At 61.2% G+C, this 56,149-nt stretch carries 52 protein-coding genes, 1 tRNA gene and 4 pseudogenes; 42 read left to right on the top strand and 15 right to left on the bottom strand.

The features are described from left to right. Positions 1-541: 541 nt before the first annotated feature. Together NKH60_RS08020 and NKH60_RS08015 are read left to right on the top strand one after the other, a co-directional pair. Complete coding sequence (locus NKH60_RS08020; protein WP_352871758.1) at positions 542-1,048, top strand: nucleotidyltransferase domain-containing protein; 507 nt, start codon at positions 542-544, stop codon at positions 1,046-1,048. Between the two features lie 97 nt (positions 1,049-1,145). Beyond that, positions 1,146-1,460, top strand: coding sequence for a hypothetical protein (locus NKH60_RS08015; protein WP_352871757.1), 315 nt, complete (start codon positions 1,146-1,148; stop codon positions 1,458-1,460). A 41-nt stretch (positions 1,461-1,501) separates the two neighbouring features. On the opposite strand, the gene NKH60_RS08010 is transcribed toward NKH60_RS08015, so the two are convergent. Then, on the bottom strand, positions 1,502-2,182 hold the full coding sequence (locus NKH60_RS08010) for a GntR family transcriptional regulator (RefSeq protein WP_352473177.1): 681 nt from the start codon (positions 2,180-2,182) through the stop codon (positions 1,502-1,504). Positions 2,183-2,412: 230 nt separating this feature from the next. Between NKH60_RS08010 and NKH60_RS08005 the strand changes: the two genes are divergently transcribed. From NKH60_RS08005 to NKH60_RS07975, 7 genes are all read left to right on the top strand, one after another. Continuing rightward, complete coding sequence (locus NKH60_RS08005) at positions 2,413-3,540, top strand: sugar ABC transporter substrate-binding protein (protein WP_352473178.1); 1,128 nt, start codon at positions 2,413-2,415, stop codon at positions 3,538-3,540. Between the two features lie 71 nt (positions 3,541-3,611). Further along, a complete protein-coding gene (locus NKH60_RS08000) occupies positions 3,612-5,150 on the top strand; it encodes a sugar ABC transporter ATP-binding protein (protein ID WP_352871754.1) in 1,539 nt (512 codons plus the stop codon). Further along, positions 5,147-7,219, top strand: a complete 2,073-nt coding sequence (locus tag NKH60_RS07995) for an ABC transporter permease (RefSeq protein WP_352871752.1) — start codon at positions 5,147-5,149, stop codon at positions 7,217-7,219. Before NKH60_RS08000 ends, NKH60_RS07995 begins: the two co-directional genes overlap by 4 nt. A 13-nt stretch (positions 7,220-7,232) precedes the next feature. Continuing rightward, entirely contained in the window at positions 7,233-8,039 is an 807-nt protein-coding gene (locus NKH60_RS07990) for an SDR family oxidoreductase (protein ID WP_352871750.1), read from the top strand. 10 nt (positions 8,040-8,049) lie between these two features. After that, entirely contained in the window at positions 8,050-8,997 is a 948-nt protein-coding gene (locus NKH60_RS07985) for a 3-hydroxyacyl-CoA dehydrogenase (RefSeq protein WP_352473185.1), read from the top strand. Beyond that, positions 8,994-9,956 (top strand): 3,5-dioxohexanoate:acetyl-CoA acetone transferase, encoded by a 963-nt coding sequence (gene kce, locus NKH60_RS07980; protein ID WP_352686489.1) that lies wholly within the window; start codon positions 8,994-8,996, stop codon positions 9,954-9,956. The genes NKH60_RS07985 and kce overlap by 4 nt, the downstream gene beginning before the upstream one ends. A gap of 35 nt (positions 9,957-9,991) precedes the next feature. After that, positions 9,992-10,870 (top strand): SMP-30/gluconolactonase/LRE family protein, encoded by an 879-nt coding sequence (locus tag NKH60_RS07975; protein ID WP_352542530.1) that lies wholly within the window; start codon positions 9,992-9,994, stop codon positions 10,868-10,870. Between the two features lie 860 nt (positions 10,871-11,730). On the opposite strand, the gene NKH60_RS07970 is transcribed toward NKH60_RS07975, so the two are convergent. The 5 genes from NKH60_RS07970 to NKH60_RS07950 form a co-directional block, all read right to left on the bottom strand. Then, entirely contained in the window at positions 11,731-12,183 is a 453-nt protein-coding gene (locus tag NKH60_RS07970; RefSeq protein ID WP_352473188.1) for an MAPEG family protein, read from the bottom strand. A 121-nt stretch (positions 12,184-12,304) separates the two neighbouring features. Beyond that, on the bottom strand, positions 12,305-12,694 hold the full coding sequence (locus NKH60_RS07965; protein ID WP_352871747.1) for an SRPBCC family protein: 390 nt from the start codon (positions 12,692-12,694) through the stop codon (positions 12,305-12,307). A gap of 1 nt (position 12,695) precedes the next feature. Then, positions 12,696-13,043, bottom strand: coding sequence for an ArsR/SmtB family transcription factor (locus tag NKH60_RS07960; RefSeq protein WP_352473191.1), 348 nt, complete (start codon positions 13,041-13,043; stop codon positions 12,696-12,698). Positions 13,044-13,228: 185 nt separating this feature from the next. Further along, positions 13,229-14,548 (bottom strand): DUF2130 domain-containing protein, encoded by a 1,320-nt coding sequence (locus tag NKH60_RS07955; protein WP_352473193.1) that lies wholly within the window; start codon positions 14,546-14,548, stop codon positions 13,229-13,231. Positions 14,549-15,218: 670 nt separating this feature from the next. Then, entirely contained in the window at positions 15,219-16,100 is an 882-nt protein-coding gene (locus NKH60_RS07950; protein ID WP_352871744.1) for a LysR family transcriptional regulator, read from the bottom strand. Positions 16,101-16,284: 184 nt separating this feature from the next. Between NKH60_RS07950 and NKH60_RS07945 the strand changes: the two genes are divergently transcribed. The 5 genes from NKH60_RS07945 (at position 16,285) to NKH60_RS35120 (ending at position 22,004) form a co-directional block, all read left to right on the top strand. Beyond that, positions 16,285-18,513: a xanthine dehydrogenase family protein molybdopterin-binding subunit gene (locus tag NKH60_RS07945; RefSeq protein ID WP_352871742.1), complete on the top strand. Its 2,229-nt coding sequence runs from the start codon at positions 16,285-16,287 to the stop codon at positions 18,511-18,513. A 13-nt stretch (positions 18,514-18,526) separates the two neighbouring features. Beyond that, a complete protein-coding gene (locus tag NKH60_RS07940; protein WP_352542524.1) occupies positions 18,527-18,976 on the top strand; it encodes a (2Fe-2S)-binding protein in 450 nt (149 codons plus the stop codon). Beyond that, positions 18,976-19,566: a hypothetical protein gene (locus tag NKH60_RS07935; protein WP_352822512.1), complete on the top strand. Its 591-nt coding sequence runs from the start codon at positions 18,976-18,978 to the stop codon at positions 19,564-19,566. Before NKH60_RS07940 ends, NKH60_RS07935 begins: the two co-directional genes overlap by 1 nt. Next, entirely contained in the window at positions 19,554-20,639 is a 1,086-nt protein-coding gene (locus tag NKH60_RS07930) for an MBL fold metallo-hydrolase (protein ID WP_352686504.1), read from the top strand. Before NKH60_RS07935 ends, NKH60_RS07930 begins: the two co-directional genes overlap by 13 nt. An 849-nt stretch (positions 20,640-21,488) precedes the next feature. Then, on the top strand, positions 21,489-22,004 hold the full coding sequence (locus NKH60_RS35120) for a Y4oE-related protein (protein WP_502893832.1): 516 nt from the start codon (positions 21,489-21,491) through the stop codon (positions 22,002-22,004). Here the strand turns inward: NKH60_RS35120 and NKH60_RS07925 are convergent. From NKH60_RS07925 to NKH60_RS07900, 6 genes and pseudogenes are all read right to left on the bottom strand, one after another. Continuing rightward, positions 21,979-22,230 (bottom strand): toxin-antitoxin system HicB family antitoxin, encoded by a 252-nt coding sequence (locus NKH60_RS07925; protein WP_352453310.1) that lies wholly within the window; start codon positions 22,228-22,230, stop codon positions 21,979-21,981. The genes NKH60_RS35120 and NKH60_RS07925 overlap by 26 nt on opposite strands. After that, complete coding sequence (locus NKH60_RS07920; protein WP_352871738.1) at positions 22,227-22,655, bottom strand: putative toxin-antitoxin system toxin component, PIN family; 429 nt, start codon at positions 22,653-22,655, stop codon at positions 22,227-22,229. Before NKH60_RS07920 ends, NKH60_RS07925 begins: the two co-directional genes overlap by 4 nt. Positions 22,656-23,148: 493 nt before the next feature. Next, positions 23,149-23,544, bottom strand: a complete 396-nt coding sequence (locus NKH60_RS07915; RefSeq protein WP_352871736.1) for a hypothetical protein — start codon at positions 23,542-23,544, stop codon at positions 23,149-23,151. Then, positions 23,537-23,788 (bottom strand): type II toxin-antitoxin system Phd/YefM family antitoxin, encoded by a 252-nt coding sequence (locus tag NKH60_RS07910; protein WP_352474563.1) that lies wholly within the window; start codon positions 23,786-23,788, stop codon positions 23,537-23,539. The genes NKH60_RS07915 and NKH60_RS07910 overlap by 8 nt, the downstream gene beginning before the upstream one ends. Before the next feature lie 246 nt (positions 23,789-24,034). Continuing rightward, positions 24,035-24,286, bottom strand: a pseudogene (locus tag NKH60_RS07905) (Tn3 family transposase); the annotation flags it as partial. 1,303 nt (positions 24,287-25,589) lie between these two features. Continuing rightward, positions 25,590-25,871 carry a VanZ family protein gene (locus NKH60_RS07900; RefSeq protein ID WP_352503771.1) on the bottom strand — a complete coding sequence of 94 codons (282 nt, stop codon included), beginning with the start codon at positions 25,869-25,871 and terminating at the stop codon, positions 25,590-25,592. Positions 25,872-26,527: 656 nt separating this feature from the next. Between NKH60_RS07900 and NKH60_RS07895 the strand changes: the two genes are divergently transcribed. From NKH60_RS07895 to NKH60_RS07865, 7 genes are all read left to right on the top strand, one after another. Beyond that, the gene (locus tag NKH60_RS07895) at positions 26,528-27,730 is read left to right on the top strand and encodes an ABC transporter substrate-binding protein (protein WP_352474565.1); all 1,203 of its coding nucleotides are present in this window, start codon (positions 26,528-26,530) and stop codon (positions 27,728-27,730) included. Positions 27,731-27,808: 78 nt separating this feature from the next. Next, on the top strand, positions 27,809-28,675 hold the full coding sequence (locus NKH60_RS07890; protein WP_352452194.1) for a branched-chain amino acid ABC transporter permease: 867 nt from the start codon (positions 27,809-27,811) through the stop codon (positions 28,673-28,675). A gap of 5 nt (positions 28,676-28,680) precedes the next feature. Further along, positions 28,681-29,655, top strand: coding sequence for a branched-chain amino acid ABC transporter permease (locus NKH60_RS07885; protein ID WP_352503770.1), 975 nt, complete (start codon positions 28,681-28,683; stop codon positions 29,653-29,655). A gap of 4 nt (positions 29,656-29,659) precedes the next feature. Further along, on the top strand, positions 29,660-30,439 hold the full coding sequence (locus tag NKH60_RS07880; RefSeq protein ID WP_352474568.1) for an ABC transporter ATP-binding protein: 780 nt from the start codon (positions 29,660-29,662) through the stop codon (positions 30,437-30,439). Between the two features lie 2 nt (positions 30,440-30,441). Further along, positions 30,442-31,164 carry an ABC transporter ATP-binding protein gene (locus tag NKH60_RS07875; RefSeq protein ID WP_352503769.1) on the top strand — a complete coding sequence of 241 codons (723 nt, stop codon included), beginning with the start codon at positions 30,442-30,444 and terminating at the stop codon, positions 31,162-31,164. An 8-nt stretch (positions 31,165-31,172) separates the two neighbouring features. Then, the gene (locus NKH60_RS07870; protein ID WP_352618539.1) at positions 31,173-31,913 is read left to right on the top strand and encodes an aspartate/glutamate racemase family protein; all 741 of its coding nucleotides are present in this window, start codon (positions 31,173-31,175) and stop codon (positions 31,911-31,913) included. Between the two features lie 102 nt (positions 31,914-32,015). Then, a complete protein-coding gene (locus NKH60_RS07865; protein ID WP_352871895.1) occupies positions 32,016-32,720 on the top strand; it encodes a GntR family transcriptional regulator in 705 nt (234 codons plus the stop codon). Positions 32,721-32,941: 221 nt separating this feature from the next. Here the strand turns inward: NKH60_RS07865 and selD are convergent, their stop codons facing one another. Continuing rightward, positions 32,942-34,018, bottom strand: a complete 1,077-nt coding sequence (gene selD / locus NKH60_RS07860) for a selenide, water dikinase SelD (RefSeq protein WP_352871730.1) — start codon at positions 34,016-34,018, stop codon at positions 32,942-32,944. Between the two features lie 479 nt (positions 34,019-34,497). Between selD and fdnG the strand changes: the two genes are divergently transcribed. The 20 genes and pseudogenes from fdnG to NKH60_RS07760 all read left to right on the top strand — a co-directional run bounded on the left by fdnG (position 34,498) and on the right by NKH60_RS07760 (position 53,628). Continuing rightward, on the top strand, positions 34,498-37,584 hold the full coding sequence (gene fdnG, locus NKH60_RS07855; protein WP_352871728.1) for a formate dehydrogenase-N subunit alpha: 3,087 nt from the start codon (positions 34,498-34,500) through the stop codon (positions 37,582-37,584). Positions 37,585-37,596: 12 nt separating this feature from the next. Further along, complete coding sequence (gene fdxH / locus NKH60_RS07850; RefSeq protein ID WP_352871726.1) at positions 37,597-38,547, top strand: formate dehydrogenase subunit beta; 951 nt, start codon at positions 37,597-37,599, stop codon at positions 38,545-38,547. Beyond that, positions 38,534-39,232, top strand: coding sequence for a formate dehydrogenase subunit gamma (locus NKH60_RS07845; RefSeq protein WP_352451684.1), 699 nt, complete (start codon positions 38,534-38,536; stop codon positions 39,230-39,232). The genes fdxH and NKH60_RS07845 overlap by 14 nt, the downstream gene beginning before the upstream one ends. Positions 39,233-39,347: 115 nt before the next feature. Continuing rightward, the gene (gene fdhE, locus NKH60_RS07840; RefSeq protein ID WP_352871724.1) at positions 39,348-40,268 is read left to right on the top strand and encodes a formate dehydrogenase accessory protein FdhE; all 921 of its coding nucleotides are present in this window, start codon (positions 39,348-39,350) and stop codon (positions 40,266-40,268) included. Positions 40,269-40,272: 4 nt separating this feature from the next. Next, positions 40,273-41,694, top strand: coding sequence for an L-seryl-tRNA(Sec) selenium transferase (selA, locus tag NKH60_RS07835; protein ID WP_352871722.1), 1,422 nt, complete (start codon positions 40,273-40,275; stop codon positions 41,692-41,694). Continuing rightward, positions 41,681-42,472 (top strand): tetratricopeptide repeat protein, encoded by a 792-nt coding sequence (locus tag NKH60_RS07830; protein WP_352871720.1) that lies wholly within the window; start codon positions 41,681-41,683, stop codon positions 42,470-42,472. The genes selA and NKH60_RS07830 overlap by 14 nt, the downstream gene beginning before the upstream one ends. Beyond that, a pseudogene (gene selB / locus NKH60_RS07825) lies at positions 42,469-44,304 on the top strand (selenocysteine-specific translation elongation factor); the annotation flags it as partial. The gene NKH60_RS07830 and the pseudogene selB, both read left to right, overlap by 4 nt. Before the next feature lie 123 nt (positions 44,305-44,427). Further along, positions 44,428-44,523 (top strand) — tRNA-Sec (locus NKH60_RS07820). A gap of 162 nt (positions 44,524-44,685) precedes the next feature. Further along, on the top strand, positions 44,686-44,994 hold the full coding sequence (locus NKH60_RS07815; protein ID WP_352871718.1) for a hypothetical protein: 309 nt from the start codon (positions 44,686-44,688) through the stop codon (positions 44,992-44,994). 159 nt (positions 44,995-45,153) lie between these two features. Continuing rightward, a pseudogene (locus tag NKH60_RS07810) lies at positions 45,154-45,378 on the top strand (aldo/keto reductase); the annotation flags it as partial. Beyond that, positions 45,342-45,629 carry an NADPH-dependent FMN reductase family protein gene (locus NKH60_RS07805; RefSeq protein ID WP_352871716.1) on the top strand — a complete coding sequence of 96 codons (288 nt, stop codon included), beginning with the start codon at positions 45,342-45,344 and terminating at the stop codon, positions 45,627-45,629. The pseudogene NKH60_RS07810 and the gene NKH60_RS07805, both read left to right, overlap by 37 nt. Before the next feature lie 218 nt (positions 45,630-45,847). Continuing rightward, a complete protein-coding gene (locus tag NKH60_RS07800; protein ID WP_352475066.1) occupies positions 45,848-46,810 on the top strand; it encodes a LysR family transcriptional regulator in 963 nt (320 codons plus the stop codon). A gap of 196 nt (positions 46,811-47,006) precedes the next feature. Then, on the top strand, positions 47,007-48,020 hold the full coding sequence (locus NKH60_RS07795; protein ID WP_502907736.1) for an amino acid ABC transporter substrate-binding protein: 1,014 nt from the start codon (positions 47,007-47,009) through the stop codon (positions 48,018-48,020). 70 nt (positions 48,021-48,090) lie between these two features. Further along, the gene (locus NKH60_RS07790) at positions 48,091-49,278 is read left to right on the top strand and encodes an amino acid ABC transporter permease (RefSeq protein ID WP_352871714.1); all 1,188 of its coding nucleotides are present in this window, start codon (positions 48,091-48,093) and stop codon (positions 49,276-49,278) included. Positions 49,279-49,281: 3 nt separating this feature from the next. Then, on the top strand, positions 49,282-50,421 hold the full coding sequence (locus NKH60_RS07785) for an amino acid ABC transporter permease (RefSeq protein WP_352871712.1): 1,140 nt from the start codon (positions 49,282-49,284) through the stop codon (positions 50,419-50,421). Between the two features lie 12 nt (positions 50,422-50,433). Next, positions 50,434-51,213, top strand: coding sequence for an amino acid ABC transporter ATP-binding protein (locus NKH60_RS07780; protein ID WP_502907739.1), 780 nt, complete (start codon positions 50,434-50,436; stop codon positions 51,211-51,213). Between the two features lie 62 nt (positions 51,214-51,275). Continuing rightward, positions 51,276-52,508 (top strand): MalY/PatB family protein, encoded by a 1,233-nt coding sequence (locus NKH60_RS07775; RefSeq protein WP_352871708.1) that lies wholly within the window; start codon positions 51,276-51,278, stop codon positions 52,506-52,508. Positions 52,509-52,537: 29 nt separating this feature from the next. After that, the gene (locus NKH60_RS07770) at positions 52,538-52,663 is read left to right on the top strand and encodes a hypothetical protein (protein WP_352871706.1); all 126 of its coding nucleotides are present in this window, start codon (positions 52,538-52,540) and stop codon (positions 52,661-52,663) included. Beyond that, the gene (locus tag NKH60_RS07765; RefSeq protein ID WP_352871704.1) at positions 52,644-52,880 is read left to right on the top strand and encodes an aspartate/glutamate racemase family protein; all 237 of its coding nucleotides are present in this window, start codon (positions 52,644-52,646) and stop codon (positions 52,878-52,880) included. The genes NKH60_RS07770 and NKH60_RS07765 overlap by 20 nt, the downstream gene beginning before the upstream one ends. A 238-nt stretch (positions 52,881-53,118) precedes the next feature. Further along, complete coding sequence (locus tag NKH60_RS07760; RefSeq protein WP_352871702.1) at positions 53,119-53,628, top strand: hypothetical protein; 510 nt, start codon at positions 53,119-53,121, stop codon at positions 53,626-53,628. Here the strand turns inward: NKH60_RS07760 and NKH60_RS07755 are convergent. Together NKH60_RS07755 and NKH60_RS07750 are read right to left on the bottom strand one after the other, a co-directional pair. Then, entirely contained in the window at positions 53,576-53,998 is a 423-nt protein-coding gene (locus tag NKH60_RS07755; protein ID WP_352871700.1) for a RidA family protein, read from the bottom strand. The genes NKH60_RS07760 and NKH60_RS07755 overlap by 53 nt on opposite strands. A 59-nt stretch (positions 53,999-54,057) precedes the next feature. Further along, positions 54,058-54,905 (bottom strand): annotated as a pseudogene (locus NKH60_RS07750) (SDR family oxidoreductase). A gap of 97 nt (positions 54,906-55,002) precedes the next feature. Between NKH60_RS07750 and NKH60_RS07745 the strand changes: the two are divergent. Continuing rightward, positions 55,003-55,905, top strand: coding sequence for a LysR family transcriptional regulator (locus NKH60_RS07745; RefSeq protein ID WP_352871891.1), 903 nt, complete (start codon positions 55,003-55,005; stop codon positions 55,903-55,905). The last annotated feature ends 244 nt before the right edge of the window (positions 55,906-56,149 follow it).

The raw sequence follows: 56,149 nt of genomic DNA, 5'->3' as shown, positions 1-56,149 counted from the left end.
ACCATTCGGCCCGCAACCTCGCCATGATCCGCCGCGGGGTGCTCAACATGCTCCGTCGCGAGCCTTCAAACTCGCTCAAGCGTAAGCGCCTCAAAGACCTCATGAACCCGACCTACCGCCAAGCCGTCCTTGCCGGTTAACGATTCATGATTTGGCCCTGCGTTGGCTTTCGTGTGCACTGTGTGTGCATTGAGAGATGTGATGTGGCCAAATGGCTTTCGGTCGCGGCGGCGCAATCGTAAAATAGGTTATGTCTGAGTAAGCGCCGTCTGACGAAATACTCAGTCTTTCCGACCGGGCATTGGACGGACTGAAGCAAAAAAAAGATAATGAAATGGATAAGATAGAGCGGCATCTTGCTCTTGCTCCTACGATGGACTGGATGAACGTGGCGATCAACATCTTTCGGATACATTCGTGATTGCGGCGCAGCAGCCGCCAAGGCTCAGATAACAGGACATCTGTTTAGAAAACAAAACATCAGATTTGATATCCGGCAGTCGACGTGCTTGCGGCTCGTAGCGGGCTTGCGAGGGCAAGCGTGTGGTCTGCTCTCGCAACCTTGGAGGGGATTGGCATCGTATCTTCAGAGGGAACGGGCAGGGCTCGTCTTTATCGGTTGAATGATCGCCATCCACTGGCGACATCACTGGAAGCCCTCTTTGAGCAGGAGGCGCTTAGGTATTCCAACATTCGCGCTTTAGTCACTGAGGCGGTCTCCGCAGTTCGGCCGAACGTGCTCGCGGCCTGGATTTACGGCAGCGTGGCGAGGGGCGAGGACCGTCCAGACAGCGATCTCGACATCGCAGTGGTTACGCAATCCGAAAAGCTAGAAAGCGCGCTCCAAGAGATCCGTGAGGCACTGGTGACCCACGGTGAAGAGCTTGGCTTCAATCCCTCGGTGGTGGGACTCACTCCGCAGGATGTGGCGAGGCTGTCGAGCACGGGAGACCCTTGGTGGGGCGGCGTCGAAGCAAATGCCCTGCTCGTCTTGGGTCCACGCCCGGACGAACTCGCAACAAAAACTCGCCAGAAGGCGTTGGCATGACCAGAAGAGGTGCGACGAAAGTAGTCGAGACAGGCTTTGGCGAGGAGCGATTGCGCATCGCCCGCTCATATTTGAAGGCTGCCCGTTTGGAGGTGCAATGTCTGAAACGGGTGACATCGGCAATCCGGCTATGTCGCAGATCGTGAATGCGGCAATAGCATACGCCGATGCGCTCACTGCCCGATTTGCAGGAACGATCAACCGCGCGGATCATGCGGCCGTGGTGAAAACCATGCGCGATGCGCTTGGAAATCGCCTTCCTGCAGCGCAGGCCAGCCGGTTGCGGAGCATTCTCCATGAGAAGGACGAAGCTCAATACGGAATCAGGGCAAAATCACTCCCCGAAGCCGAGAGCTTGCTCGACAAGTTGGAAAAGTTCGCGGAGTGGGCGGAAAAAGAACTGGAAGTCTGATCAGCAATGGAGGCGGCATGTCGCTTATGGCGACCTGAATGTTACTTCAGCAGTTTGATCAGCACTGTGAAAGCCGCGTCGATGTCAGCGCGAACCGCGGCCCGGACAGCTTCCGCGTTGCGATCTCGCAGCGCTGCAAACATCTGCTGATGGTGCTGGTTGGCGGTCGAATAGTTTCCAGAATCGTGCAGCATGTTGAAATAGGGACTGATCTGCAGCCACAGGTTCTCGATGATGTTGAGCATGTTTTCCGAACCCGCGGCTCGATAGATGGAGAAATGAAAGGCGTAGTTGGCCCTGAGGTAGGATTTGACGTCGCCGGCGGCATTGGCCTGTTCGAGTGCGTCCAGATGCTGGCGCAGCAGCGCCACGCTGGGATCGTCCATTCGCTCGGCCGCCCATGCGGCGGCGATCGCCTCGATCTCAAACCTGACGTTCCTGAGATCGATGAGTCGCGCGCGGCTTAATGCCGGTATCCCGATAGAACGGCCCGAAACCACCATCAATGCGTTGGCGGCGCTCAGACGCCGCAGTGCCTCGCGAACCGGCATGGGGCTGACGCCGAAAGCGTCTGCGAGGCTCTGCACCGTCACCATTTCACCTGGAACGATACTGCCGTCGAGGATCAACTCGGTGACGTGCCGGTAAACCCTGTCCTGCAGGGTTTCCCGGGACAGCGGCGTGATCTCGACGCCTGGCTTCCTGAATGCCGCCCCAGCCATCTGTGCCTACCTTTCCCCAAACGGCGACGCTCTTGTCCTACCCGGCGCCTGTGCCCGGAATGCAAGGTTCGGATTGCCGCGTCAAGCGCCGGCGTATCCGGCTTTTACCCACTAGCATTTCATCATTGATCTTTGATCAAATCATGATACCGTCAGCTGCATCGAATGACAAGGAGCACGTTTCGTGCCCTTGGGAGGCATTTGGTCGTCTGAATTGGGAGGAGTTTCGAATGGGTATCGGATCGAAAGCCCGGCGGCTCGCGCTGCTGGCCGGCATGGCTGTTTGCGCCTTTGGGATGTCGGCGGCCGAGGCGGCCGGAAAGCACAAAATATTTCTCAGCATGAGCTTTATCGGCAATGATTGGCAGGCCGAGGCCGCCAACATGGTCAAGGCGATGGCGTCGCACAAGAGCATGGCCGACAAGGTCGACCTCCAGGTTCAGGTGGCCGGGCCGAACGCACAGCGCCAGATCCAGCAGATCAACGCGATGGTGCAGGCAGGTGCCGAAGCCATCGTGATCTTCCCGATCTCGCCGACAGCGCTCAACCAGGTGGTGAAGAACGCCTGCGACAAGGGGGTAAAGGTGTTTGCCTATGATGCCGAGATCACAGAGCCCTGCGCCTACAACGTCCATATCGATCAGGAAGAGGCTGGCCGCGTGACGGCGGAGTGGCTGGTCAAGAAGCTCAATGGCAAGGGCAACATCATCGCAGTGACCGGCGTTCCCGGCACCTCGGTCGACGATCTGCGCACCAAGGCCGCAAAGGAAGTGTTTGCCAAGCATCCCGACATCAAGATCGTGGGCGAGGCTGTCGGTATGTGGAGCCAGGCGGTGGCCCGTACCGAACTTTCCAAGATATTGGCGACGCGCAGCTGGGACGACATAAATGGGCTGTGGATGCAGGTCGGCTGCTTCACCGCCAATTCCATGCAGCTCGAGGCCGGCAAGAAGAGCAGCGAATTGCTGCCTTGCGCCGGCGAGGGCTCCAATGGCGGGCGCATCCAGATGCTGCCGGAGGGCACGGAGGTCGAGGGCGCAGCCTCTCCCTATGCGCCGCTCGGCGCGCCGCGGATCTCCTATGCATCGCCGCCCTATTCCGGCGCGCTTGCCCTCAAGCTTGCAGTCGAGGCGCTTGACGGCAAGGAGGTTGCCAAGAAGACGATCCTGCCACTGCCGGTCGTCACCAACGACACGATAAAGCTTTGTGACGAAGGCACTTGGGCGGAGATGAAGGCTGGCTGTAACGCCTTCAAACCGTCGCTGGTCTCCAACCCCGGCTGGTTCGCCTCGATCTTCTCCGACCAGACACCTGAAATCGGTCTCGCGGCCGCCCTTGTCGGCCAGCCCGAGGAGTAAGGCTCTCCGAATGGGGCGTGGGGTGCTTTGGAGGCACTCCCACGCACCCCGTGCAGGCCGGGACTGGGATCATGATGTCAGCGCAATCGACAGCTGTCGGCATAGAGGGCGTCCGCAAGGCGTTTGGTGCGACGGTCGCCCTCGATGGCGTCTCCTTTGAGATCGTTTCGGGCAGCGTGCACGCGCTGCTCGGCGAAAACGGTGCCGGCAAGTCGACGCTCGTCAAGCTGCTGTCGGGACTGGTGCGGCCCGACGAAGGGCAAATCACCGTTCTTGGTGAACCGGCGCCACTCGGTTCGCCGCGCGCCGCGCACGCCAAAGGCGTGCAGACAGCCTTCCAGGAAATGACGCTGGTGCGCGATCTCAGCGTTCTCGACAACATGCTGCTGCCCTACGCGCCTGTCGGCCCGAGCGGCCTGATCAGGCGGGCGAGCGCGCGCAGGGCGGTGCGCCAGCACATTTCAGATCTCGGCTTTTCGGTCGATCTTGATGCCGAGGTCGCGACCCTCGATCTCGCCGTCCGCCAGAAGATTGAAATCGCGCGCGCGCTCTATCGCAAGCCGCGCATCCTCCTGCTCGACGAACCGACCTCGACGCTGGCGGGCGGCGATGTCGAATGGCTGGGCGGCATCATCGCGCGACTTAAGGCCGCCGGCACGACGGTCGTGTTCATCACCCACCGCATGCGAGAGGTGCGGGCCTTCTGCGACACGCTGACCATTCTCAGAAACGGCCGTCACATCGTGACGGCGCCGGTGGCCGACGTCCCGGATGGAGAAGTGATCGAAAAGATCATCGGTCGCAGCATCGCCCAGACCTTTCCGCCAAAACCCGAAAGCGAGGCGGTCTTCGGTCCGCCGGTGCTCGGCGTACGCGATCTCAAGGCCGGCATGAAGCTCGACGGCGTCGGTTTCGACCTCCGCCAGGGCGAGATTCTCGGCATTGCCGGGCTTCAGGGCATGGGCCAACTCGACCTGTTCCTCGCCTGCTTCGGCATGGCCGAGATCGAGCGCGGCCATATCCTGGTCGACGGGCGCGAAGTGTGGCTCGGCTCGCCCGCCGATGCGCTCAAGCCCAATATGGCGATCGGGCTGGTGCCGGAGGACCGCAAGACCGAAGGCCTGTTCCTGAAGCTCTCGGGCCGGCAAAACGTATCGCTGCCGGTCGTCGCGCGTTTTACCCGATTTGGCCTGATCAGCAGGCACGAGGAGGCGCAGGCCGTCCAGTCCGCCTTCTCGGCGGTCGAGGTCGACCACCGCGCCATGTGGACGAGGGCGGGGGCGTTTTCGGGCGGTAACCAGCAGAAGATCGCCATCGCCAAATGGCTGGTCGCCGAGAGCCGCATCCTGCTGCTCTTCGACCCAACCCGCGGCATCGACGTCGGCACCAAGCACGAGCTCTATGTGATGATGCGCGACTATGTGGCGGCCGGCGGCTCGATCCTTCTGCATTCAACCGAAATTCCCGAGCTGGTCCATCAATGCGACCGAGTGCTCGTCCTCTATGACGGTCGCCTGGTGGCGGAGCTTGCCGGCAACCACATCACGGAAGGCGCGATCATGCGACCGGCGCTGGGGCAAGGCGAGTTGGTCAGGGAGGCGGCGGAATGAGCGTGACGAGTTTGCCCGCCGCGGCACCGGCCGCGACATTGACGCGGCTTCTCGCGCGGCACAGCGGCGCGATCATCGCGGCGATCGTCTTTGCGGTGCTCCTGCTTGTCGTCGATCTGGTCAGTGCCGGGCGGCTCACCTATTTCGACATTTCGTTTCTCTCCAGCGGCGGCGCCACCTCGGCACTGGCGGCGATCGGCCAGACGGTGGTCATCCTGTCCGGCGGTTTCGACCTGTCCGCCGGCGCGGTGATCTCGCTGGTCAATGTCGTCCTGGCAAAAGGTATGGATCCGATGGCGACCGGCACCAGTGTCGCGCTGTGGACCTTGGCCGGAATTGGTGTCGGCATGCTGGTCGGCGCCTTTAACGGCTTCTTCATTGCCGTCCTGCGCATGCAGCCTATCGTCGTCACGCTGTCGACCATGTTCATCCTGCAGGGGGTAACGCTGCTGGTCATGGACAAGCCGGGCGGCTTCGTCTCGTCCGATCTTGGCGCCTTCTATCTCGGTGATGCTATCGCCGGCTGGATACCGATGCCGCTGGTGGTCATCGGCGTCGTCCTGCTCGCCTGGTTCTGGCTCAAAGGCACACGCTTCGGGACGGCGCTTTATGCCGTCGGCAGCGATCCGGACGCGGCCGCTTCGGTCGGCGTGCGCGTCGTTCTCGTGCGCTTCCTGGTCTATGTCATAGCCGGCGGCTGCTACGGGCTCGCCGGCGTCTTCATCAGCGCACAGACGGGCAGCGGCGATCCGCTCGTCGGTAACCCGTTGTTGCTGTCGATGTTCGCGGCGGTCGTCGTCGGCGGTACAAGGCTGGGCGGCGGTCAAGGCGGGCCGGTTGGCACCGTCTTCGGCGCCTACATCCTGATGATGGTCGTCAACATCCTGCTCGTACTCAACGTCTCGGCCTATTATTCGACGATCGCCGAGGGCACGATCCTGATCCTTGCCGTGCTTGCCGGCTCGCTGTCGCATGGCTCCGTACTCGCCCGCCAACTGCGTGCGCTGCGGGCGCGGTTGGCCGCATGGCGCGCCGGAATGCTGCCCTCGCAGATCGATCGCACCGACCGGCGGCTGAGGATCGCGCGTGGCAGCACCGACGATCAGCAGGCGCCGCAGCCGGCCTTCCATATACGCAATGCCGAGACGCTGCGTTATGCGCTGCCGGCCTATGTCTGCCTGGCCGTCGTCGTGATCGTCACCCAGATCTGGCTCGGACGCGCCATCGTCAACGTCACCTACTGGAACTCGCTTTTCGTGCTGTCGAGCTTCCTCGCCGTCCTGGCGCTTGGGCAAGGCAGCGTAATCCTCACCGGCGGGCTCGACCTGTCGGTGCCGTGGACGATCGGTCTCTCGGGCATCCTGCTTGCCGGCATGGTCAACGGCTCGGATGGTGCACTTGCCTATGCGCTGCCGGCGGTGCTGCTCACAGCTTGCCTGATCGGTTTTGCCAACGGCATCGGCATCGTCTTCCTCGGCATTTCGCCGATCGTGATGACGCTGGCCACCAACGGCATTCTGCAAGGCGTCGCGCTGCTTTACTCGCAGGGTACGCCGGCCGGCTTCTCCTCGCCGATGCTGCGCTGGTTCATGACCGGGAAGGTATTCGTTGTGACGCCGATGGTGCTGTTCATGATCGCCTTCGTCGTCTTTGCCGTGCTGCTGCTCGGCCGCACCGCTTTCGGCCGCCGGGTTTATGGCATCGGCAACAGCCTGCGCGCCGCCCAGCTCTCCGGCATCGCGGTCGGGCGCACGCTCATCCTCGTCTATGTGCTGTCGGCAGTCTGCGCGGGGCTCGTCGGTATCATGCTGACCGGCTTTTCCGGCCAGGCCAGCCTCGGCATGGGCGACGATTATCTGCTGCCCTCGATCGCCGTAGTCGTCGTCGGCGGTGCGCTGATCACCGGCGGGCGCGGCCACTATCTCGGCATGCTGGGGGGCGTGCTGCTTTTGACGGCGTTGCAGATGCTGCTCGCCGGCACGACGCTGCCTTACGCGACGCGGGCGATCCTGTTCGGGCTGGTGGTGCTCGCTGCGGTCATGGCGCTGCGCGAAAGGCGAATTCAATGAAAGGAATGGAATAATGAGCTCCAGCGCACCGGCATCGGCGGACGAATTCCTGACCGGGATCAAAGGCCAACGCGTGCTGGTCACGGCGGGCGCCGGCGGCATCGGCTTTGCCATTGCAGAGACACTGTCGCGGCTCGGCGCACGTGTCGTGATCTGCGACATTTCCGACGAGGCGCTGGCCGCCGCTCCAGAGAGGCTCACACTCGCCGGCGCAGTCAAAGCGGACGTCTCGCGCGACGACGATGTCGACCGGCTGTTCGAGACCGTCAAGAAGAAGCTCGGCGGGCTCGACGCCCTGATCAACAATGCCGGCATTGCCGGGCCGACCGGCGGGGTCGATGAGATCGATCCGGCAGACTGGCGGCGCTGCATAGATATCTGCCTGACCGGTCAGTTCCTGTGCGCGCGCCGTGCCGTGCCGCTGATCAAGGCGGCGGGCGGCGGCTCGATCGTCTCGATGTCTTCGGCCGCCGGCCGCCATGGCTACGCGTTCCGCACGCCGTACTCGGCTGCCAAGTTCGGCGTTGTCGGCCTGACCCAGAGCCTTGCCAAGGAACTCGGACCGCATGGGATCAGGGTCAACGCCATCTTGCCCGGCATCATCGAAGGGCCGCGCATCGACAAGGTCATTGCCGACCGCGCACAGCAGCTCGGCGTTTCAAACGAGGAGATGACACAACGTTATCTGCAGAACATCTCGCTGCGCCGCATGACCAGCCCATACGATGTCGCGGCGGTGGTGGCCTTCCTGCTTTCCGATGCGGGCATCAACATTTCCGGCCAGTCGCTCGGCGTCGACGGCAACGTCGAGACACTCTGAGGGGGAGATCATGGCGAAGGTAGCAATTGTCGGAAGCGGCTTCATCGGGCGAGCGTGGGCGATCAGCTTCGCTCGTGCCGGCCATGATGTGCGCATGTGGGACCAGGCGCCGGCCGCGGCCAGCGGTGCGCGCGACTATATCGCTGGGGTGCTCGGCGACCTTGCCGCCAACGACCTGCTGCGGGGACAGGCGGTCGATACCGTGCTTGGCCGCATCACCATTGTGGAGGAGCTTGGCGAGGCCCTGGCCGATGCCGTCCATGTCCAGGAGAACACGCCGGAAAACCTCGAGGTGAAGCGTGACGTGTTCTCCCGCATCGACGCACTTTCCGGTCCGCAGGCGGTGATCGCCAGTTCCACCTCGGCGCTGTTGCCGTCGAGATTCACCGATCATCTTGAGGGGCGCCATCGCTGCCTCGTCGTGCACCCGATCAATCCGCCCTATCTCATCCCGGCAGCGGAGGTGGTGCCGGCGCCATGGACCTCCGCCGAAACGGTGGAAAGGACCCGCGCGTTTCTTGTCGAGGCGGGCCATGCGCCACTGGTGATGAAGCGCGAGCTCGACGGCTTCATCATGAACCGCTTGCAAGGCGCGCTGTTGGAGGAGGCGTTTCGGCTCGTCGCCGACGGCTATGCCAGCGTCGAGGACGTCGACACTGGCCTGCGCGACGGGCTGGCGCTGCGCTGGTCGTTCATGGGTCCGTTCGAGACGATCGACCTCAATGCACCGGGTGGTGTGCGCGACTATGTCGAGCGCTATCAGGCGATCTATTCCAACATCTTCCCGCAGATGCTGCGCCGCGTCGACTGGGCCGGCGAGGTCATGGAGACAATCGAGGCCGAGCGCCGCAAGCGCCTGCCGCGGGAAGAACTCGGCGAACGGCAGGTCTGGCGCGACCGCCGGCTGATGGCGCTGGCGGCGCACAAGAAAAAGTCGGATCAGGAGTTTGGACAATGACGCAAACAAGCCGCAAGCCCGGCGCCCAGCAACCCAGCGGCAAGGTCATCATCACCTGCGCGGTAACGGGGGCGATCCACACGCCGACTATGTCGCCTTATCTACCGATCACGCCGGACCAGATCGCGCGCGAGGCGATCGCGGCGGCGGAGGCGGGTGCGGCGATCCTGCATCTGCATGCCCGCGACCCCGAGACCGGCAAGCCCGACCAGACGCCAGAGGCGTTCGCGCGTTTCCTGCCGCGCGTCAAGCAAGGCACCAATGCCGCCATAAACATCACCACCGGCGGCAGTCCTTACATGAAGGTGGAGGAGCGTGTGCGCCCCGCCGCCCAATTCAAGCCGGAGGTCGCCTCGCTCAACATGGGCTCGATCAATTTCGGGCTCTATCACCTCGCCGACAAATACGAGACGTTCAAGTTCGATTGGGAAAAGCCGCATCTGGAAGCGACGCGTGATCTGGTCTTCCGCAACTCGTTCAAGGACATCGAATACATACTGGCAACCTGCTACGACAATGGGACGCGCTTCGAGTTCGAGTGCTACGACATCGCCCATCTCTATAACCTCTCCCATTTCGCCGATCGCGGGCTGGTGAAGCCGCCGTTCTTCGTGCAGTCGGTGTTCGGTCTGCTCGGCGGCATCGGCACGCACCCGGAAGACGTCGCCCATATGAAGCGCACCGCCGATCGCCTGTTCGGCGACCAGTTCCGCTGGTCGGTGCTGGGTGCGGGCGCCAGCCAGTTGCGCATCGCGGCACAATCGGCAGCGCTTGGCGGCAACATTCGCGTTGGGCTCGAAGACAGTCTTTGGGCCGGTAGGGGCAGGCTTGCCAAGTCGAATGCCGAGCAGGTGGTGCTCGCCCGCAAGATCGTCGAAGGCCTCGGCATGGAAGTGGCAACGCCCGACGAGGCCCGCGAAATCCTGTCATTGAAGGGCGGCGACCAGGTCGCGTTCTGACCGGTTTCTGAAAGGTTCGAACAGAGGAGGACGGCATGAAGATCGAAGTCGTGGTGGACGTGAAGACCACGCTGGGCGAGGGACCGCTGTGGGACGTTGAACAGGAGCGCCTCTACTGGATCGACAGTTTCGACGGGCGTGTGTTTCGGGCAACCGCCGACGGGAGCGAGATCCGTTGCTGGGACGTGCCGATGAAGATCGGTTCGATGGCATTGCGCAAGGACGGAGGTGGCGCGGTGGTATCGCTGCAGCGCGGTTTCCATCTGCTTGATTTCGCCACCGGCGAGGTGACGCCGATTCACGATCCGGAGCCGGACAGGCCGATGAACCGGCTCAATGACGGCAAGGTCGACCGGCGCGGCCGCTTCTTCGCCGGCTCAATGGACACGATGGAAGAGGGACCCTCCGGCGGACTCTACCGGCTCGATCCGGATTTCTCCGTTACCAGAATAGATTCCGGCATCATCTGCTCGAACGGTCCGTGCTGGAGCCCGGACGACCGCACCTTCTATTTCGCCGACACCTGGACCGGCGAGATCTGGGCCTACGACTACGACATCGCAACCGGTGCCGCCACCAACCGGCGCACTTTCACGCGTGTCGATACCAGCCGGGGAGGAGCGGCTGACGGCTCAACTGTCGATGCGGAAGGATTCCTGTGGAACGCGCTGGTCTATGATGGCAGGCTGGTCCGCTACGCGCCCGACGGCAGCGTTGATCGCATCATCGACATGCCCGTCAAGAAGATCACCAGCGTCATGTTCGGCGGGCCGAGGCTCGACACCCTGTACGTCACTTCGATGGCCAAGCCGCCGCTGCCGCGCTTTCCGGGCGACGGAGTTTTACGCGGCAGCCTTTTTGCCATCACCGGCCTCGGCGTAACGGGAGTTCCCGAGCCAAGATTTGCCGCGTAAATCGGTGCGTAATGGCGATGTCCTTCCTGCCTGCTTGGTGCCACCCCAACGTCCCGCCGCAGGGCAACTGGCGCTGGAAGCTCGTGCCCTGCGGTTCTGATGGAACCCACAATGAGAGGCTTGAGGCGCCTTCGCCTGACGTGCGCGCGAACATGTCCCTGGAGAAACCATCAACCGAGCGTTGGAAACCTGCTAGCAACAAGAAATCCACCCATTAGCAACTCCAACGCATCGAGTGCCTCTTCGTCCCGCAAATTGGTCAGAGCTACGCTGTCCACCAAGACAACCTTTTCATTGTCTATGTCATAGACTTCCCAAAGTCCGTCCCTGATCCTTCGGATGGCGTGTCGACGCTCCATAAGCGGAACCTAATACTCGAGTCGCGGCGACGTTGATAGAAAATTCGGGCACGAGCCGATCATAATAGTGGAAAACCGCAGGTCGCCCTGACGATGCTCTTACGATTGAGTCCACGAAAAAGCGCTTCAGAAAACGAAGAGCACCGATGGCGGCAGCACGACAGGCGGTGCGGCTATCACCAGTCCTGTGTTGAGGGCAGGTTGGTTTCCGCTATCAACCGCTTCGTCATCGACCACAAGCTGCAGTCATAGCCCTTCGTCTGGACCGACGATCCCGACAAAATCATCACGGCCGCCGCGCGTGCACCAGGTGCTGGAGTCGATCCATAGCATTGACTATAGCAGTGTGGCGGTCCGCGAATGTCCGCTCTCCCAATAGGCAAGTTCGACCCCAAACAGACGTCCTCGTCAGTCTTTCGCTAGTCGACACGCAGGCCTCGATGGCGACGACGTCCGTGAACGACAGGATTGGAGCTTTCGGTACTGACATACGGTTCTATCTCAGGCAAAGAGCAAATCGTGGACTACGGCGCCCATCAGGACAACGATTGCGAGCAGGGAGACTGCAAAAGCGATCGTGCGCCAAGGCTGCATGGCCTTCAGATAAACTATCGAATGTACGATCCTGGCGACTACAAAAATTGCGAAAATGGGAATTGCAATTGCTGCCTTTCCTCCCGTGAAAACAAAGAGCAGGCCCAGCAGCAGAAATGGATAGATCGTGGCCTCGGCATTGCGGTGTGCGCGCAGGAGCCGCGCGACAGTTGGCGGGTCAATTTCTGACACGGGTACACCATAGCGAGCCCCATCCTCCGGATTGATTGCCACGCCACCCTTCGCGCGGATCGCCCCGCTGGAAGCCCAGAGCATCAGAAGATTAAGGCATAGAACGACGCAGGTGATGGCATACGCCACCAGAGCCGCATCTGCCGCTGTCCAGATTGATTGTTGCATCTAATGTCACTCGCCGCTGCTCGGAGCAGTTGACGGAGAGCTGGATGTCCGTTGTGCCATCGCGCCAATATGTGCGGCAAGGTTGTCCAATGTCTTGGCCGTTCCGGTGTCGATGCCCATTTTAAGATATTGCTCCAACCGTTCCGCCGAGCCGCACTCGATCCTCACCGTCAGAAACGTCTTGCCGCCAGTCTCGTCGAGAATGACACGCCCGATCGCCCCCCGCTTCGAAGACGAGATGACGCGGCGGTGCGATCTCGCGATAGACGCCAGCGAACTGGTTGGCGCCAGGGGGATGCCGGTTGACGAACCTGAAGGCCCCTCCCGGACGCAGGTCGATCTCGCATTGTGCGAGCGGTTCGCCTGATGGATCCCACCAGCATGCCACATGCTCCGGCTGCGTCCATGCCTCAAAGACCTGTTCACAGGGCGCAGCAAGCACGCGCGTCAGAATGATCGTGTGCTTGTCCCGGTCGAGTATCAGGTCGGTGTTCGCGATCCCTGCCAGCATGCTACTTCTCCTTTTTGCCCATTTTTTCGAGGTGGCGATCCAGATTGTCGAGCCTGTCTTCCCATTGGCTGCGAAACGGCTCTACCCAGTCGGCAATATCCTTGAGAGCCGTTGTCACCAGCTTGCGCGGTCGCCGCTGCGCATCACGTCCGCGTTCGATGAAACCCGCATCCTCCAGCACCTTGAGATGCTTGGAGATCGTGGGTTGACTGAGTTCGAATGGTGCCAGCAGTTCCGACACCGTGGCTTCGCCCGTCGCAAGGCGGGCCAGGATCGCGCGTCGCGTGGGATCGGAGAGGGCCGAGAATGCCTTGCTCAGACGGTCGCCGGTGGGTCCATATATTGCCATATGACTATATAGCCATATGGCGATTAACGAGTCAAGACCTTAGATAAGAGGCCGTCGGCTAGGCACGACGATTGCCTCGGGTGGGCGGGCTTCTTGCTTACCCTATCCGAGGAGTCCGATGGGTATGTCTGGGGAAGCCGCTCCAGATTGCCAATCGTTTTCCTGTTGAGCTGCATACCGATTGCCTATTCGGCACCGGGCGGAGATGTTTCAATGGCCAGGACCTCCAAGCCGTCAATTTCTTGCATCACCTTTCCAGCGATGCCTTGCAAGTCGCCGTACATCCCCGCGGTCGACTCGATTACGCCTTGTATTTGAGCCTCCCGCTTGGCCCACAGGCGTGTTGTGGCCTTGCGTTCCTTGGCCAGGTCCTCCTGCATATCAGAGAACTTTTCGACGATGGCCTCGACGCGATGGCGGAACCGCGGACCGGTCAGATAGCCATAGACCTGCTCCATTTTGGTGGCTTGGCCGTCCTGGGCGAGGCGGGAGTTCGCCAGCTCGATGAGTGATTGTCGCAGCATGATTGCGATCGGCATCGCGCATTTGGGATGGGCGACATAGACCCCGTCCAGAAGATCGAAGGTTTCCACACCGGCAGGCAGAGCTTCCGAGATCATAAGCGCAATGTCCGCCTTTGCGGCCCGCTGATCAGCCCTGAGCTTCCCCAACCAACCCTGGCTCCAGTTCTTGGTGCGTTTCGATTCCCACAAAATGGCGCCGCATGGCTGGCCGGCCGGTCCGACGACGCGGTGCAGGACATCTCCGCCGAACTCACCCTTGGCAACCGGTTCAATGACGTCCATTGGGAACCGGCCGGCAATGAGGGCTTCCAGCTGAAGCTCCAGAACTTCACCCTGCAGCTGCTGGGAACCCTGTTCCGCACGGCGCTTCAGCTCCTCAATCTGACGCTGCATGCCTGCGATCTGTTCTTCCTTTTCCGCGACCTTCATTTTGAGCCCGTCTTCCGCTTCCGACCTCGCCTTGACGCGAACGGCGTCCAGCCCCTCCTGGATCTTCCTTTCGATGGTCAGCGCCATCTCCCGGCTTTCGTCGTCAAGCGCACGCTGCTTTTTCAGGAATTCCGCCTGTTGCTGCTGGGCCTCGGTGAGCTTTTCGTCGCGCGCCTTCAACGTCGCCTCCAGCTCGGCAAGCTTCTTATCCTTGTCCTCCAGGTCTACCGAAAGCAGCAATTTTGCCTTGCGGGCTTCCTCGACCGCGATTCCGGCACGCTCAAGCTTGATTTGCCCAGCCACCTGGTTGGCGATGTCCTCTTTGGCGGCGACGATCTCGGCCTGCTGGCGCTTGAGCTCCTCTTCTCTGGCAGCCATCGATGCCTTGCTCTGCGCCAGGCGCATTTCGTATTCTTCACGCGTGGCGGCAATCAAAGGGGCCGCGAGCGACTCATTGAGCTTGATTTCCGTCTTGCAGCTTGGGCAGCTGATTATCGGTTCATTGAGAATCCTGTCCCCCTGCAGCATGGTATTGATGGGCTGGACGGTCATCTGCGCGCTGCCTCCCTGAGGAATCAGTTAAAGGACACGCCGGACTATATATCTCGCCACGCGTTTTCGGAAAAGAACAAAAAGTGAACCATTTTTCTGCGGCTCCATGAAGTCCATGTGATCGGCGATGTATCTGCGCGTGCTGACTGAGAAGGCGAGGGCCCGGGAGTTTTCGGTCGGGCCTATGCTGATGGCTGCTTTGAAAGCTAATGGATCACCGACCAGGATGGCCGGTAACGGAATCGCCTAGCCTTGCTCTAATTTAGCTTGGGCCATATTTGCTGTGACTGAGTGGTGATCCCACAGGAATCGAACCTGTGACCTACAAATTAGGAGTTTGTCAGGCGACCTTTACTGTTGCTTCCCAATGCCGGTCTTTGTACGATTGCGCTGTCTCTAACATGTTCAAGTTGTTGTAGTTTCGTACTGCACGGCTATAATAGCGTAGACAAACCAACAGAGCGCGTGGCATTGCTTACTATGCGTCGGCCAAACCGGACTGCCGCCACTGCGCGACGGCGTCGACCCCGCCTGGTATAGCGGTCTTACCACCATGGTTGACGCCTGCGAGGTCCAGCAGCACGCCCCTTGTCATCGGTCCAGCGTGACCAAGAGTACGGTGTGCGTCAAATCCCGAACAAGGCCATGGTTTCTTTTATTCCTTTTTGGGTCAGGGCGGGCAGGCGCTCTCGATTATCCTTGCCGACAACCAATCCAGGCCAACGTCCGACGTCGATCGTGCATGCCGCACAAGGCTGAACGTAAACGGATCAATGGCGAGTGGCGTTTCAAGGACCGCAAGCCCGAACTGATCGGCGTATTTGGCGGCGAGCCGGGCCGGGACCGTTGAAGAGAGATCGCCGCTCGCCACAACGCCCATGGCCGTCATGAACATCGGGACGCTGGCGACAACCCGGCGCCGCAGCCGGCGCTTCTTCAGAGCCTGATCGACCATCCCATGAAATCCACCCCTGAATGAGACGAGGATGTGATCGAGCGATAGGTATTCTTCGAGCGACATCGCCGCGTCGTGAGCGAGCGGATGGTCTTTCCTGACAACAACGACAAAGTCTTCTTCGAAGACTGGCACGGCCCGGAACTCGTCGGGCAGATCCCAGACGCGCCCGATCGCCATCTCCATTTCGTTGGTGCGCAGGGCGTTCAGGCTTTCGGTTCCGACAGCGAATTGAAACGCCACCCGGCATCCAGGTGCCTCGGCACGCAACGTCCTTATCAGCGGCGGGGCAATCACGGCGCCGACAAGGTCGTTGCCGGCGAGCCGGAACGAGCGCGTGGATGTTTCGGGGTCGAAGTGCGTGGGAACCTTGAGTGCATCCTGGGCAAGTCGAAGAATGACTTCGACTTGTGGGAGAAGCTGTGAGGCACGCTGTGTCGGTTCCAGACCGTTCGGGCGCCTGACGAACAGGGGATCGTCGAAGAGTTCCCGTAGCCGAGCCAGCGCATGGCTGACGGCAGACTGGCTGACACCCAGCGTAGCCGCAACAAGCGTTGTCTTTTGCAATCGAACGAGATCCCGAAAGATCGTCAGCATGGTGAAGTCGAGCCGGCGCAGTTTCTGCTGATCGGTGTTGGCTTTGCTAGTCAACTGCATCTCCTACTTGCTGCACCAGCCATCCTGTTCGGCCATGATATCCGAATTGTTCATATCATATATCGAGCGATTTCAGTTGAACGAATAATGACTCATCCTATGATCGAAGGCGAGAGGTTCGGTCGTGGCAGTGGCCGGTCGCAAGAAGGGATCGCTGAACTTGATGGACAGTCCACTGGGCGCACCGACCAAGGTCGGATCGCTGGATCGAAGGCAATTGCTGGTCGCGACCGGCGCTCTGCTCTTGTCGGCGCAGGTCACCGTCAAAGCGCGGGCCGCATCTTCACTCCCCGACAAATTCATCAATGCCTGGCTGCGCATCGATCCAGACGACATGGTGACGATCATGCTCTCCCAGTCGGAAATGGGACAGGGCATCCAAACCACCCTTCCTTTGGTGCTCGCCGACGAACTCGGCGCCGACTGGTCGCGCGTCGCGCTTGAATGGGCCGATTTCGATCCCGCATACCGGCACCCGCAATATCAATGGATGTTCACCGGCAACAGCGAATCGATCTCGACCTTCTTCCCGATCATGCGCACCGTTGGCGCCGCCGCACGCGAGATGCTCGTCGGTGCGGCCGCGACGCGTCTGGGGGTTGCCGCTGCGAGCCTTCGCGTCGACCAGGGCCGCATCCATCATGATCCGACTGACCGGGTGGTGAGTTTTGGTTCGGTTGCCGCTGACGCGGCGAGGCTCGATATCCCAAAGGATCCTCAGCTCAGGCCGACAAGCAGCTTGGAACTGATCGGCAAGCCGCAGCCACGCGTCGACATACCCTCGAAAGTCGATGGCTCGGCGATTTTCGGCATCGACGTGAAGGTGCCCGGCATGGCGGTGGCCGCCATCCGCCGCGCTCCTTCGCAAGGGGGATCGCTGGCGGCCTTCGACCCAACGGCGATCAAGGCTGAGCGCGGTGTGCTTGCCGTCGTCGAAATTCCGTCCGGCCTCGCTGTCGTTGCCAATGACTACTGGACGGCGGAGCGGGCTCTCGATGGCGCAGAGCTTACGTTCAAGCCGGGTCCACTCGCCGGATATTCAACCAGTGGCCAAAGGGCCGAATATAGCGCGCTGCTGAAATCCGCGTCGTTCGACACGAAAGTCAAAGCGGGCGACGCTTCTGCCGTTCTGGCGGCTGCCGACAGCCCGCTGGAGGCTATCTTCGAAATCCCGGTGCAGGCGCACGCGACGATGGAGCCGATGAACTGCACGGCCCATGTGACGGACGATCGGTGCGAGTTGTGGATCCCGACACAGGGCGTCGAGATCACCCACGCTGTCGCCAAGCAGATGCTGGGTCTCGCCGACGACCAGATCATCATCCACAGAACGTTGCTGGGCGGCGGCTTTGGGCGGCGGCTGCTCGCGGATTTCGCGAAGATCGCGATCCTGGTTGCAAAGGCCGCCGGCCGCCCGGTCAAGGTCATCTGGAGTCGGGAAGAGGATTTCCGCTACGACGCCTACCGGCCGCCAATGGTCCATGCGGTGAAGGCGTCTCTCGGCAATGACGGGTTGCCGGCGGCGATGACGCATCGTGTCGTCTCGCCGTCCCACATGCTCTACATATTCCCGCGCGGTGTCATCAAGGCACAGGGCGACTGGGCGCGGCCGATCATGCCGCCGGCGGCATACGATGGCATGGCCGTCGAGGGCCTGACTGAGACGCCTTACGCCATTGCGAACTATGCGGTCGAACAACATCGCGTCGACACGCCGCTCTCGGTTTCCGTCTGGCGCACGACCGGCCACGGACCGAACAATTTCGTTCTGGAAAGCGTCATCGACGAGTTGGCGCACCGCGCCAATGCCGACCCGCTTTCGTATCGGCTGAGACTTGCCGCTTCCGATCCCCGCGCGGTCGCGGTGCTGAACGCTGTCGGCGCGCTGTGCGGCTGGCAGGCTGCATTACCGGCGGGGCGATTCCGCGGTCTGGCGCTCGCCAAAGCATTCGGCGGCTATATCGCGCAAGTCGTCGAACTCTCCGTCAAGGACAAGACCATCAAGTGTCACCATGTCTGGAGCGCCGTCGATATCGGCCAGACCCTCGACCCAGGCATTGCCAAATCCAACATCGAGGGCGGCGTGGTCTGGGGACTTTCCGGCCTGCGCACCGAGGTAACCTTCGCAGACGGCGAGATCGAGCAGACGAATTTCGATCAGTTTGACCCGCTGCACGTGTCCGAGACGCCTGTCATCACGACTCGGTTCGTCGAGAGCGGCGCCAAGCCGACAGGTGTCGGGGAGATTGGTCCCGTGCCGACGCACGCCGCTTTCTGCAACGCCGTGTTCGCCGCAACAGGCGAGCGCATCCGAGCCCTGCCGATTTCGCGCAGCGGCTACCAGCGGATCTGACGGGAGCAACGCAATGACACGATTTTCCGTCAATGGTCGCGCGGTCACGGTCGACGCCGAGCCGGACATGCCGCTGCTTTGGGCATTGCGCGATCACCTCGGCCTGACGGGCACTAAATTCGGTTGCGGCATCGCTGCCTGCGGCGCCTGTACAGTGCATGTCGATGGCCAGCCCGTGCGCTCCTGTTCCTTTTCGCTCGGTGAAGCTGAGGACAAACATGTCACGACGATCGAGGGACTTTCGGATAACCGCTCGCATCCCTTGCAGCAGGCCTGGATCGCAGAGCAGGTTCCCCAATGCGGCTATTGCCAGTCCGGCATGATCATGGCCGCCGCCGCGCTGATCAACGACAAGCCGCATCCGACGGATGAAGACATCGATGCGGCAATCACCAATCTGTGCCGCTGCGGCACCTATGCCCGCATCCGCGCCGCGGTGCATCGCGCTGCGGGTGATGCGTGATGACTGGCCATCGGCTTGCGCTGGGAGCGCTCGTCGGCGTGACGATTGCCGCCGTCTCGGCGTTCGTGCAGCCGCTGTGGTCGCAAACGAACGGCAGCAGTACGGCCTCAGCCGACGCCTTCGCGACGGTCGCCCGCGTCATGACAAGCCCGCGTTGCCAGAATTGCCACACATTGACTGACTATCCGCGCCAGGGCGACGACCGGCATCGACATCTGTTTCGTGTGGCGCGTGGACCCGCGGATCATGGTGCGGCGGGCCTGCCATGTTCATCCTGTCATGGAAAATCGAACAATGCGGCCAGCGGCGTCCCCGGCGCCGACGAGAACTGGCGCCTCGCGCCACTCAGCATGGGCTGGGACGGCCTTTCGACAAATGAGCTCTGCGAACATTTGAAAGACCCGCGGCACAACGGAAACCGCACTGGCGATCAGGTCATCAACCATCTCAGATCGGCGCTTGTGAGATGGGCCTGGTCACCAGGTACCGATCGGACCGGGCAAGCACGAACGACCCCGCCGATCCCCTATGAGGAATTCGTGATGGATGCCGAAACCTGGATGAGGAGCGGAGCTGAGTGTCCGAAATAGCCAAGCCTGAGGATCTGCCGGATCGCAACACACTGAACAAAGACGCCGCCGACCGAGGTCGCCGCCACTTCCTGCAATATGTGGCCGGTGCGACAGCCGCCCGGGCCGGGTTGTGCGGGTGCGGCATTCATCCCGCCCTTGCGGCCAGCAGCACGACTACGACGCCTGGTGCGGGACCTGTGGTCGACCCTGGCAAAGGCTACCTTGTCCAGCAGATTGGCGATGGGGTTTATTGGGTTACAGATGGTGCCTACAGCACCATGTTTCTTGTCTCTTCGACCGGGGTGATCGCTTGCGATGCGCCACCCAGCCTTGGGGAAAACTACTTTAGGGCTATCGCGGACGTCACGGACAAGCCGGTGACGCATCTGGTCTACAGCCACGAACATGTCGACCATATCGCCGGCGCGCATCTGTTTGCAAAGGACGTTACGATCGTCGCCCACGCCCGGACAGCCGAACTGCTCTCATCGCGGAAGGACCAGCGGCGCCCGGCTCCAACTGTAACCTTCGAAACGACCTATACCCTTGAGCAGGGAAACCAACGCCTCGAACTGGCCTACAAGGGCATCAACCATTCGATCGACAACATCTTCATCTTCGCGCCACGCCAGAAGACCCTGATGTTCATCGACGTCGTTTATCCCGGCTGGATGCCCTATAAGAATCTCGGCGTCGCCGTCGATATTCCCGGCTTCGTCGAAGCACACCGCACTGTTCTTGCCTACGACTTCGAGACGCTGGTCGCCGGCCACGTCAGTCGTCCTGGAAACCGCGCGGATGTCGAGACCCAGGTCGAACTGGTGAAGGACCTCGTCGAGGCGGCGGAACAGGCCTACGCGAGCCTGTCCTTTCCCGCCTTCCTGAAGCAGCATCCGCCAGGGCGCAGTGGCAAAACAGCCTGGGACCTTCATCAGGGCTATGAGCAGGCCCTGGTCTCCCAGATGCATGATGGGCTGCTAACGAAATGGCGCGACAGGCTCGCCGGGACCGAAACCTACCTGCGCGACAATTGCTGGGCGATGCTCGAAACATTCGTCGTCCAGGGCAAGCCGGATATCTCCGGGCTGTAACGCAATACTGTTTGTGGATTCAACCTTCACGGCCTGCGAACCTGAGCAGGTATTGGCAATGGTCGAACGTCAGAACCTATCCACAGCAAAAGCCTTCGCAATTGCACGGCGGCAGGGCTTGACGTGCCCCACGGCAGGGCATTGACGAGGAGTTGACGGATGGCGAACGTTGTTATCGTGGCGGGCGGCTGGCATGGAGGCTGTGAGATCACGCCTTTCGCGCGCAAGCTGCGTGAACTTGGACATGAAGTCGTTTCTGCAGCTATGCTGGACCGACGTAGCAGACCAAAGTGGATTGTCACAGCCTTCGGAGTCACCCAAGGCAGGCGCGCATCAATGTGGCGCATATCTAGCCCGGATATCTCACACAGTCTTTCGGCGCGAGGCTGGCGGCGGAGATTTGCCGGCGCTTGAGCTGCGGGCAAAGGATGTCGGCCGCTTGGAGCGGACACCGCCGCGCTCAAGGCCGAGTGCGAGGCTGGCGACCGGGCGAAGGATCTGCTGGAAGCGTTCTCAACGACGCCTGCCACGACTGTCGCCGGCGTGGCGGGCAAGCTTGAGGCCGTGTTGCACGAGGGTAAGGCCTGGGGGGAATGCTCCGAGTTCCCCTGGCCGCAAATCCGCTCGGCGCTTAGCGATCTGGTGCGCATCGCCCGGCAGAACATGCCGGAACAGTTCTTTTCACGGCGAGCAGTGTCCTAAGATCCTGAGGCGGCGGGCTGGCTGCTGTTTCCGCGGCTGAAAAATGGAGGCGCGATATTAAGATCCCGTCCAACCCAACTTCCGGCTTCAGCCGAGAACCCCTCAGCTTGCAGTGAAGCGTCTGCCTCACGTCACCCTTCAACCGCCATGGAATTGCCAGCGCAGAGCCCTCTTGCGGCATCTCACCATCGGGCGGTGAGCGATCCCAATCTGTTGGATGCCTTCAACCGCGATGCCGCCGTGCAGAAACGGACCGTGCCTGAAGCTGCAGAGGCAGCGACTGCCCTGTGGGGAAAGACAGCCGCAACCGCAATCGCCTGGTGCGCGGTGTCGGCGTATTGCTACGGGCGGATACGGGAGTACCGGTTCTGGTTTCGGGTATTCGCCTATCTTTGCCGAAGTGGGAGCAGAGTCGGAGAAGGTTCGTCCAGGCTTTTCCCGATAGGGAAATCATGTTCGACGAGGGAACTGCCTGCTTGTCGAGAGAACGCCGGACCGAAGTCAGCCCGTCAAGGCCAGAGCCGCATCGCTGTGGCGCGTGCCGCGCCAGCCTTGACCGGAAGTTTCCGGCACGGCGGACGCTTGGGACGCAGGCAAACTCCGGTACGAGCGGTACCGCTCTACCCCTCGGGGTACATTACTCCGGCAATTCGTCGCCCTTGATCGGCGCCTTCCCTTTGCCGGCCCGTTTCAGGATGTCCAGCGCCTTGGGGATGTCGGCACGGGCGGCGCGTTCCTGAAAGTAACTTTCCGTGCGCAGCGCCGAAAGCTTTTCAGCGACTGCCACGTTAATGAACTGGTTGAGCGGCACGCCTTCGCTCTCCGCCACCTTGCGCGCCTCATCCAGAAGCGAGAGCTGAAGTCGCAGTGCGAAATTGCTTCTTCTCATGTCTTTTTCTCCAATCCTCTCAGCGCCTCACTTGGCGACAGGACCATGATACCGAAGCGCTCGGCCGGCTTGCCGAAGTCGCGTAGGTTGAACGTCACTATAGCATCCGCCCGTCCGTTTACCGCCGCTTCCAGCACCATGTCGTCGTCAGGGTCGCGCACGGCGGGCCGCCAGAGAAAGAGAAGGCGAACCGGCTCGGCGACGGACGCCACGGCATCTAGCAACGCGTTCACATCCTCAGCCGACAGGCCGGAAGCCTCAAGGTGCTCGGGCCTCGTCATGACCGCCTCGTACTCGATCATCACCGGCACCGAAGCAATGAGCGTCAGCCGGCGTTCCAAAGCCGCCACCAACAGTTGGCGCGAGGCACCAGCGTCACTTCGGATCGCCGCCACCATGGTCGCCGTATCGACAAGCAGTCTCATGCAGGCATATTGGATATCGCGTGCGATATTGCAAGAGGACCGAGCTTTTGGTAATTTGGCCCGGCTTCGGGATCCCAAATCGCAGCGCGCAAGTATTTGCACGCCACACTACGGCCGCGCGGCAACTGAACTTGTCTTGCCGATCATCACGCCGCTCAATGCCCTCGATCTATACAGAAGAGCGGGCATGCCATGGTGGACGAGGCCAAACCTGGGAACGACAGCGCAAGTCACGATTACAGGGCTGACATGTCGGCACGAGATATGGTTGAACGAGCCGTCCTGTCGATCGCCCGTTTGTTGGGTCGGCGGGCTGCTCGGGAGCATTTCGAGGAATTGCAGGCGGCCAACGACAACAATGTCCACCTCTTGAGAAAACACCGTCAGAAGGGGAGGGTGGGGCGCGAGGAGAGGGCGTAGGGGCGCCCCGCGCTCCGGTGCTGGCCCGTTCGATGCGGGTAAGGACCGGAGGCCCGCCAAGAAATCAGTCCGGCTATTTGCGAACGATGCCGCGCAATCGACGCTGCGCCGCCGTCTCTTTGATCACGCCAGCAATTTTGCGGACAAATGCGGGGCTGAACGCGCCGATCGGCGTCGTCGTCACCAGATCATAGGCTTCATCGACCGGCACCCGGTTAAATTCGTCCAGGATCAGCCATGACGGATAGTCGAGGCCGCCGCGGCGGCATTCGATTTCGCTGATGGCGAGATGCGGGCGCGACCGGTCGGGTTTTTGCGAAGTCAGCGGAAAGAGAAACAAGGGTGCGGGCGTTGCTAGCGTCCGGACAACGATGCAAACCGGCCTCGCCTTGCGTCCGGATTCCTCGCCGGCGTCTGCTTCCCGCGCCCATAGGTAATAATATCGGAGCAGATCGCCAGCTTTAAGCATCGGGCGTGTCGCCGGAAATTATGGCATCCAGTCCTGTCATGAGTTCATTGTGGACATCATCCGGTGCGTCCTCGATCGTATAGGCGACCGAATGCGGCTGGCCGACGAGCTGGTGGTACTGAGCAGCGGACAGGATGACGAGCTTTTCCTTGCCGCGCTTGGTCAGGGCCACCGGCTCGATCAATGCCGTTTCGAGGATTTCGCCTGACACGCGATTCATGTCGGAGAATGTGAATTGCTTCATCGCCGTACTTCCTTTTAAAGTACCTATAATAGGTAATTCACGTAAGAAAAAGCAAGAATGGTGGCGCCCACGCGCCACCTTTCCTATCAGCATCGACCCGCTCGAAAGAGCGGCATTGTCCGTTCATTGCTGAGTGCGGCGCGGTTGGTCTGGAACGTGTGGCCGTCCCAATCCTTCCATGCCTCCCAGCCTGGGGTCGGAGCAAGAACAGTTCCCAGCGACACGAGGTTGAACGGAGCATGAACGTCATGCGGCGTGGCGTAACCGAGCCGGAAGTCTGAGCGACCGGAAGCTTTCACGCATCTGATGTTCTGTATCCCAGGTATAGATGCCGGTCAGATTGATGTGTTCCCAGCTCAGCGGCGAGACGTGCTTGAGCGGATGATCCGGGATCTCGCGGTGCATTTTGCGCAAGTGGGTGACGGCCCGTTCGATATAGACCGTATTCCAATGCACGATCGCGCTAACGATGAGGTTGAGGCCGGAGGCGCGGAACGCCGCCGTCGCCGCGCCGGTCGCGCCAGCCATCGATCGTATCGGAGCGGCTGACCGCCGTGACGTGCGCTGGCAGCGATGTAGATGAGCCTCAGGACCGATTAACCATAGACACAACTTCTGCTATTGCCGAACAAGCGGATATTCCTCCGGAAGCTCATCATCCATGGCTATCGTTCAGTGCACGGCAGCCGGGGCTATAATACCTGCAGCGCATGGCCGAATCTGCTCGCGTTCGCCCTATTTCACGGCTTTCACTTCCACGCGCCGGTTGAGAGCGCGCCCCGAATCCGTGGCATTGTCAGCGATCGGCTCCATTAGCCCGCGGCCGTCACCACTATAAACGAGGTTGACAAAACAGATGGCTACACCGGGCTCAACGAGGCTATGTTGGGTCCCGCGGGCATGGTGGCTGATCAGGTACGCCATAGCTGCGAGTAAATGCGGCACCGCGGGCTCGGCCCGACCGGTGCAGGCCGATATTCCCAAAAACCTGCGTATGAAGTTACTCGGTCTTTCCACTTCCGCGCTGCTAACCACGATGAATTCCGCGGCCGCCCTGTCGTACTGAGCGCCAGATGACGAACCTTGTCGGCAATCTACCGATTTTCCGATTCTTATTCTATTCGGAGTTCTGGTTGTGATGGCGACGGTCTCCAAAGTCATCACATATTTCCGGCAGAAACAGGGGCGAAAATAACGGAGTGGGCGGCTGCGCATAACGGGCGGCGCGCTATAAACTTGGAGCCAATGTTTAATCACTGGGCTGCCTATGCAGCGTTTGAGGGCAACTGTGAAGCGGCTTTTTATCGCGGTTCTGGTCGCATCTGCGGTTCTTAGTTCTCAGGCTAGGTCCGCAGTCGATCCAATGATCAAGGCCGAACAGAGCGCGCTAATCAGATGTAATTTGGGGTGGGCCGCAAAACTAGCGGTCCAGCCTGGCGCCCCGAGTACCTTAGCAAGAAAAGCGCAGCAATTGTGCGCGGGAGAAGACGCAACGTACGACCGCGTGGTGCGATTGTCCCTTCGTTACAAGGTGATCGCCGACAGATATATGCGCAAAATACATGCCTCTCAATTGAGGTCTAATGCAGCGATGATTGTTAAAGTCCGCGCTCTGATGAAAAAGAGAAGGCCATAACTCCCCTCGGCTGCTATGCGCAGATCGGCTTGCGGATGATAGTCTCAGTGATCGCTGCGGCCTTACTCAATGCTCTCTGAAGTCCTGCAGCGAAGCGTGACGTAAATCCTCTTCGCCGCGCATATGCTTCACGCGGCCGATTAGCCCAGCTTGACGGGTCGTGAACTAGGAGAATCCGCTGACTAATTTCTTTGTCCAGCTTGCAATTGCGAGCCCGCAAGCGACGCCGACACAATCGGCAAACCAGTCGAACATATCCATGTCGCGGCCTATCATTTGCATGCCCTGGAGGATCTCGATCGCGGCGCCGGTAAGAGCAAGAAAAATGGTCAGTCTTGCCCTGTGCTCTGGCCAACCGAGACTGCCGATAGCCGTCAACACGACGAAAGCTGCGGCGTGATTGAGCTTGTCATCATGAGAGGTGAAGCCGAAGCCAAAATTCTGCAAAAGCCACTCCGGTGAGAGTGCGAGCACGAGGACACCGGCCAGTGTGACCAGAAAAGCAGTCCTTGCTGCGATGGGAAAAGATCTTGCACGCAAAAAAATGGGGTCACTCCTTTTCCGACGTTACAGGCCGGTACTTCGAACATAGCCGTCCGCACGTAGCGGCACATCGGAACAGAGTCCACTGCCGCGGGAGGGCTAGGCAAAAGCCATTAGCTGGCCTTCCGCGTTCAATGCGGCAGGATCAGGGCGGGCGCCAACTACCCGAGAGCTGAGCCGGTCATGCTCCAGCATTTTCGGCACGCGCCGTCTGCACCATTTGCGAAGTTCGTCGCGGGAGCCCGAGAGCTGCTCTCGTTGGCGACCGTGTGGGCATCATCGGCGGAATGAACTCGGGACGGCCGGCGCCGGTACTGCAACTTTACGCACCCAGTCAATACTAGGCACAAAGCTTATATTAGCCAGAGCGAACGGAACGTGATTCTGGAAGGGAAGCCGCGATGCTGCGGACCGCGTCCTTCATCTACGATCGCACAAGATTGTCAACAATCTGTAAAAGTTTTGTTGACAGATAATAGATTTGAGCCCTCACTCACAAAACTCCGCGTATCGGTCGAGTTCTGTCGCAACAATGCGCGGCCTCCAAAGGGGAAAGAACAATGATCAATAGACGTTCAATAATCACATTCGCCGCGCTCGGCACCGTCTCTGCGCTGGCAATCATGGCCGGCGGCACAATCACGGTGCACGCCGCCAACAAGGAACTCAAGATCGGCTTTGTCGGCGTGACGAGTGGCGCGGCCGCTGCGTGGGGCACATCCAACGTCCGCTCGATGCAGACGCGCGCCGCCTGGATCAACGAAACCGGCGGTGTGAAGATTGGTGACGAGACCTATGACATCAAAATCGTCACCTTCGACGATCAGAAGGACCCCAAGCGGGCGATCGCCGGCATGGAGAAGATGGCCCAGGAGGGCATCCACTATGTCGTCGGTCCGAATGTTGACGATGGCGCGGCGGCGGTGCGTCCCGTGGCAGAATCCAAGGGCATCATCTATTTTCCCTACGCATTCCCGAAGGAACTCTACACCCCACCGGCGTCCAACGCTGTGCTCGGCATGATCGCCAACTACCAGTCAGCTCCGGCGATCTACAAATATCTCATGGAAAACAGGGGCGTGAGAAAAGTTGCCTTTGTCGCCGCCAACGAATCCGATCCGCTGAGCCAGCGGGATGGCGGTGTTGCCGCGGCAAAGGCGCTCGGACTTGAGGTTGTGGCTGCCACGGACGTCTACCAAAACGATACCCGCGATTTCACACCGGTACTGACGCCGATCGTTCTGCAAAAACCGGACCTGCTGGTGCTTTCGGGTGTCGCGCCCGGCAATGCGCCGCTGCTGATCCGCGCCGCGCGCGAGCTCGGCTACGAAGGTCTGATCTCCACCGAAACGGCGCAGGATGCCAAGGTGCTGGAAGAGGGCGCGGGTGAGTTGGCCAACGGCTTCATCTCAGTCGGCGGCGCATCGACGCCCGAAATCGCGTCCGACATGATGAAGGAGTTCGTCGACCGCTATACGAAAATGTTCGGTGAATACAATGACGAATCCAACACCAAGGTCTACGCGCTCGAATACATCATCGAGACGCTGAAGGCGAACCCGGCCGCGATCGACAATGTCGAGGAGTTCAAGAAGACGATCGACACTTTCTCGGCGCCCAATCCCTATCTGAAGGGCGATGCCAAGCTGACCTATGTCGGAATGACGTCGTTTGGCCAGAAGCGCCAGCTTTCGGTCCCGATGGTGGTCACGGAATACCGCGACGGCAAGTTCGAGACGCTCTTCGTCGCTCAAGTCGATTGACGCAACTGCACTGAAGCGGATTGCCGCAGAGGCTCGTGCATTCGTCTTGAGCCTCTGAATGGCCGGGGAACCATCCTGATGGAACAAGTCATCGCCAACGGGCTCTATCTTGGCGCGCAATACGCCTTGATCGCGCTCGGTCTGACCCTGATCTTCGCGCTGATGAACGTGCTTAACTTTGCCCATGGGCAGATGTACGTTCTCGGCGGCTTCATCACCTACACCGTCTATGGCCAGCTCGGCATGCCTTTCGTCGTCGCGCTCGTTGCGTCCGGGATCACGCTGCTGGTTATTGGAGCGCTGGTCGAGAAATTCCTTTTCAGAACGGTGATCAAGCGAAGCGTGCGGGAGGAAAGTACGATGCTTCTCGCGGCGGCGGTCGCATTCTTCCTCGACGCCGTGATCCTCCTCCTGTTCGGTGAAAAGCAGCGCGGCGTGCCGAAGATCGTCAACGGCGTCTTCGTCTCCGACAGCCTCATAATGCCTTACGACCGGCTGCTGGTCGGCGCACTCGCCATACTGTTCATCGCCTCCTTCGTGCTTTTCATGCAGTACAGCAAGCCGGGACGCGCCATGCGGGCGCTGGCGCAGGACCGGGTCGCGGCGCAGCTTATGGGCGTCGAGGTCGACCGCTATTCGATGATCGGCTTTGCGCTCGGCGCCATGCTTGCCGGCATAGTCGGCGGGCTGCTGGTCGCCATCACTGGCGTCAATTCGGGCATCGGCGGCCCGATCTCGATCAAGGCGTTCTTGATGGTGATGATCGGCGGGGCCGGCGTGGTCAGCGGAGCGATCGCCGGCGGCTTCATCCTCGGCATGATGGAATCGGTCGGCCTGACGGTGCTACGCCAATATGGCGACGTCACTTATCTCGTCATCTTCGCCGCGCTGATGGTGTTCCTGAGCATCCGCCCGAACGGGCTCATGGGCAAGCCGTGGGGGTGATCGACATGAAGCGTACACGCAACATCCTCGGCGTCGCTGTCTTCCTGCTGGTCGTACTCATCGGCGTGCCCTGGCTGATCGAGGCGACCGGTCGGCTCGACCTCTACTACACGCTGACTTCGGTCGCGCTGCTCAGCATCGCCAGCGCCGGGGTGTGGGTGACTTTCTACATCGGCCGCATCAATATCGGCCAGGGCGCCTTCGCGCTTATGGGCGGCTATGTTTCGGCCATCCTTGTCGTCCAGCATGGTGTGTCGTTCTGGCTGACACTGCCGCTGGCTGGGCTGTTCTGCGCCGCTGCAAGCGTGCTGATCGGGCTGCCCATCCTCAGGCTTCGCGGCGTCTATTTCGCCATGGTCACGCTGGTTTTGACCGAAGTGGCGCGGCTGCTCGCGCTGGCACTGCCGATCACCAACGGAGCCAAGGGCATGGTCAGCATTCCGCTCCCCGGCGGCATCTCGATCTTCGGGCTGAGCATCCTTCCGGATTTCGCGACGCTCGCCAATCCGCGTCCCGCCTTCTATCTCGTCTCGGTTGCGCTGATGGTGCTGTGCTTTGCCGGGCTTTACCGCCTTGTCCATTCGCGCATCGGCAAACTCTGCCAGTCGTTGCAGCAGAACGAGGAACTGGCCTCCTCGATCGGCGTCAACATCGCCTATTTGCGCGTCATCGCCTATGCCATCTCCTCATTCCTCGGCGGTCTCGGCGGTGCGATGTTCGTCGCCATCTCGCAATCGATCTATCCGTCGAGCTTCACCGTCACCGACTCGGTGAACTTCATGCTGAACTGCTTCCTCGGCGGGCTCGGCCACGTCTTCGGGCCGATGATCGGCACCTTCGTGCTCTATTTCGGCTGGGATTTCCTGTTCGAGACCGGCGAGTTCCAGTTGCTGATCTTCTCTTCGGTGCTGATCGCGCTGATGCTGTTCCTTCCCAACGGCCTGCTCAGCCTCAGGCTGTTCGGCAAGAAGCAGGGCTAGGACCATGACTGAGCTTCTCCAGATCAAGGCAGTGACCAAACGCTTCGGCGGGCTGGTCGCGGTCAACAATGTTTCCTTCGCGGTCCGCGAACGCGAGATCCTTTCCGTCATCGGCCCCAACGGCGCCGGCAAGTCGACGCTGTTCAAGCTGATTTCCTCTTTCCTCAATCCGACCTCGGGCGAAGTGCTGTTCCGGGGAGAGCGGATTTCAGGCCTGGCGCCGCATATCGTCGCCCGGAAGGGCGTGGTGCGCACGTTCCAGGAGACGACGATCTTCAAGGGCATGACGGTGCGCGACAATGTCATAATCGCGCATCACCTGCGTTCCAATGCCAGCCTTGCCGGCTTCTATCTCGGCACGAATACCGCACGGCGCGACGAGGATGAATTCGGCCGCTCGGCCGACGAGATCATCGACTTCCTGGGTCTCGGCGCGCAACGGCATGAGATCGCCAGCACGCTGCCGCACGGCCATCTGCGCGCGCTCGGGATTGCCATCGGGCTCGCCACGAACCCGACCGTGCTTCTGCTCGACGAGCCCTTCGCCGGCATGAACCATGACGAAACCGTGCGCGCGGTGGAGATGGTGCGCGGCGTGCGAAAGCGCGGCGTGACGGTCCTGCTGGTCGAGCACGATATGCCCGCCGTCATGAACATTTCCGACCGCATCGTCGTCCTGAACTTCGGTGTGAAAATCGCCGAGGGAACGCCGAAGGAAATCCAGGAGAACGAAAAGGTCATCGAGGCCTATCTCGGCGCCGAAGATGAGACGATCGGATTTTAGCCATGAGCGAACTGCTGAAAGTCTCGGACGTCGAACTCTACTACGACCATGTCTATGCACTGAAGGGTGTGTCGCTGAGCGTCAACGAGGGCGAGACGGTAGCGCTGATCGGCGCGAACGGCGCGGGCAAATCGTCGATCCTGCGCGCCATCACCGGCCTGAAGAAGGTCCGCAGCGGCGAGATTCATTTCCAGGGCCACCGCATCGACGGAACGCGCCCGGACGAGCTGGTCAGGATGGGCATCGCCATGGTACCTGAGGGTCGGCGCGTCTTTTCCTACATGACGGTGCGCGACAATCTGATGATGGGCGCCTTCACCCGCACCGACAAGGCCGAAATCGCAAGGACGCTGGACATGGTGCTCGGGCGCTTCCCGCGCCTGAAGGAACGCTATTCCCAGACGGCGGGTACGATGAGCGGCGGCGAACAGCAGATGCTGGTGATCGGGCGGGCGCTGATGGCCAAACCGAAGCTTCTGCTGCTCGATGAACCCTCGCTCGGCGTCGCGCCGAAGCTCGTTCAGGACATCGCCCGCTCGATCGTCGCGATCAACCGCGACGAAAAGGTCAGCGTGCTGCTGGTCGAGCAGAATTCGCGCATGGCGCTGCGCATCTCGCAGCGTGCCTACGCACTGACGACCGGAAAGATCGCGCTGGCCGGACATTCGGCTGAGCTGCTTGGCGACGACCGGGTCAAGAAACTCTATCTCGGCGGCGAAATATGAAAGCGCAAATGGACGTACTCGTCGTCAATCCCAACACCACCGCGTCCATGACCGAAAAGATCGGCGAGGCGGCGCGCCGCGCGGCTTCGGCCGGCACCAGGATCATCGCCGTCAATCCGAAGGACGGGCCGCCGAGCGTCGAAGGCTATTTCGACGAGGTCTTCGCCATCCCGGGAATGATCGGCGAGATCCAAAAACATCCGGCGGCGAGCGCCTGCGTCATCGCCTGCTTCGACGACACCGGCCTCGACGCAGTACGCTGCGTCGGCGAGATGCCGGTGGTCGGTATCGGCGAAGCGGCGTTTCACATGGCGAGCTTGATTGCCGGCAAGTTCAGCGTGGTGACGACACTGTCGCGTTCGGTGCCGGCGATCGAGCACAATCTGGTGCGGTACGGCCTCGCCAGCCGCTGCGCCAGGGTGCGGGCCAGCGACGTTCCCGTTCTGGAGCTCGAAGTGCCCGGCTCCAACGCCCGCCATCGAATTTCGGAGGAGATCGAGCGCGCCATCCGCGACGACCGGGCCGAAGCGATTGTGCTGGGATGCGCCGGCATGGCCGACCTCGCCGCCGCGCTTAGCCGCGAACATAGGCTTCCCGTGCTCGACGGCGTCGCCTGCGCAGTAAAACTCTGTGAGAGCCTCGTCGGCCTTGGCCTGTCGACCTCAAAGCGCGGCGGCTACCAGGTTCCACTCGAAAAATCCTTCGCCGGAATCTTTGCGTCCTTTTCGCCCTCCGGCCGTGTATCCTGATGCGTGCAAAATTGTTGACATTCCCACACAGGATGTTCGATGTCCGGCCGGAAACGCGGTGTTCGCGCCGCTAAGCGATCCGGCCGCCGGGACAATGAGACGATGGACCTGCTTGGGCCAAAGCCACGGGATGGCGACAAGCCGACGATGCGCTGGTTTCCGGTCTATGCCGGCCTGCGCGACGCCATCGTCAGCCACCGCCTCGCACCGGGCACAAAACTACCCGAGGACGAACTCGCCTCGATCTATTCGGTGAGCCGCGCGGTGATACGCGCGGCGCTGCAGGCGCTGTCGCATGACCGCTTGGCTCGGCTCGAGCCGAACCGCGGCGCGTTCGTCGCCCAGCCGACCAAGCAGGAAGCGCGCGAGGTGTTCGAAGCGCGGGCGCTGATCGAGCCCAAGGTCGCCGCGCTTGCCGCCGAAGTGGCAAAGCCGGCCGAGATCGCGCAACTGCGGCTTCATCTCGAAAAAGAGCACGAGGCCCTGCAGGCCGGCCGCGACAGCGACGCCATCATGCTGTCGGCAAAATTCCATGTCGGCATCGCCGAAATCGCCGGCCATTCTATCCTGACCGGTTTCGTCAAAGACCTGCTGTCGCGGTCGTCGCTGATCATCGCGCTCTACTGGCGCCGCCGCGACACCACCTGCGAAAGCCACGCCCATCACGCCCTCGTCGACGCCATCGAAAAGCACGACGCACAAAACGCGTCCGACCTGATGCAAAGCCACCTCGTCGAACTTCTGTCGGGCCTTGATCTGTCGCTTGGCGAGAAGAAGCCCGAGAGCCTGTCGGACATCTTGCGCTGATCTGCGCTGTCAAACTCTTCGCCAAGCTTCGCATTGCAGATGTCGTCGCGAGCTGGACGAATATCGGATCACCCGCAACCGACACCGGCCACGAAGCTCGCGCGTAAGTGGCTCTCAAAGCTAGGCGGCGTCTTGGCCTCCCGATCCAGTGGTGGCAGGAGGTGGAGTGCCGAGGACTGGAGGGCGCGCGCCGTCATCTGGCGGGGAAGCGGAGCGGCCGTTCAGGCCTCTACTACTATTGTCGGCGCGCCGGGTCTGGCATGGCCGATGATGCGAGCCAAAGGATAGCCGTCCGCGACGATCCTCTGGACGAGCGCCGCTGCGCGGTCGGTTTCGCAAGCAACCAGCAACCCGCCCGAAGTCTGTGGATCCGTGAGAAGATGGCGTCGCCACTCGGGCATGCCGGGAGGTAAGCTTACCGCGTCGCCATAGCTCGCCCAGTTGCGCCGCGATGCGCCGGTAACGTGGCCGTCGACTGCGAGCGAGGCAGCTTCGGAAAACAGCGGCACGTCGTGGCTGCAAATTATCAGCGCGCACCCGGAACCGCGTGCCATCTCGAGGGCATGTCCGAGCAAGCCAAATCCGGTCACGTCGGTGACGGCGTGGACGCTCGCGTCTTGCGCCAGCTCCGATCCGATCCGGTTGAGAAGGGTGGTGGAGGCGATCATTTCGCGATAGCCGCTCTCGGAAAGCGCCTGCTTCTTGATGGCGGCGGAATAGATGCCGACGCCGAGCCCTTTCGTCAGGATCAAGGCGTCACCCGGCTTGGCGTCAGAATTGCGTCGGATATCTCCGGGTCGGCATGTGCCGATGACTGCGAGGCCATAAATCGGCTCCGGCGAGTCGATCGAGTGGCCACCTGCAACCGGGATTCCGGCGTCGGCGCAGACAGCTTCGCCACCTTTCAGGATTTCGCGGACCATGAGCGTCGGGATCTTGTCGAGAGGCATCCCGAGGATCGCCAGCGCCATGATCGGCCGGCCACCCATCGCATAGATATCGGACAGGGCGTTGGTTGCGGCAATCCGGCCGAAATCGTAGGGGTCATCTACCATAGGCATGAAGAAGTCGGTGGTCGCAATGACGCAAATCGCGCCGTCGAGTTGCCAGACTGCCGCATCGTCGCCGGTCTCCGTGCCAACGAGAAGCTGATGATAGGGACTGGCAGCCGCCGGATTAGCGAGAAGCTGCTGCAGCACTGACGGTGCCAGCTTACAGCCGCAACCGCCGCCATGGGCGAGGCTGGTCAGGCGCACAACGGGCGCATCGGCTATTTCGGGCGAGAGGGCGATTGCCATGGTCGTCGAGCCTCCTCTGCTGGCACCCTTTGGTAGGGATCAAGGTCAACCGGAATGGAAAATACGATCGCGCCAACGCACGGCGCGTTTGGAGCACGCTTGCTCTCAGCGGATTTCGTTAAGTTGGGAAAGGCAAGCACCGTATCCGGCGTGCGAGGCATCGCCGTCATTGGGTATCGATCGAAAGGCGCCCCGACCCGCGGGAGCTGTTTCATCACCACGCTTTACTGTACGGTAATGCGTTCGTTTTCGTCAATCGCAGTCGCGGTCACGAAAAGATGACGAGAATATTCAACAATAATACACAATGCCGATTTGCGGGCACAAACCTGTTGCAGGAAGGCGGTTCGGAGGGGCACTTTTGCTGCACCGTACGCACCTGGTTCTTTGGCATTGATTTTATTTGGTCCGAGACTAGTTACTCGGATTAGACCGTTGGTTCGAGTTGCCTTGTGGGGCACCGGCTTCGGGAGGAACCCATGAACATCGATCTTTCTCGACGCGCGTTCCTGCAAACAGCAGGCGCGGGTCTCGCCGGTACTACGCTTGGAGCCCTCGGCTTCGGCGATAGCGAGGCCGCACACGCGGCGGCTATACGGCCCTTCAAGCTCGCGAACACCACCGAAACACGCAACACCTGTCCATACTGCTCGGTGGCTTGCGGCATAATCTTGTATTCGAAGGGCGATCTCAGAAAGGGCGAGCCGGCCGAGATAACCCATATCGAGGGTGACGCTGATCATCCGACCAATCGCGGCACCTTGTGCCCCAAAGGGTCGGCCCTGCTCGGATTTGTCAAGTCGCCGACCCGTCTGCAACATCCGATGATCCGCAAACCGGGCTCGGACAAGTTCGAGCCGATAAGCTGGGAAGACGCGCTCGGCCGCATCGCCCGCCTGATGAAGGACGATCGCGACAAGAACTTCGTCGCGACGAACAATGACGGCGTGACGGTCAACCGGTGGATCACCACCGGCTTCCTCGCCGCCTCGGCTTCGACCAATGAAACCGCGTTCGCGACCTACAAGGTGGTCCGCAGCGCGGGCATGCTGGTGTTCGACAACCAGGCACGTGTCTGACACGGCCCGACGGTGGCGAGTCTCGCCCCAACATTCGGCCGCGGCGCAATGACCAATTCCTGGACCGACATCAAGAACACGGATCTCGTCGTCATCATGGGCGGCAATGCCGCGGAAGCGCATCCTTGCGGCTTCAAATGGGTCACAGAGGCGAAGGCCAACCGCGGCGCCAAGCTCATCGTCATCGACCCGCGCTTTACGCGCTCGGCTTCGGTGTCGGATCTTTACGCGCCGATCCGCCAGGGAACGGACATCGCCTTCCTGCTCGGGCTGATGAACTACTGCATCCAGAACGATAAGGTGCAATGGGACTATCTGAAGGCCTTCACCAACGCGACGTATGTCGTCAAGGAGGGCTTCACCTATCAGGACGGCCTCTTCTCCGGCTATAACGAGGCGAAGCGAGACTATGACAAGTCCAGTTGGGACTATGACATAGGCACGGACGGCTTTGCCGTTGTCGACGCGACATTGGCCAATCCCCGCTGCGTCTGGAATCTGCTCAAGAAGCATGTCGCGGTCTACACGCCGGAGATGGTCGAGCGCATCTGCGGCACACCGAAGGACCGGTTCCTGAAGGTGGCCGCGATGGTCGCCGAGACGTCGTCTCCGACCAAGGCGATGACCTCGATGTACGCGCTCGGCTGGACCCAGCACTCGAAGGGCTCGCAGAACATCCGCGCCATGGCGATGCTGCAGCTTGTTCTCGGCAATATTGGTATACGCGGCGGCGGCATGAACGCGCTTCGCGGTCACTCCAACATCCAGGGGCTGACCGACCTCGGGCTGATGTCGAACCTGCTGCCCGGTTATCTGACGCTGCCGACTGAGAAGGAGGTCGATCTGGCAGCCTACATGTCGACCCGGGGCTTCAAGCCGCTCCGGCCGAACCAGATGAGCTACTGGCAGAACTACAGGAAGTTCTTCGTAAGCTTCCAAAAGTCAATGTGGGGCAACGAGGCAACGCCGGAGAACGGCTTCGCCTACGACTACCTGCCGAAGCTCGACCTGCCGGGCTACGATCTGCTGCGGGCTTTCGAGCTGATGCACCAGGGCAAGATGAACGGCTATTTCTGCCAGGGCTTCAACCCGCTACAGGCAGCTCCGAACAAGAAGAAGGTGATCGAGTCCCTCTCGAAGCTCAAATACCTCGTCATCATGGATCCGTTGGACACGGAGACGGGCCGGTTCTGGGAGAACCACGGGCCGTATAACGATGTCGATCCGTCGCAGATTCAGACGGAAGTCTACCAGCTTCCCTCCACCTGCTTCGCCGAGGACGACGGCTCGCTGGTCAATTCGGGGCGCTGGCTGCAGTGGCATTGGGCCGGCGGCACGCCCCCCGGCGAGGCCAAACGCGATACCTGGATCATGGCGCAGCTCTATCTGCGCCTGAAGGAGCTCTACACCAAGGAAGGCGGCGCCTTCGCGGATCCGATCGTCAAGCTCAATTGGCCTTATGCCGATCCCGGCGATCCGAAGGCCGAGGAGCTTGCCCAGGAGATCAATGGCAGGGCGCTCGCCAGGGTAACCGACACGGCCGACCCGACAAAGGTGCTGGCCGAGGCCGGAAAGCTCTTGCCGGGCTTCGCCGCGCTGCGCGACGACGGCTCCACCTCCTGCGGCTGCTGGATCTATTCCGGCTGCTTCAACGAAAACGGCAACAACATGGCCAGGCGGGACACCACCGATCCTGACGAAACCGGCGCCTATTCCAAATGGGCGTTCTCATGGCCCGCCAACCGCCGCATTCTCTACAACAGGGCGTCGGCTGACCTCACCGGAAAGCCTTGGGATCCAAGCCGCAAGGTGATTGAATGGGACGGCACGAAATGGTCGGGCTACGATGTCCCCGACATCTTGCCAACGGCAAAGCCCGATCAAGTAGGCCCGTTCATCATGAATCCGGAAGGCGTCTCGCGCCTCTTCACCCGGGGCATGATGCGCGACGGACCATTCCCTGCGCATTACGAGCCATTCGAGTCGCCCATCGCGAACCCGATAGCTCCCAAAGTTCGCGGCAACCCCGCAGCGCGGGTGTTCGAAGGCGATATGGCCCAGTTCGCCGAATCGGCTTCGCAGGAGTTCCCCTACGCGGCGACCTCCTACCGACTGACCGAGCATTTCCACTTCTGGACCAAGCACGTCATCACCAATGCGGTGATGCAGCCGGAGTTTTTCGTGGAAATTTCGGAACAGCTTGCGGCCGAGAAGGGCATCACCAAAGGCGGCTGGGTGCGCGTCTGGTCGAAGCGCGGTTCCGTTGTGGCGAAGGCCATGGTGACCAAGCGGATCAGGCCGCTCACCTGCGATGGCAAGACCGTCCACATCGTCGGAATACCATTGCACTGGGGCTTCACGGGAGCGGCGAAGAAAGGCTTTGGCCCGAACATGCTCACCCCCTTTGTCGGTGACGCCAACATCGAGACGCCGGAATACAAGGCGTTCCTTGTCAATATCGAGCCCATCGCCGGGCCGGTAGCGTAGGGGGAGTAGGCGATGTTTCCTCCACTTCCAAATCCTGCGACGACGGATACCGCACCGCGTTTTTCCGACAAGGACCTCATCCGCCGCTCTGCCTCGACGGTTCCCGCGCCCGAGCAGCAATTGACGGAAGTCGCCAAGCTCATCGATGTTTCGAAATGCATCGGCTGCAAGGCGTGCCAGACGGCCTGCATCGAGTGGAACGACACGCATCCGGAGATCGGCTTCAATGCCGGCGTCTATGAGAATCCTGCCGATCTGACGCCGGACATGTTCACGCTGATGCGCTACAGCGAATGGGACAATCCCGAGACGAACGAACTCGAATGGCTGATCCGCAAGGATGGCTGTATGCATTGCGCTGACCCGGGCTGCCTCAAGGCTTGTCCGGCGCCAGGCGCCATAGTGCAGTATTCGAACGGCATCGTCGATTTCGTCCATGAGAACTGCATCGGCTGCGGCTATTGCATCAAGGGTTGCCCGTTCAACATTCCGCGCATCTCCAAAGTCGATCACACGGCCTACAAATGCACGCTCTGCTCCGACCGCGTGGCTGTCGGCCAGGGACCAGCCTGCGCCAAGGCCTGCCCGACCCAGGCGATCGTGTTCGGCACAAAAGACGAGATGAAACAGCACGCCGACGGCCGCATCAAGGACCTGAAATCGCGCGGCTATTCGAATGCCGGCCTCTACGATCCGCCCGGCGTCGGAGGGACGCATGTGATGTATGTGCTGCACCATGCCGACCAGCCGGAACTCTATTCTGGTCTGCCGAAGGAGCCGAAGATCAGTCCGCTCGTGGAGGCCTGGAAGGGCGTGACCAAATATGCCGGCCTCACCATTCTCGGCGTGGCCGCCGGCGTCGGCCTGCTTCACCATCTGGTGATGGGACCGAACAGGGTCTCCGAGGCGGATGAGGAGCATGCCGAAGAGCTGACGGAAGGCGATACCGATGGCCGCATATGACGTGAAGCCGAACGAGCAGGTACATCCCGGCAAGCCAGTCATCGTGGACCGCTACACGGTGAGCGCGCGGATCAACCATTGGATCACGGCGGCCAGCCTGATCCTGCTCGCCTTGTCCGGCCTTGCCATGTTTCACCCGAGCCTGTTCTTCCTGTCGGGGTTGTTTGGCGGCGGCCAGTTCACGCGCTTCATTCACCCATGGATCGGCGTCTTGCTCTTCTTCAGCTTCCTTGGGCTTTTCCTTCGGTTCTGGAAGGCCAACTTGTGGAGGCCCGAGGACGGAACGTGGCTCGCCCGTTTCCGTGACGTATTGTCCAATCACGAGGACAACGTCCCCGACGTCGGCAAGTACAATGCCGGCCAGAAGCTCGTCTTCTGGTCAATGTCGATCCTCATCATCATCCTGATTTCGAGCGGCATTGTCATCTGGCAACAATATTTCGCCGCTTACACCACGATCGGCCAGCAGCGGGTGGCGCTGCTTGTCCATTCGATCGCTGCCGTGGCGATCATCGGCGTCTGGATTATCCATTTCTACTCGGCCATCTGGGTACGCGGCACAATTCCCGCCATGACGCGCGGACGGGTGACCGGCGGCTGGGCTTGGCGGCATCATCGCAAATGGCTGCGTGAACTGATCGCAGGCAAACCGGACGGACGTTCGGGATCGAATCCTGCCGAATGAGCGGGTATTTGTTTTTACGCAATTCCGGACGGAAAACCGTTATACACTTTTCGGTGGAATTGCTCTGGAGCAGTATCAAGCCGACCACGTGGCCCGTGAGGTTCGTGAGGTTGAAATGCCAAGGCAACAAGATCCGTCACGCCCTGACCCGACTGTAATCGGCGAGGTCTCGGCCCCACCCTTTGCGCGCCTGCCTGATCCGCGGACGTTGTTCATTCGCCGCTCCGAGCGATTGAATGTGTTGGCGGATGACCACCAGCTCGGCCCCTATCTCCGCTTCCTCTCTGCACTGACGGATGCGCAGCACCGCATCCAGGATGGCTTGCCGGATGTCAAATTGCCGACCGCGGAGGCGCGCGAGCGCGCACGAACCTTCGGTATGCCGCCGCTCGATCGCAACCAATTCACTTCGGATGCCACCCTTGGAATGACGCTCGGCCGCCTGTTCGAAGTGGCAGCCACGATCAAAAAACCCGAGGCGGCCGCAGCCGCCTTGGACGGGCTGGCGAATATCGATGCGTCCGGGGTCGAATCCATGGTGCGCAATGTGCTCACCGATGCGATCCCAATGAACGCGCTTGCCGAGCATGTCTATGTCGCGGCCGCGCTGCAGGTTCACTTCGCCCGCCTCGCGGCATGTCTCGACAGCTCGACGCTGGTTCCGGTTGCCGACGGCGCCTGTCCGGCCTGCGGTGGGCCGCCCGTATCCTCGATCATCGTCGGCTGGCACGGCGCACACGGGGCGCGGTTCTGCGCCTGCGCGCTGTGTGGAACATTGTGGAACCACGTCCGTATCAAATGTACGCTGTGCGGCTCGACCAAGGGAATAGGCTATCAGGAAATCGAGGGAGGCCCTGGCACGGTCAAAGCCGAGACCTGCGATGCATGCGGCTGCTATGTAAAGATCCTGTACCAGCACAAGGATCCGGCTCTCGATCCGGTCGCCGACGACGTGGCGACGCTCGGCCTCGACCTGCTCGTCCGCGAGGGTGGCCATCGCCGCGGATCGTTCAATCCGTTCCTTGTTGGCTATTGATACGATGACCCCTTCATCCGCAAACCCTTTGCGCAATCTTCCGTCGGTCGACCAAGTGCTGAGGACCCCGCTGGCGGCGGCCGCAATCGAGCGCTTCGGACGGCAGGCCGCGACGGAGGCCATTCGCCGAGCCGTCGCCGATGCACGAATGGCCTCCCGCAATGCCGGAGCCATCGTGCCGGAGGCAAACGATCTTGCCGGCGACGCGCTCGTGCAGCTCAAGGACGGCGAACGCTCTTCCCTGCGCCCCGTTTTCAACCTGACCGGAACGGTGCTGCATACCAATCTCGGACGAGCCCTCCTCGCGAAAGAGGCGGTCGAGGCTGTTCGGCTGGCGATGCGCGAAGCGGTGGCTCTCGAATTCGATGTCGAGAAAGGCGAGCGCGGCGAACGGGACGATCATCTTCGATCGCTGGTTTGCGAGCTGACCGGAGCCGAGGATGCAACCGTCGTCAACAACAACGCGGCTGCCGTCCTTCTCGTCCTCAACACGCTGGCGCTCGGTCGCGAAGCGATCGTTTCGCGAGGCGAGTTGATCGAGATCGGCGGCTCTTTCCGGATGCCCGAGATCATGACGCGCGCTGGCGCCAGGGTTGTCGAGGTCGGCACCACCAATCGCACGCATCGCAAAGACTATGTCGCGGCGATCGGCCCGGAGACCGGGCTCATCCTCAAGGTGCACACATCGAACTACCGGATCGAAGGATTCACGGCCGAGATCCGGGCACCCGAGCTCGCTTCAATCGCCAACGCGCATGGCATACCGCTGGTCCATGATCTCGGTTCGGGCACGCTGGTCGATCTAGCCCGCTACGGCCTTGGGCGCGAGCCGACCGTGCGCGAGGCGGTCGCCGACGGCGCCGATCTCGTCACATTCTCCGGCGACAAGCTGCTTGGCGGTCCGCAGGCGGGGTTCATCGTCGGCCGCAGGGACCTGCTCGCAGCGATCCGCCGCAACCCGATGAAGCGGGCGCTCAGGGTGGACAAGCTTCGTTTGGCAGCGCTCAAGGCGACGTTGAAGCTCTACCGCGACCCCGACCGCCTGGCCGAGCGCCTGCCGACGCTAAGGCTGCTCTCGCGCTCGGTGAGGGAGATTGCAGCCCAGGCAAAGCGCCTTGCTCCCCTGGTTGCTGACGCCGTGGGCGAAGCCTTTGCGGTCGACACGGTGGAGTGCCGGAGCCAAGTCGGATCCGGCGCGCTGCCGCTCGAAACTATGCCAAGCGCCGGGCTTGCACTCAAGCCGCGCTCAGGGAGCGGCCGGGCGCTCGAAGCGCTTGCGGCTGCGCTGCGTGGGCTGGACGTCCCCGTGATCGGGCGCATCGAAAACCAGGCGCTCGTGCTCGATTTCCGCTGCCTGGAAGACGAGGCGAACTTCGTCGCCAATCTGGCCGGCTTAAATCCGGGAGGAACCGATGCGCTGGCTTGACCGCCGTGCGCGCCGCCCAGCCGAGACGCCTGTGGCCGCACGCATGACCGAGGCCCTCGAAGCCGCGCGGCGAGGCGATCATGCCGTGGCTCTCTCCGTATGGGAGCCGCTGGCTCACCAGGGCGTTGCCCGCGCTCAGAACAATATCGGCGCCTGCTTCGCCGCAGGGCTCGGCGTCGAGCGTGATGCGGATATGGCCTTTCGCTGGCTGGCGCTCGCCGCCGAGGCAGGGGATCCTGTCGGGCAAAGGAACTTGGCGTCGCTCTATTTCCGCGGCGAAGGCGTCGAGCAGGACTTTCGCCGGGCGGCCGAGCTCTATCGGGCCGCAGCGGAAACTGGCGACGGACCGGCGCAGGATATGCTGAGCTGGATGCTGCTGGAGGGCGAAGTGATGGCTCCCGATGTCGGCGAGGCGCGACGTTGGGCGCTTGCCGCGGCCGATCAAGGCATCGCATCCGCGATGACCCGGATCGGCATGCTTTATCACAATGCGCTCGGCGTGCCGCGCGATCCGGACGAGGCTGTCCGCTGGTGGCGCCGTGCTGCCGTGCGAGGAGACGCCGAAGGGCAGGCAATGCTCGGTGCCGCCTGTCATCTTGGCACGGGCGTGCCGGCTGACGCGGTCGAGGCGCTGGTTTGGCTCCTGCGTGCCCAGGCAGGCGGCAGCGCCCTTGCCAGCCGCTATCTGGCTGCGGTGCGCGCCGAATTGAGCGCGGGCGATGCCGCCGAGGCCGAGCGTCGCGCCGCCGCGCCGTGGCCGGAGGCCGCATCATCATGATCGTTGGCACGGCGGGACATGTCGACCATGGCAAAACTGCGCTGGTGTATGCGCTGACCGGTATAGACACCGATCGTTTGCAGGAGGAAAAGACACGCGGCATGACGATCGATCTCGGCTTCGCCTATTTGCCCGTGCCGGGTGGGGATAGCATCGGTTTCGTCGATGTTCCCGGGCACGAGCGTTTCGTACACACGATGCTCGCCGGCGCCAGCGGCATCGACTTCGTGTTGCTCGTGGTGGCCGCCGACGACGGCGTCATGCCGCAAACCCGGGAGCATCTCGCCATCATCGACCTGCTCGGTGTCAAGCGCGGCGCCGTCCTGCTCACGAAATGCGACCTGGCCGATCCAGAGCGCCGCACTGCGGTGGCGAACGATATCCGCTCGGTGCTTGCCGGGACGATGCTTGCCGAGGCCCGCCTGATTCCCGTCTCGGTCGTTACAGGCGAAGGTATCGATGAACTCAGGTATCTCTTGTTCGAGGAGGCGTCTCATCTTGCCCGGCGTGCAGTTTCGGGCCGTTTTCGACTAGCGGTGGACCGCTCGTTCACGCTGCGCGGCGTGGGCACCGTCGTGACGGGCACAGTGCTTTCGGGTTCTCTCGGTACTGGGGACAACGTGGTCGTAAGCCCGTCGGGATTGCTTGCGCGGGTTCGATCGATCCACGCCCAGAACCGGCCGGCTGAACGTGGTCGGGCGGGAGACCGCTGCGCGCTCAATCTGACCGGCGAAAGGGTTTTCAAGGAGGCGATCCGGCGCGGCGACGTAGTTGTCGATCCGAAGCTTCACGCGCCGTCGGACCGGATCAATGCAAGCCTTCGCGTTCTGCCGGGTGAACGCAAGCCGATCGGCCAATGGTTTCCGGTGCGGCTCCACCATGCCGCGACGGAGGTGGGGGCACGCATTGTACTCCTCGGAGACGAACCGATCCGGCCTGGCGGCACGGCCAATGTTCAATTGGTGCTGGACAGTCCGATCGCGGCCGCTGCCGGCGACGTTTACGTGGTGCGCGACACCTCCGCGCAGCGAACCATCGGCGGCGGACATTTTCTCGATCTGCGGGCGCCCAGCCGCAAACGCCGCGCGCCGGAACGGCTGGTCCAACTCGATGCCCATGCGCTATTGGCGCCCGAACTGGCCGCCGCCGCACTCCTTGATGCGCCGCCCCACTATTTCGACCTGAAGGCTTTCGCGCGCGACAGGGCGCTCAGTGACTGCGAGACGGGAGGCCTGATCGATCAACTCGGGCTTGTCCGTTTTGCCGTCGGAGAAATGCTTCTCGTGCTGTCGCCAGAGCGCTGGTTGCGATTCAAGCGCGACTTGGCCGCGACCCTGGAGACCTTCCATGCCGACAATCCGGATTTGCCGGGCGTAGGAATGGAGAGACTGCGTATTGGGCTTGATCCACGTCTGCCGGCCCCCTCTTTCATAGCAGTTCTGCGGAGCCTTTCGCACGCTGGAGAAGTTGCCTTGGACGGCGCCTGGGTGCGGCTGCCCGGTCATGAGGCGCACCTGACGGCAAAGGATGAAACTCTCTGGCTGCAGATCCAGCCCCTCATCGGCGGACCCGAACGATTCCATCCGCCGAGAGTGTGGGATATTGCCGAGGTGCTGGCCGCGCCGGAGACGCAAATCCGGCGGCTTCTGAAGCTTGCCGGCCGCATGGGGAAGGTCCACGAGGTCGCTCATGATCACTTCTTCCAGCGCCAGGCGTTGGCGCAGATCCTCGAGATCGCGCGCGACCTGGCTGCGTCGATGCCCACAGGCGAGTTCACCGCTGCTCAATTTCGCGATCGCGTGGGCAGCGGACGCAAGGTCGCCATCCATATCCTCGAATTTCTCGATCGGCACGGCGTGACGCTGCGGCGGGGAGACTTGCGCCGTCTGAACAGGCGCAGGCTGGACCTGTTCCGCCTGGCAGGCGAGGGTGAGCCGCCGATGGCGCAAATTTCTGGAGGAGCATCGTCCCCGGTGGGGCGTCCGGACTTCAAATCCGGGAGGGGCCGCGAGTCGGTCTCTGGTGGGTTCGACTCCCACTCTCTTCCGCCATCCTAGTGAGCCAAGATGAATCCGACGGCTTCCTTTCTCAATGACCTGAAGACGACGGCTGAGACCGCCAGGACAACCGAGGCAAGCTTCAGGCGACAAGCGGCCAATCAGATCGCGGTTCTGGAACAGGAGCGCGCTTTCGCCTTCAGGCGGCTCAACCTCATGCAGGCGATCTCGGACGCCGTGGCCTCAGCCGAAAGTGAGGAGATCGCCGTGGCCAGCGCTTTGGCCGTCCTGCGCTTGCGACTCGGCTGGAATGCGGACAGCGAGGCGCGCACGGAAGCGATCACGCATTTTGGCCCCGTCGCGCTTGCGTTGTTCCAGGCTGCGAAGCTGCTCGAGCACGAATCCGCCACCAATATCGGCGAGGCCCTTGCGATTTTTGAGCATTGGTACTCCGAATCCCGGGGATCGTCGTTCTGGTTGCTATTCGAGCACCAGATCGTGGACACGCCGCTGGTCGACTTTTGACCGACGGACTTTTCGGCATACCCGGATGTGAAAGCAGAGAGCGCAACGTCGCTTTATTACCGACGACACGATGCGGTAGCCGGCGCTTCGGTCACCGCCGCAAGCAGCTGCTTTGGGGGCGGACGCCGGAAGGCGTTCACTCCCATGACATAGGAGCCATATCGCATCATCGACAAGGCGCGCGAGCAAGGCATCAACTTCATTGACACCGCCGAAGTCTACCACAACGGCAAGTCCGAGGAAGTCGTCGGTCGCTGCATCAAGGCGACGCGCGATCATTGGGTCGTGGCGACCAAGTTCGTCAACTCGCACGACAAGGGGCCTAATCTCGGCGGCCATTCGCGCAAATGGGTGATCCAGACGGTCGAGAACAGCCTGCGGCGCCCCTGATCGGCGCAACAGGCGGCGGTCAACGCCACGCTGTGGTGATCGAGCATCAGCTTCGCCCCCTGTTCGGCTTTTACTTGGCACTGACGGTGCCAAGCGCCGTCTATGGCAGTGACAGCGACTTTTCCGACGGGAAGCTCACGGACCCGCAGGTTCTGGCACGGGCCGGGCAGGCGGTGGACCAGTTCGCCACCCTGGTTTCGGCACGGCAGCCGAAGCGCCAACAGGTCAGTCTGGCCTCAGCCTAAGGGGCAGCGAGTCGTAGACGTCCCTGGTCCTTAGGTTCGCCAGACCATACGAGAGAATGCGAAGGAAATGGGTTTGGCGAACCCTCCGGTAACGTATTGATTTCCCAATAGGGAACGTTGACCCCGCAGGTCGAAGGGTCGCATTTGTTCGCATCGTTCGCGCGTTGGAAGCGATGTTAGCATGCAGGCGAGGCATGACGAAAACGGGGGAGGGTCTCATGAGTTTCGATGATATCGATCTCAACTTGCTGAGAGTGTTCGACGTGATGATGCGTGAAAGGAGCGTAACGCGCGCAGCTGCCGAATTGGGAAGAACACAATCAGCTGTAAGTCATTCCCTATCAAAACTTCGGTATTTATTGCAGGACGAATTGTTCACGAGAGATGGAGGCGAGATGCGGCCAACGCCTCGGGCGGTTGAGCTGCTGTCGGATATTTCTGCCGCGCTGGCGATTATCCGCGCATCGATCGACCGGCATCAGATCTTCAATCCAGCAACGACGCGACGCAACTTTCGCGTGGGACTCACTGACTATCACGCCATGATATTCATCCCAGGGCTCATACGGGAATTTTCGAGGCAAGCGCCTGGCGCGACGCTGAACGTCATTCCCGCAAACGGACCCGAAATCGGTTCATCGGTCTATTTGAGACAAGTCGACTGTGCGCTGACGGGAGCGGCAATACGCGACGACCCAGGTCTCTTGAAGGTGGAGCTTGGCCAGGATCAATTGTTTTGCGCGGTGTGGAGTGGAAGCAAGATCGCCAGGAACGCAATGACACTGGAAACATATTTGGCCAGTTCTCACCTGCAGATTTCCGCAGATGGTCTGGCAGAAGGCCTCGCGGATGCCGCCCTCAAGCAGCATGGTCTCCGGCGCAATGTCGTTGCGACCATCTCGAATTATCTGGTGCTGCCCTGGGCGCTTCGCGGCACTGAACTGATTACCCATTGCGGCGATGCCATCCTGCAAATTCTGGACGAGAGGAGTGAGGTGACGTTGGTCCCGCCGCCCCTTGCCATATCGAATGTGAATGCCTGGCTCATTGTTCACCGCCAGATGGCGAATGACCCGGGTACCAAATGGCTCCGGGAAATAATCATGAGCATCTACAACGAGTCGCGGACCGAGAGAGACCAAGGGTCAACCGTCGGAGCACCGGGGTTGGCTGCACCATAGGTCGCGCGCGCCGTCGCTCATTCGATTAGCCCGCCCCAAGCAAACTAGCCCGATCAGCACTCAAGCTCCCTTTCACCCGAGAGCGAGCGCCTCCTCAATTATGAATGACGCTCATTTTCGCAATGAGAACAGTCAATTTGACGAATAGTCATACCTGAGGCCACATTCCCTTCAACAAAAACAGGGGAATACCGAAATGGGATCGATGTTCAAGGGCTTTCTTGCCCTCGCTATCGCGTGCACTGCCTTCTCGGCGTGGTCCGCAACCCTCGACAATGTCAAAAAGAATGGAGTGCTGACGTGTGGCACAAATTCGGCCACGGCTGGCTTCAGCCTTCCCGATAACGAAGGCAAATGGACCGGATTTGTGGTCGACTATTGTCGCGCCGTGGCCGCTGCCGTGCTCGGGGATGCGCAAAAGGTTAAGTTCATCCCATTGACGCCAAAAGATCGCTTCACCGCCTTGCAGTCGGGGGAGATCGACATTCTTGCACACAACGCAACATGGACATCGTCGCGCGATACGTCTCTCGGCATACTTTTTGCGGGGACGTACTTCTATGACGGTCAGGGATTTATGGTGCGCAAGGCGGACAACATCACATCAGCCAAGGGGCTCGAGGGCGCATCGATTTGCGTCACCCAAGGCACCACGACCGAGTTGAACCTTGCCGACTATTTTCGCTCGCAGTCGATCAAGTACACTACGGTTGGTTTCGCCGACGAGGAAGCTGTCGTGAAGGCTTACGAGGAGGGGCGTTGCGACGTCCTGTCGGCGGACACCTCTACCTTGAACGCATCGCGGCTTCGCATGGCCAAGCCGGACGACAGCATTGTTCTTCCCGAACTGATCTCCAAGGAGCCGCTTGGCCCGGCAGTGCGGCAGGGAGACGACCAGTGGTTCAATGTGGCGAAGTGGACGCTTTACGTCATGGTGGCCTCCGAAGAATACGGGGTCACCTCCAAAAACGTTGATGCGATGAAGTCGTCGGACAATCCCAGCATCCGCCGTCTGCTTGGCGTGGAAGGCAGCATCGGCAAGGACATCGGGCTCGGCGACGACTGGCCGGTCGAGGTGATCAAACAGGTCGGGAACTACGGCGAAGTGTTTGATCGGAATGTCGGCAAGGACTCCCCGCTGAAAATGGAGCGCGGCATGAACGCGCTCTGGAACAAAGGCGGCGTTCAGTACGCTCCGCCGATTCGCTAGGCAAAGCATGGTTGCAAGGCGCTGGCGCGTTACCGCCAGCGCCTTGCACAGATCCCGATAGGAACACGCCATGTCCGATTTGTCGCTTCCAGCGCCCTCGCGCAGGAGCCTATCGCTGCACGATACGAAAGTGCGCGGCGTTTTCTACCAGCTCTTGCTCGCAGGTTGCCTGTTGGCTTTGGCCCTGGGCATCGGCATGCAGACCGCATCGAATATGCGGGTCCGGGGGATTCCGCTCTCATTCGATTTTTGGGGTGAGGCTGCCGGCTTCGACATCAATCAAACCCTGATACCGTACGATGCACTATCCACCTACGGTCAGGCGTTCTGGGTGGGAGTGGTCAACACCCTCTACGTCAGCTTCCTCGCAATCTTGCTGGCCACCTTGCTTGGCTTCGTCATCGGCGTTGCCCGCCTCTCGCCGAACTGGATCGTTTCGAAGGTGGCGACCGCCTATGTCGAGCTTGTGCGCAATGTCCCGTTATTGCTGCAGCTGCTGTTCTGGTACAACGCCGTCCTCAAGCCGTTGCCTTCCCCGAAGGCGTCCATCGCCATCCCCGGCGGCATCTATCTCAACAATCGCGGCCTCATCATTCCGGAGATCCAGTGGCATCCGGGGGCGGGGCTTGTGGGCCTGGCATTGGTAGCGGCCGTTTTCTGCTGCATTGCATTCTGGTTCCGCGCCAAGAGTGTCCAGAAACGAACTGGCAAGCAGCTGCCGGTATTTTTGGTCAGCCTGGCGACCTTGATAGGATTTCCGCTGATCGTGTTCCTGGCGGCTGGCGAGCCGGTCTCGTTTTTCGCGCCGCAGCTGCGGGGTTTCAACTTTCAAGGCGGACATCAACTCTATCCAGAGTTTGCCGCTCTCCTGATCGGTCTGTCGGTCTACACCGGATCCTACATCGCCGAGATCGTCCGGAGTGGAATCCAGGCAGTGCCAAAGGGCCAGAGCGAGGCTGCGTATGCGCTGGGGCTGGCGCCGGGCAAGACGCTTCGCCTTGTCGTTGTTCCGCAGGCGCTGCGTATTATCATCCCGCCTTTGACAAGCCAGTATCTCAATCTAATCAAGAACTCGTCGCTTGCGGTGTTCATCGGCTATCCCGACCTCGTTCAGATCTTTGCCGGGACGGTACTCAACCAGACCGGCGCCGCCGTCCAGGTCATGGCGATCACCTTGTCCGTCTATCTCGTTATCTCCCTTGCCACGTCGTTGGCCATGAACGCGTGTAACCGACATTTTGCGATCGTCGAGAGGTGACGCATGAGCGATCAGTCCATGCATTCGCCAGTTGTCAGCAGCGCGCTCATACCAGCGATGGCGCCCCCCGCTGACGTTTGGCCGGGTCCAGTGACCTGGATGAAAAAGAATCTGTTTTCGACGCCGTCTTCAGGCGCGCTGACAATATGCTTTCTCCTCTTCGCCGTGTGGCTGCTGCGTCACTTTCTGAGCTTTGCGATCTTCGACGCGGTCTGGAGCGGCGGTCGCGAGGCTTGCCGCACGAACAGCCAAGGAGCTTGCTGGCCTTTCATTGCCGAGAAGTTCGACTACCTGCGATACGGCGCGTACCCGGCTTCCGAGCGGTGGCGCGTTGATCTCGCACAAGCTATCGGCGCCATCCTCATCGTTTGGCTCCTGTGGACGAAGGCTCCGCGGCGCAAAGTGGCGGCGTTGCTATTCTTCCTTGTCTACCCCGTTGCCGCGTTCGTTCTGGTTCGCGGGGTCGCCTGGCTCCATTTGTCTGTCATCGATACGACGCTCTGGGGCGGTCTCCTGATCACGTTGCTGATGTCGATTGTGGGCATCGTCTTCTCGCTTCCGATCGGGGTTATCCTGGCGCTTGGACGCAGGTCCGAACTCCCTTTCGTCAAGGCGGTTTGCGTCACATTCATCGAAGTCGTCCGGGGGGTGCCGTTTATCACGGTATTGTTCATGGCGAACTTCATGATGCCGCTCTTCGTCCCGGACTATCTGACGCCTGATCGTCTCCTGCGCCCGCTCATGGCGATAGCGCTGTTCTCGTCCGCCTATATGGCCGAAGTTGTGAGGGCCGGCCTTCAGGCGATCCCGAAGGGCCAATACGAGGCGGCGAAGGCGCTTGGGATCAGCTACTTCGACATAATGCGCCTGATCGTCCTCCCCCAGGCGTTGACGATCGTCATACCGAGCATCGTCTCCACCTTCATCGGTCTGTTCAAAGACACGACTCTGGTCGCCATCGTCGGCATCGCGGATTTCCTGAAAGCCATCGAAACGGCGCGCATCGATCCGAACTGGGCAGGCCCGACGATCTCATCAACCGGCTACCTCTTTGCGGGACTGGTCTACTGGGGCTTTTGCTTCGGCATGTCCCGTTACTCGCAATCGATGGAGCGCCAATTGGCGCGCGGCCACAAATCTTAGGACGCGACGATGATGCCACAACCAATGTACGCATCGACGAAGGGACAGCCCTTCAACAAGGCGATGGCCATTGAACTGCGTGACGTCAACAAATGGTTCGGTTCATACCATGCGCTCAGGAACATCAACCTGTCGGTGCCACAGGGGCAGCGCATTGTGATCTGCGGCCCCTCGGGGTCGGGCAAATCGACGATGATCCGGTGCGTCAACCATCTCGAGAAGCATCAGTCGGGCGAGATCATCGTCGACGGCAAAGCGGTGACCGGGGATCTGCGCAAGAGCGACGAAGTTCGCAGCAACGTCGGCATGGTTTTCCAGCACTTCAATCTGTTTCCCCATCTTACGGTGCTTGAGAATTGCACCCTTGCGCCGGTGTGGGTGAGAAACATGCCGCGGATGGCGGCCGAGGAATTGGCGCGCCATTATCTGGAGCGCGTCAGAATTGCGGAAAAGGCGGACAGCTACCCGGGTCAGCTGTCGGGTGGCCAGCAGCAACGTGCTGCAATTGCCCGGGCTCTCTGCATGAACCCGAAGATCGTGCTCTTCGACGAGCCAACCTCTGCCCTCGATCCGGAGATGGTCAAGGAGGTGCTCGACACGATGGTGTCGCTCGCCAGCGAGGGCATGACGATGCTGTGCGTGACGCATGAGATGGGCTTCGCACGGGAGGTGGCCGATCGCGTGGTGTTCATGGACTGCGGGGAGATCGTCGCGACCAACACGCCCCATCAGTTCTTCACCAACTCTAGGTCGGAACGGGCGCGGCAGTTTCTGGCGCAAATCCTCAAGTAGGGCCGTCCGCAGAGGCAAAGCGGCCGCGGCCGTGGCAATAGATTTTTTCAGGTGATTATCACATGGCTTGTGCAGACACGCCCGCATCGGCGGTTGGGCAACGAAATATTCCGAGAATTGAGTTCGACCAAATCCACGACCGCCAGCAATTCGGATCCGTCAAATGGGCCAACCAGTGGGACGAGTTCTCTCCTCAGGTGCAAGGCCAGGACCTGCTGTCCCTATGGACGGCGGATATGGATTTCCGTGCTCCGGAAACCGTCATCGCGCGGCTGCGCGAGGCCGCGGACCATGGCATTTACGGCTACACACGCCGCGATCCGCGCCACTATGAGATCGTGCAATCGTGGTTCACACGCCGGCACAACTGGTCGCCGATGCTGGAGACCCTGCTCCCCGCGCCGGCGATCATGCCGTCGGTCGCTGCGATACTGCGAACCTTCACGAAGCCTGGTGACGGCATCATCGTTCAGTCACCCGTATACTCGCCCTATTTCGAAGTGGTTCAGGGAAATGGCCGGATTCTGCTCACGAACCAGCTGAGGCTGCAAAACAACAGGTATGAACTCGATCTGGAAGACTTCGAGAAACTGGCGGCCGGCGGCGCCAAGGTGTTCCTGCTGTGCAATCCTCACAATCCTGCCGGAATGGCCTGGACACTCGAAGAATTGACAGCGCTGAACGACATTTGTGAGCGCCATGGGATTTTGGTCATATCCGACGACATTCACTGCGACATAAGGTTGTCGGACCACCCGCACATCGTCTTCTCCTCCATCTCGGACGATGCCGCGGAGAAGTCGTTCATCTGCACCGCTCCGACGAAGACTTTCAACCTCGCCGGGGTGCCTTCGGCAACCATTGCGGTGGCGAGCAAAAAGCGCCGCGAGCAGCTTCTTGCCGCGATGCAGGCCTCATTCATGGTAAATGCAAACTTTTTCGGCCGCCTGGCCCTGGAGGTTGCCTACAGCACCGGCGCGCCCTGGCTCGATCAACTCACATCCTACATCGCCAGCAACATTGATCTGGTTTGTGACTTCGCCGGCGAATACCTTCCAGGCATTACGCCCATGCGGCCCGACGCATCGTTTCTGGTGTGGTTGGACGCGTGTGCGCTCGATCGTAGAGTGGGTGGAATTCAGAAGTTCTTTGTCGATCAGGCCGGGGTCAATCTGTATGACGGCCGCGTCTATGGGCCTGGCGGCGAAGGTTTCATCCGCCTGAATGTCGGCTGCCCGCGTCCTCTGCTGCGCCGAGGGCTGGAGCGGATGTCCAGCGCGCTGGCATCCTTGTGACTGAGCGGAACCAAGCCAAGATGCCCCGAATGCGAATTGCCATCATCAATCCCAACACGACCGCTTCGATGACCAGCGGGATCGTCGCAGCCGCCATGGCGGCGCCGGATCCGGGGACGAAGATAGTGGGCATGCATGCCAACGGCTGGACCTGAAGCGATCGAAGGGCCATTTGACGGTGCACTCTCCGTAGCGGGCCTGCTCAAGCAGGTGGTCGCGGCGGACATGGACAATGTCGACGCCCGTATCATTGCCTGCTTAGACGATACGGGTCTCGACGCGGAAAGGGCCATCGCTACCAAGCCCGTCATCGGTATAGGCAAGGCTTCGCTTCATCCGTCAGCCTTGTCGCTCACAGCTTCTGTGTCGTGACCACTCTGTCGCGTTCCGCGCGACTGATTGAAGACAACATTCGCCGTTACGGGTTCTCCCGTCGCTTCCGGCGCGTTCTTGCCTCCGACATCCCGGTCCTCGAGTTGGAGAGATCTGAAAGTGGTGCCTCCGAACGAATTTCGGGGCTCATACGCGAAGGTGGAGGCATAGGCTGCTTTGGCGCCGAGCTGGAGGTGGTCTCCGACCGGTCGCCGAACTGATCACCCGGAATACACCGATGATCATGCTCGGCACGAGCGCCGGCCCAAATGCCGACGCGCAGTATTTGTTCAGCGAGGACATGCCTGGCCACACCGCTGACCACAGGCCGCGCCACGCCAAGACCTACCGCAACTTCGGCGCCGAATATGAGCGGCTGCAACGCGAGCGTATTGCCGCCTATCGCGAGCTCGTATCCGACGTGCAGACGGGCGCTTACCCGAGCCGCAGCACGTGGTCCCGATCACAGATGAAGAGTTCTCGACCTTCAGCACCTCTCTCGAACTTTAGAAAGCCAAGATACACAACAGGCTGCGAGATTCCCTTGCGGTACGCTGACCGAACGAACCTAATCTGTTTGGTCAGTTCACGACCTCGGTTCTCGCAGGTGGAGGTCAGCTATCTCCGCTCCGGACACAAAGCTCACAGGCTGCCTTCGGCCCCAAATAGCCAATACAGAACTGCAGGGCGAGCGATCAGCGCTTGTCCGCCGGCTGGCTGCTCGTCGTCGAAGGGATGCGGGCGATGACCTTGATCTCGAAATCGAAGCCCGCAAGCCAATTGACGCCCACTGCGGTCCAGTTCGGGTAGGGAGGTGCACCGATTTCTTCCGCTCGGACGGCCAGAACTGTCTCGATCTGTTCGTCCGGGTTGGTGTGGAACGTTGTGACGTCGACGACGTCGTCGAAGCTGCACCCGGCGGCCGCTAAGACCGCGCGCAGATTGGCGAAGGCCCGTCGAACCTGATCCTCGAATACGGCCTCGGGCGAGCCGTCCTCACGGCTCCCGACCTGACCCGACACGAAGAGAAGATCGCCGGACCGAATGGCTGCGGAATAGCGGTGGATATCGTATAACGCGTGCCGGTTGGCCGGGTAGACGGCGTCACGTGTAGGCATCTCAAGTTCCTTTCTGTCTTGATAAGAGGTGGGCACGAGCAGCGGGCCGGACCCGGGGGTCACAGCCGCGCCAACTCCTCGTCTGTGAAATCCGCCGCAACCGCGATGTCATTCTGCCGGTCGAGCTCCTCGATGCGTCCGCCGAGTGCCTTGCGGATGCCGGCATAGGCCTCGGCACCGAGCACCAGCCGTTTCGGGAGCGGAGCATCCTGATCGGCAAGCCTGATCATTGCGTCCGTCATGCGGTCGGGGTCGCCCTTGATCACCCATGAGACGCCCAGCGCCTCGCGGATCTGACCGGCGGGTGTTCCCTCATAGGCCGCGAGCGGCTTGGTCCGCGCGAGATTGCCGCCGAACCCGGTCCGCGCCGGCCCGGGTTCCACAAGGCTGAATTCGATGCCGAAGGGAGCAGCCTCCTGCGCCACCGATTCGACGAACCCCTCGATCCCCCACTTGGTCGCGTGATAGAGGCTGAAAGCCGGATAGGCGATCTGGCCTCCCTCGCTCGATACCTGTAGAATCCGACCACCACCCTGGCTGCGCAGATGCGGCAACGCCGCCTGGATGAGCGTGATCGAGCCGATGAGATTGGTGTCGATGATGTCCCGAACCTGCACATCGCCAGCCTCTTCAGCCGCGCCGAGCAGGCCATAGCCAGCATTGCTGATGACGATGTCGATCCGAGCGGATGCCGCGAAGGCCCGGTCGACCGCGGCGCGGACCGAGCTCTGGTCCTTGAGGTCCATTGCGACGATGCGGAGCCGTTCGGGGTAACTTGCACGCAAGTCGGGAAGTGCGTCCTCGCTGCGGCTGGCACCGACGACGCGGTCTCCCCTGATCAGGGTCTTCTCCGCCAGCAGCCGGCCTAGACCAGAAGACACACCCGTATGAGCCAGGTCTTTTCCATTTCTCATTTCTCCAATTGATGCAGGCAGGAGATAGGGCAATCGCATTGCGCGCATTAGCCGTTGAAATCGGCATGGGACAATGCAAAATCCCCATCAATGCCCCGCCCGTCGCTCAACGATCTCACCGCCTTCGTCGCCGTTGCCACACACCGTAGCTTCCGCCGCGCAGCGGACGAGATCGGCACGGCACCTTCCACATTGAGCCATGCGATGCGTGCGCTCGAGGAACGCATGGGCGTGCGACTTCTGAACCGCACCACACGCAGCGTCTCGCCGACAGAAGCCGGGTTCCGGTTGCTCGACCGTCTTCAGCCGGCGCTCGCCTCGCTGGACGAGGCACTCGACAGCGTCGCGGGGTTCCGGGGCAATGTCGCAGGAACGGTCCGCATCAACGCACCGCGATTAGTGGCCGGGCTTCTCGTTCGCTGGGTCCTTCCGCAGATGGCGAAGCGCCATCCGGACGTGACCGTGGACATCGTCGTCGAGGGGCGGCTCATCGATATCGTGTCCAGCGGGTTCGATGCCGGCGTACGCCTCATCACATCGATTCCCAAAGACATGATCGCCGTGCCGTTTGCACACGCGTTGACGTTCATCTGTATCGCGTCGCCCGCCTATCTCGATCGCTTCGGGGAGCCGGGAACGCCCGAGGAATTGCAACGCCACCATTGCATCGGCCACCGTATGCCCAGCGGAAAGCTCTATCGATGGGAGTTCGAACGCGCAGGCCAGGAACTGGTGATCGGGGCAAACGGCCCCATCGTCCTTGATGACGAGGAACTAATGGTCGAAGCCGCAATAGAGGGTCTGGGCATCGCCTATGTGGCGGATTGGGCCGCCGAAGCGGCGTTGTCCGATGGCCGGCTACGCAAGGTCCTGACCGCGTGGACGCCAGCACCGGAAGAAGTTGCGGTCTACTACCCCGGACATCGAGCCGTGCCGCCCGCCCTGCGGGCTTTTCTCGATGTTGTAAAGGACCTGCGGAAGAAAGAACCCTAACCAGATCAACGAAGCCGACGCCCTCGCGCGGAACAGCCGCAGCGGGGCGAAGCGAACAGCTGAAGATCGCGGTCCTGCTCTGACCCAGCTCGCGTCGCATGAGTTCGAGCAACTATTCGAGCGAGAGCTTCTCGCGGGGGCGCAAATTCCTCGATCGGGGCTAGTTTCCCGACATGAGGCAGGTCACCGTTAAACGTAGGGTCCAATCACTACCTTCCCGTGACCTTCCGAACGTCTGCAAACG

Source organism: Mesorhizobium sp. M1006, from assembly GCF_040318825.1.
In the GTDB taxonomy this organism is placed as follows: Bacteria; Pseudomonadota; Alphaproteobacteria; order Rhizobiales; family Rhizobiaceae; genus Mesorhizobium.
Note: the sequence above shows the minus strand (reverse complement) of the source record. Positions and strands in the feature narration are given on the sequence as shown.

What these genes read in the sequence shown, in the direction of transcription:
- NKH60_RS07865 (WP_352871895.1), top strand. Translation starts at nt 32,016, where the DNA reads ATGGACCTGCTTGGGCCAAAGCCACGGGATGGCGACAAGCCGACGATG.
- NKH60_RS07895 (WP_352474565.1), top strand. Translation starts at nt 26,528, where the DNA reads ATGATCAATAGACGTTCAATAATCACATTCGCCGCGCTCGGCACCGTC.
- NKH60_RS07890 (WP_352452194.1), top strand. Translation starts at nt 27,809, where the DNA reads ATGGAACAAGTCATCGCCAACGGGCTCTATCTTGGCGCGCAATACGCC.
- NKH60_RS07755 (WP_352871700.1), bottom strand. Translation starts at nt 53,998, where the DNA reads ATGCCTACACGTGACGCCGTCTACCCGGCCAACCGGCACGCGTTATAC.
- selA (WP_352871722.1), top strand. Translation starts at nt 40,273, where the DNA reads ATGACCCCTTCATCCGCAAACCCTTTGCGCAATCTTCCGTCGGTCGAC.
- NKH60_RS07800 (WP_352475066.1), top strand. Translation starts at nt 45,848, where the DNA reads ATGAGTTTCGATGATATCGATCTCAACTTGCTGAGAGTGTTCGACGTG.
- NKH60_RS07770 (WP_352871706.1), top strand. Translation starts at nt 52,538, where the DNA reads ATGCGAATTGCCATCATCAATCCCAACACGACCGCTTCGATGACCAGC.
- NKH60_RS08000 (WP_352871754.1), top strand. Translation starts at nt 3,612, where the DNA reads ATGATGTCAGCGCAATCGACAGCTGTCGGCATAGAGGGCGTCCGCAAG.
- NKH60_RS07815 (WP_352871718.1), top strand. Translation starts at nt 44,686, where the DNA reads ATGCAGGCGATCTCGGACGCCGTGGCCTCAGCCGAAAGTGAGGAGATC.
- NKH60_RS07910 (WP_352474563.1), bottom strand. Translation starts at nt 23,788, where the DNA reads ATGAAGCAATTCACATTCTCCGACATGAATCGCGTGTCAGGCGAAATC.
- NKH60_RS07760 (WP_352871702.1), top strand. Translation starts at nt 53,119, where the DNA reads ATGATCATGCTCGGCACGAGCGCCGGCCCAAATGCCGACGCGCAGTAT.
- NKH60_RS07915 (WP_352871736.1), bottom strand. Translation starts at nt 23,544, where the DNA reads ATGCTTAAAGCTGGCGATCTGCTCCGATATTATTACCTATGGGCGCGG.
- NKH60_RS07975 (WP_352542530.1), top strand. Translation starts at nt 9,992, where the DNA reads ATGAAGATCGAAGTCGTGGTGGACGTGAAGACCACGCTGGGCGAGGGA.
- NKH60_RS07880 (WP_352474568.1), top strand. Translation starts at nt 29,660, where the DNA reads ATGACTGAGCTTCTCCAGATCAAGGCAGTGACCAAACGCTTCGGCGGG.
- kce (WP_352686489.1), top strand. Translation starts at nt 8,994, where the DNA reads ATGACGCAAACAAGCCGCAAGCCCGGCGCCCAGCAACCCAGCGGCAAG.
- NKH60_RS07925 (WP_352453310.1), bottom strand. Translation starts at nt 22,230, where the DNA reads ATGAGAAGAAGCAATTTCGCACTGCGACTTCAGCTCTCGCTTCTGGAT.
- NKH60_RS35120 (WP_502893832.1), top strand. Translation starts at nt 21,489, where the DNA reads ATGGAATTGCCAGCGCAGAGCCCTCTTGCGGCATCTCACCATCGGGCG.
- NKH60_RS07960 (WP_352473191.1), bottom strand. Translation starts at nt 13,043, where the DNA reads ATGGCAATATATGGACCCACCGGCGACCGTCTGAGCAAGGCATTCTCG.
- NKH60_RS07950 (WP_352871744.1), bottom strand. Translation starts at nt 16,100, where the DNA reads ATGCTGACGATCTTTCGGGATCTCGTTCGATTGCAAAAGACAACGCTT.
- fdxH (WP_352871726.1), top strand. Translation starts at nt 37,597, where the DNA reads ATGTTTCCTCCACTTCCAAATCCTGCGACGACGGATACCGCACCGCGT.
- NKH60_RS07940 (WP_352542524.1), top strand. Translation starts at nt 18,527, where the DNA reads ATGACACGATTTTCCGTCAATGGTCGCGCGGTCACGGTCGACGCCGAG.
- NKH60_RS07970 (WP_352473188.1), bottom strand. Translation starts at nt 12,183, where the DNA reads ATGCAACAATCAATCTGGACAGCGGCAGATGCGGCTCTGGTGGCGTAT.
- fdhE (WP_352871724.1), top strand. Translation starts at nt 39,348, where the DNA reads ATGCCAAGGCAACAAGATCCGTCACGCCCTGACCCGACTGTAATCGGC.
- NKH60_RS07790 (WP_352871714.1), top strand. Translation starts at nt 48,091, where the DNA reads ATGTCCGATTTGTCGCTTCCAGCGCCCTCGCGCAGGAGCCTATCGCTG.
- NKH60_RS07875 (WP_352503769.1), top strand. Translation starts at nt 30,442, where the DNA reads ATGAGCGAACTGCTGAAAGTCTCGGACGTCGAACTCTACTACGACCAT.
- NKH60_RS07955 (WP_352473193.1), bottom strand. Translation starts at nt 14,548, where the DNA reads ATGACCGTCCAGCCCATCAATACCATGCTGCAGGGGGACAGGATTCTC.
- NKH60_RS08010 (WP_352473177.1), bottom strand. Translation starts at nt 2,182, where the DNA reads ATGGCTGGGGCGGCATTCAGGAAGCCAGGCGTCGAGATCACGCCGCTG.
- NKH60_RS07765 (WP_352871704.1), top strand. Translation starts at nt 52,644, where the DNA reads ATGCCAACGGCTGGACCTGAAGCGATCGAAGGGCCATTTGACGGTGCA.
- NKH60_RS07775 (WP_352871708.1), top strand. Translation starts at nt 51,276, where the DNA reads ATGGCTTGTGCAGACACGCCCGCATCGGCGGTTGGGCAACGAAATATT.
- selD (WP_352871730.1), bottom strand. Translation starts at nt 34,018, where the DNA reads ATGGCAATCGCCCTCTCGCCCGAAATAGCCGATGCGCCCGTTGTGCGC.
- NKH60_RS07745 (WP_352871891.1), top strand. Translation starts at nt 55,003, where the DNA reads ATGCCCCGCCCGTCGCTCAACGATCTCACCGCCTTCGTCGCCGTTGCC.
- NKH60_RS08005 (WP_352473178.1), top strand. Translation starts at nt 2,413, where the DNA reads ATGGGTATCGGATCGAAAGCCCGGCGGCTCGCGCTGCTGGCCGGCATG.
- NKH60_RS07990 (WP_352871750.1), top strand. Translation starts at nt 7,233, where the DNA reads ATGAGCTCCAGCGCACCGGCATCGGCGGACGAATTCCTGACCGGGATC.
- NKH60_RS07830 (WP_352871720.1), top strand. Translation starts at nt 41,681, where the DNA reads ATGCGCTGGCTTGACCGCCGTGCGCGCCGCCCAGCCGAGACGCCTGTG.
- NKH60_RS07885 (WP_352503770.1), top strand. Translation starts at nt 28,681, where the DNA reads ATGAAGCGTACACGCAACATCCTCGGCGTCGCTGTCTTCCTGCTGGTC.
- NKH60_RS07785 (WP_352871712.1), top strand. Translation starts at nt 49,282, where the DNA reads ATGAGCGATCAGTCCATGCATTCGCCAGTTGTCAGCAGCGCGCTCATA.
- NKH60_RS07985 (WP_352473185.1), top strand. Translation starts at nt 8,050, where the DNA reads ATGGCGAAGGTAGCAATTGTCGGAAGCGGCTTCATCGGGCGAGCGTGG.
- NKH60_RS07935 (WP_352822512.1), top strand. Translation starts at nt 18,976, where the DNA reads ATGACTGGCCATCGGCTTGCGCTGGGAGCGCTCGTCGGCGTGACGATT.
- NKH60_RS07995 (WP_352871752.1), top strand. Translation starts at nt 5,147, where the DNA reads ATGAGCGTGACGAGTTTGCCCGCCGCGGCACCGGCCGCGACATTGACG.
- NKH60_RS07845 (WP_352451684.1), top strand. Translation starts at nt 38,534, where the DNA reads ATGGCCGCATATGACGTGAAGCCGAACGAGCAGGTACATCCCGGCAAG.
- NKH60_RS07920 (WP_352871738.1), bottom strand. Translation starts at nt 22,655, where the DNA reads ATGAGACTGCTTGTCGATACGGCGACCATGGTGGCGGCGATCCGAAGT.
- NKH60_RS07870 (WP_352618539.1), top strand. Translation starts at nt 31,173, where the DNA reads ATGGACGTACTCGTCGTCAATCCCAACACCACCGCGTCCATGACCGAA.
- NKH60_RS08015 (WP_352871757.1), top strand. Translation starts at nt 1,146, where the DNA reads ATGTCTGAAACGGGTGACATCGGCAATCCGGCTATGTCGCAGATCGTG.
- NKH60_RS07795 (WP_502907736.1), top strand. Translation starts at nt 47,007, where the DNA reads ATGGGATCGATGTTCAAGGGCTTTCTTGCCCTCGCTATCGCGTGCACT.
- NKH60_RS07965 (WP_352871747.1), bottom strand. Translation starts at nt 12,694, where the DNA reads ATGCTGGCAGGGATCGCGAACACCGACCTGATACTCGACCGGGACAAG.
- NKH60_RS07805 (WP_352871716.1), top strand. Translation starts at nt 45,342, where the DNA reads ATGGGTGATCCAGACGGTCGAGAACAGCCTGCGGCGCCCCTGATCGGC.
- NKH60_RS07780 (WP_502907739.1), top strand. Translation starts at nt 50,434, where the DNA reads ATGCCACAACCAATGTACGCATCGACGAAGGGACAGCCCTTCAACAAG.